Consider the following 57,671-nt stretch of genomic DNA (forward strand, 5'->3'; position numbering starts at 1 on the left):
TGATAAACATTGTAACATTTGGTAAGCCGTATGCCTTAATAGGGCACGTACGGTTTGATAAGGGGGAAGCCTCGAGAGAGGTTTCCCTACTTTATTTCTAAGATAAAAAATTTCAAATAAACTATTGCATTAATATAAATTTCTATGATATTATAAAAAGCGTCGTCATAATACGAGCCATTAGCTCAGTTGGTAGAGCATCTGACTTTTAATCAGAGGGTCGAAGGTTCGAGTCCTTCATGGCTCACCATTTTAATAAAGAATGGCCCCTTGGTCAAGCGGTTAAGACACCGCCCTTTCACGGCGGTAACACGGGTTCGAATCCCGTAGGGGTCATCAGATGAAAAGCGGAGTTCGCTTGCTTAGCCCCGACAGGCATAAGACGAATCACGCAGGAGGCGACAGCCTCTGGAGTGATTTGGCTTATGACCCGAGGGGTTAGCGAACGGAGCTGGACATCATTTATCTGGTCCGGTAGTTCAGTTGGTTAGAATGCCTGCCTGTCACGCAGGAGGTCGCGGGTTCGAGTCCCGTCCGGACCGCCACTTACATATTATTGAATAATACGGCTCAGTAGCTCAGTCGGTAGAGCAATGGACTGAAAATCCATGTGTCGGCGGTTCGATTCCGTCCTGAGCCATCCTAATTACAAGAGAGCATACAATTTGTATGCTCTCTTGTAATATTTCTGTAATGTTACTATTACTATGGTTTAAATCTATTCAAACATTACTTCATAACTTAACATCCCTACGAGACCTTGTAAAATAAGGAACTATTCATAAAAGCAACCTCTATTGGAAATGAAAACCCTTCCAAACCCCTTCCAATAATCGACATAAAATGACAGTAATTATACATTTGTGTTACAGTATCAATTCAACCGCTCATTTATCACTATTTTATGGTAAAGTAAAAAAGTCGAAAATTGTAAGACTACACATATAATTTGTCAGAATATGATATTAATAGACTGTTTGTGACCGTTAAATAGGAGGATTTTGAATGAAGAATTGGAAAACCAGTTTGTCCAACCTTACGGGCAATACAACAGCAAGACTGATTCCGCAGGCGAAAAAGGTTGTGTATACGGCATTAGCTGTAACTGCCTTATCTTTTGGCATTTACAATGCACCAAAGGCTAGTGGTAGTGAATCAGAAACAACTACAGTATATTATGTGTATTTTAATAATGAATATATTGGTACTGTTTCAGATAAAAAGGTAATTCAATCAGTAGTTAAAAAGAAGTTGGAAGAAACTAAATCAAATTACGCAGGTATAGAGTTATCAACTGGATCTCAACTGAAATACATACCTGAACAAGTTTTCCGTTCAAGCGCTTCCATAAATAACAATCAAGTTATCAAAGAACTAAATGGAAAGCTTACTATTCAAGCTGAGTCAGCAGCCATTGAACTAGATGGGCAACAAGCTGTTTTTGTTGATAATCAAAAATCAGCTGAGGAAGTTATTAAACAACTTAAACTTCAATATATAAACGAAGATCAACTTAATGCAGTTGAGGCGCATCAAAAGGATCCTTCAATTGCTTTGCCTCCTCTTAAGGAGAATGAATCACGCGTTGTTGATGTAAAATTATCAAAGAATGTATCATTTGGAAAATCAGAAGTTACTCCTGATAAGTTGATGACAGTTGAAAACGCTGTAAAATATTTACAAAGCGGAACGCTAGAACAAAAGAAGTATCAAGTCCAAGAGGGCGACGTTCTAGGTTCGATAGCAAATAATAACGGATTAACGTTAAAGCAGATGGTTGAGATCAATCCAGGCTTAACTGAGGATTCTGTATTGCAAATTGGACAGGAAGTAAATATTACTGTTCAAATACCACTGCTGCAAGTAATTGTTGAAAAAGAAGCAATGGTTAAAGAGAGTATCGCTTATACTACTGAAACAAGAGAAGATGGTAATTTGCCAAAAGGTGAGAAAAAGGTTGCTCAAAATGGCTCAAACGGTGAAAGAATTGCAACCTATATCATTTCAGAGCAAAGTGGACAAGTTGTTAGCAAACAAGAAACGAGTTCAAATATTACATTACAACCAACTAATGAAATCATCATAAAAGGAACAAAGGTTATTCCTTCTCGTGGCGATGGTTCATTGGCATGGCCAACAGTTGGTGGATACATTTCCAGTCAAATGGGATATCGTGGCGGTAAGTTGCATAAAGGACTTGATATTGCGAGACCAAGTAATCCTACAATTAAGGCAGCTGATAATGGACGTGTTGTACAAGCCGGCTGGGATGGTGCATATGGTAATAAAATCACCATCGATCATGGTAACGGAATGCGTACAGTATACGCTCATCTCTCATCCATCAGCGTAGGCTCTGGTCAGACTGTAGCAAAGGGCCAAGCAATTGGTGTAATGGGCTCAACAGGAGATTCTACTGGTGTTCATTTACACTTTGAAGTATATAAAGGTGGAAGCTTACAAAACCCGGTTGGTTATTTAAGATAAATGATTGTTAAAGTTAAAGTCTCTAGACTCTCGTTAGTCTAGAGGCTTTTTTAGTAGTAAATAGCTACATGTTTACTTTATATATAAAAGTTAACATGGTAAATTTATATAGTAGATTATGCATGTATAAATAAATCAAAGAAACCATAATAGATAAATCGAACGTAATCATGACTATTTTAGAGAGATTGGATAGCATGATCACCAGATAAAAAGGAGAAAAAATGATGGACATGAAAAAAATCCTTGTCGTTGATGATGAGAAACCTATAGCTGATATTCTTCAATTTAATCTAAAAAAAGAAGGCTATGATGTATATTGTGCCTATGATGGTAATCAAGCTCTTGAAATGGTAAATGAAATTATTCCGGATTTAATCCTTCTCGATATCATGCTTCCATTAATGGATGGTATGGAAGTTTGTCGTGAAGTCCGTAAAAAATACGAAATGCCCATTATTATGCTAACAGCAAAGGATTCCGAAATAGATAAAGTGCTTGGATTGGAATTCGGCGCTGATGATTATGTGACTAAGCCTTTTAGTACTCGTGAGTTAATTGCCAGGGTAAAAGCTAATCTTCGTCGTCACGGACATGCTGCAGCACAAACTGAAGCAGAAGGTAATACAATCAATGTTGGATCGCTAATCATTCACCCTGATGCCTATATCGTTTCAAAACGCGGTGAAACAATCGAATTAACACATCGAGAATTTGAGTTGCTTCATTATCTCGCTAATCATATTGGACAAGTAATGACTAGAGAGCACTTATTACAAACGGTGTGGGGGTATGATTATTTCGGTGATGTTCGTACTGTCGATGTAACAGTAAGACGATTACGAGAAAAAATAGAGGATAACCCGAGTAACCCAATTTGGATTGTAACAAGAAGAGGTGTTGGGTATTATTTAAGGAATCCTGAACAGGAATAGGGTTGTTGTGATGCGGAAAGTTGGCTTTTTTCGTTCCATCCATATTAAATTTGTGTTAATTTATGTGTTGCTCATCTTAGTTGCAATGCAAATAATCGGGGTATATTTTGTGAGACAGCTCGAAGAAACGCTGCTAACAAACTTTAAAACCTCATTAAATGAACGAGTCGATTTACTTGCCTACAATGTTGAGGAAGAAATGTTGAAAGAACGTGGTAAGGATGACCCTAAGCTAGAGGATGATATCAAGCGAATTCTAATGGACTTTTCATCTGCGGATATAATTGAAGTGAGGGTTATCCAGGCTGGTAGTTTAAAAATTATCGGTACATCCAAGCTCAATAATCAGGATGTTGTAGGGCAAAGAACGAATGACTTAATGATAAAACGTTCGCTCGTGTTAGAATCAGAGCAAAGTTCAATTTTAATCGACCCTCAGTCTGGAAAACGGACATGGGTCCTCGCCACACCAATAAAATCTAACCACGAAGTAAAGGGTTCGATCTATTTAGTCGCTAAAATTGAAAATGTCTTTACACAAATGAAGGATATCAATGATATTTTCATTTCCGGAACAGCAATTGCCTTGGCAATTACCGCCATTCTCGGTATTCTCCTAGCCCAAACGATTTCCCGACCAATATCTGATATGCGAAAGCATGCGCTTGCTTTGGCAAGAGGGAATTTTACAAGGAAGGTAAAAGTTTACGGCTATGACGAAATCGGACAGTTGGCGATTACTTTTAATAATTTAACGAAAAAACTTCAGGAAGCACAGGCCTCGACTGAAGGGGAACGGCGGAAGCTTTCCTCTGTTCTATCCAGTATGACCGATGGAGTAATTGCGACCGATCGGCGTGGAAGAGTGATATTGATTAATGAGCCTGCGGTTAAGCTTTTGAATGTTTCACGTGAAACAGTCCTCTCTCAGCCAATTGTTCACTTGTTAGGTTTAGAGGACCAATATAGCTTTGAGGATCTACTAGAAGAGCAAGAATCTGTTAATTTGGATTATAGTACGGAAAAAAACCATTATGTGCTCAGAGCAAACTTTTCGGTCATTCAAAAGGATACTGGTTTTGTTAATGGACTGATAACCGTTTTACATGATATTACAGAGCAAGAGAAGATTGACAGGGAGCGGCGCGAATTTGTTGCCAATGTATCCCATGAATTAAGAACACCTTTAACAACAATGCGCAGTTATTTAGAGGCTTTGGCTGATGGCGCATGGCGTGATGAAGAAATTGCGCCCAATTTTCTAGAGGTTACCAGGAATGAAACGGAACGGATGATTCGCCTTGTTAATGATCTTCTCCAGCTATCCAAAATGGATAGTCAGGATTATCAAATAAAGAAGGAATGGATTAATTTTATCGTGTATTTCAATCGGATTATTGACCGCTTTGAAATAACCAAGGAGCATAATGTTCGCTTTATACGAAATCTGCCTAACCATGACATTTTTATTGAAATGGATGAAGATAAGCTAACACAGGTTTTAGATAATATTATTTCCAATGCCTTAAAATACTCCCCTGAGGGTGGATCTGTTAAATTCGTTGTTGAGGAAAAAGAAAACATCATTAAGGTGAGTATTTCCGACCAAGGTGTTGGGATACCGAAAGCTGATCTTCAGAAAATCTTTGAACGTTTTTACCGTGTCGATAAGGCTCGCTCAAGAAAGCTTGGCGGAACAGGTCTCGGCTTAGCGATTGCAAAAGAAGTTGTGAATGCCCACGGCGGTAAAATCTGGGCAACAAGTGTCGAAGGAAAAGGAACAACAATCGCCTTTACCCTTCCATACAACCATTCCTATGAGGACGATTGGTCATGACATACGAAAATATTAAATCAGCTATATTAACGTTATTAGTGGTTACGAGTGTGGTATTAACATGGAACCTTTGGACATACCAGCCACGTTATGCCACAATGGAAAACTCTAATACTGTCCAAGAGGTTGCCTTTAGTGAGGACAAGGAAATTCAAGAAATCATTCAACCAAATAAGATTATCTATCACTTTAAAGAATCGCATTTTGGGACAACAAGCAGTGATGAAATAGACCAAGCATTACAAGAAATCTTCCGATGGAGCTTCTATGATTTTGAGGACATTTCTGAAGATGTAGGCAAATTATCAGAATTTGTACACGCCAAGGGAAATGTTGAAATTATTTTCCCTGATGCTGTGCCAATTGATCTGTATAAGAGCATCCTTCATGTTGAGGACAAGAAGATTCCAAACTTTAATTTTAATCGGATAGTCATAGATATTGAAGATAATACGAAGGATGAAGGAAATGTTTATTTTGTCCATTATGGTAATTCGAAATATCACCAGGTGTTTGCTAGCCATATAAGTGGTGAAGATTTGAAAAAATTCGATCATCAATTTTATCGGGTTTCGAATCAGTATGAGAATTATTTCCCGTATCAGATAACAGAGGAACGAACGATCTTTTTACCTGAGAAGAAAGCGACGCTCATTCATTATCAATACTTTTTAGATCAATTGGATCCAGAGCAATTTAAGGATGCTATTTTTAATGATCCAAGTTATGTCCAACGAAATGACGAAGGTAATACCGTTGAATACATCGATGATTCAAGTATGTTAACAGTGAATTATGACTCCTTGTTGCTGTCTTATGTTATACCTGCCGAGAAAAATGAGGGGGAGCAGCGTTCAAAGGAATTATTGAAAAAGGGTATTAATTACGTAAATGAGCATGGAGGATGGACTGGAGATTTTAAATACGCATCCATTGATGAGGAAAATCAACAGGTGACGTTTAGATTGTATGACCGGAATGGCTACCCTATTTTTAATGACCAAGGATTATCACAAATTATCCAAATTTGGGGCCAAAATGACATTTATAAATATAATCGTCCTATTTTTTCTTTGGATGTCCCCCTTACAACTGATAAAAAGGAAGTAACGCTTGAGTCTAGTAGTGAAGTGATAGAGTTCTTAAAGAGTAAAAAGGGCTTTAAACCGGAGTTGTTGAAGGATATTGCAATAGGCTATCAAATGTCAATGGATCCAAATGAGCCTCAATTAATGAATCTTGAGCCGGCTTGGTTTTACCAGTATGGGAACCTTTGGATTCAAGTTGTTCAGAAGGATGTTGTTGGGGGGGATAATAATGGATTGGAGTAAGATTAAAACGATCTTTATTTTAACCTTCCTTGCTTTGGATATATACTTGCTATACGAGTTTTTTAAAATTCGTGATGCCAGCAAGTATGATTTTATTACAGAGACATCATTCGAAGAACATTTGGCCCAGGATGAAATTGAATATGTCGAGCTTCCCAAAAACGTAGACAAGGATACGTATGTAAGTGCGAAACCGAAGATTTTTAAAAAAGAAGATTACGCCAAGGTCAAAGGCGTAAATTATACGATTGTTGATGGAGCGGTTTTACTGGGGGTTTTTGATGAACCTGTTAGCTTAAAGGACCTACAAAAGACAGATTTAAATGCCTTTGTCGCTAATAAGATTCTCTTCGGTGATCAATATAAGTATTTTAGTCAAAATAAGGAAGACCATACGATTACCTTTTTTCAACAATTTAAAAATGAAACTATTTATAATAATATTAATGGGAAATTGACGTTGCATGTTAATGATAAAAACGAGATTTATTCTTTTACACAGACTTTGCTTGAAGAAATAGAATTGCTGCAAGAGGAACACGATGTATTGCCTCCATTAAAAGCAATTGAAACACTTTATGATAATGGAATCCTTGAGCCAAGAAGTAAAATTACAAAGGTAGAGCTGGGTTTACATACGTTGGTACAGCTCACAGCGTCGCAATTGCTGACGCCAACCTGGCATTTTGTGGTGGATGATAAGGAAAATTTGTATGTGAATGCATTTGAGGGTCAAATTATCGAAATCGAAGATACAAAAGAAAAGATTAATGGAGTGAATTAAATGTCTATGCATTTTAGTGTACTTGCAAGTGGGAGTACAGGGAATGCGATCTATGTGGAGACGGAGGAACATTCATTTTTAGTGGATGCAGGCTTTAGTGGCAAGCAAATTGAAGGTTTATTTTCGCAAATAGACCGTAAAATTGAAAGTCTTTCGGGGATACTAGTGACGCATGAACATAGTGATCATATTAAGGGAATTGGTGTATTGGCACGTAAATATCAATTACCAGTTTACGCAAACGAAAAAACATGGCAAGCAATGGACGGATTGGTTGGGGAGATTCCAGTTGGGCAAAAATTTGTGTTCGGAATGGAATCTGTTAAGGGCTTTGGTTCTTTATCAATTGAATCATTTGGTGTTTCCCATGATGCGGCTGAACCGATGTTTTATGCGTTCCATCATGGTGAGAAAAAATTTGTGGTGATAACTGATACAGGATATGTCAGTGAACGTGTGAAAGGGATTATTTCCAATGCTGATATGTATGTATTTGAAAGCAATCACGATGTGCAAATGTTGCGGATGGGTCGGTACCCTTGGAACATTAAACGGCGTATTTTAAGTGATGTAGGCCATGTTTCAAACGAAGATGCGGCCTTGGCAATGGGCGATGTCGCTGGTGATAAGACGAAGCGGTTTTATCTAGCACATTTAAGTTTAGATAATAATATGAAGGATCTCGCTAGGATGTCAGTATCACAAACGCTGCAATCAAGAGGTATTGTTGTTGGCGAACAATTTGACTTATATGATACAGATCCAAAAATCCCAACGCCGTTAACATTAGTATAATCAGCTAATTTCCGAACAAAATATTACCAAGTTTGGACTAAACTATTAACATACTGTTAACATTTTTATAATTGGTATGTTTTTCTAGATAATTGTGATCATTTTAGTATAATGTGGAGTAGTACAGAATTCTCTCTTTGTTTTTTAGAAAGGATGGAAGTCTATGGGATATTACGATCAGGATGATGAAAGTCGATATAAACAACCTAAACGAAATAAAAGTGGATATATTATCGCTAGTGTAATTGGTGGAATTCTCGGTGCCATGCTTGTCATTGTTTCTTTACCACAGTTAACGGATTTAGGGGTACTACCCTATCAGCCAACAACGGAAAATAATAATATTGTAAATAATAATCAACGCAATGCAAGTGGCGGAACAAAAAATGTCTCAGTTGATGTTACATCACAAGTAACAAAAGCTGTTGAGAAGGCTGGCGACACGGTCGTAGCAATTTCAAATCTACAGGAATCAGGCTTTTGGTTTGGTGAAGGCAGCCAAAAAGAGGCAGGGACGGGTTCTGGGGTAATTTATAAAATTGAAGGTGACAAAGCCTTTGTCGTGACTAACCATCATGTGGTTGAGGGCGCCAAGGAGCTTGAGGTTACTCTATCTGATGGTACAAAGAGTACTGCAAAACTACGTGGGTCAGATGTTTGGACTGATTTAGCAGTTCTTGAGATTGATGCAAAAAATATTAAAACAATAGTAGAATTCGGTGATTCTGATAATATTCAGGTTGGAGAACCGGCAATTGCGATTGGGAATCCACTAGGCGCGACATTTAGTGGATCGGTAACTCAAGGGATTATTTCTGGCCTTGACCGGACTATTCCAATTGATATTAACTCAGATGGGATTGAAGACTGGCAGGCTGAGGTAATCCAAACAGATGCTGCGATTAACCCTGGTAATAGCGGGGGCGCGCTTGTGAATATTGATGGACAATTAATTGGAATTAACTCAATGAAAATCGCTGAATCAGCTGTTGAGGGGATTGGGCTAGCTATACCTATCAATTATGCTATTCCCATTATCGAGGACCTAGAAAAGCATGGTGAAGTAAAACGTCCATATATGGGTGTGGAACTACAATCTGTCAGCGAAGTCGCAAAATACTATCAAGAGGAAGCATTAAAACTTCCAAAGGATATTAATTATGGTGTTGCACTTCGTCAAATCGTACCAAATTCTCCAGCAGATATTGCTGGTCTGAAGGAACTCGATGTTATTGTTGAAATGGATGGCGAAAAAATCGAAAATGTCATCGACCTCAGGAAGCATTTATATAATAAGAAGAAAATCGGCGACCAAATGAAGATAAAATATTACCGTGATGGAAAGCTTCAAGAAACGACGATGAAACTAGCTGGACAGCAATAGTGTAATAAAAATTAAAATGAAAAAGCAGAAGGCGATGGTAGCTTTCTGCTTTTTCATTTTTTATACTATAAATGGTATGATTGCAAGAGCGAATGAATTGTGGATAAATTTTATTGTTATTGAAACCATTTTAAATTGTGGATAACAAGGAAATAGTAAACATAATCAAGTTGTGGATAAGAAGAAAGGGGATTATATGATGATTTATTGTTGTGAGGAGCATGTAGAATTAGCGCTAGATGTAATCGTGGATGATTACTATACTGCACCGAAACTAGAAAAAATAGACGAAGAAAAGATATCAACAACCTGTGAATATTGTCGAAACATGGCTGTATATGTTGTGGCGAACAGTTGATCTCATACAAGATGTGGATAGAAAATGTGGGTATGTGGATAACTCCTGTGGATATCTTGTTTGTAATCTGTTTGTAAAGCGGGGATAACTGTGAATATCTTAATAGTGACGGTTGGTAAACTAAAAGAGAAATACTTAAAACAAGGAATCGATGAATTTGTAAAGCGGATGTCAGGCTACGCAAAACTTGAAATCATTGAGGTAGCGGATGAAAAAGCACCGGAGGAATTAAGTGTAGCGGAAATGGAGCAAGTGAAACAAAAAGAAGGCGAACGGATTTTAAGTAAAATTAGCCAGGATACTCATGTGATTGCCCTGGCGATCGATGGAAAAATGAAGTCTTCAGAAGAGTTGGCGGAAGATTTAGATAAGCTAGCTACATATGGAAAAAGCAAAATTGCATTTGTTATCGGCGGCTCGCTTGGATTGAGTGATGAGGTGCTGAAACGTGCTAATGAAAAGCTGTCATTTTCAAAGATGACTTTCCCCCATCAAATGATGAGGCTGATCTTGGTCGAACAGATTTACAGAGCGTTTAGGATTAATCGTGGGGAGCCGTACCATAAATAGAGGCAGTTTCTACATTAATTACCTAAGAGGTATATGAAAAGGCTGCTATCGTAGATTTTGTTGAATAAACCTGTTAATTTCCGCTTTCCTGAATTTAACTATTTAAAGGTCGTATTTATAAAAAGTAATGCATTAGGGATGTGACAAGATGAAATATAGTAAAACAATCATGACAAAATTAATAAATGAGCACCGTGAATTGCATGATGAGCTAAAGAAGATAAAAGTCGAAATGGGCTTAGAGAAAAACTTGGCCATTAAAGCACTGTACCATTCAGCAGTAGCGGATAATGGTCCATATTTGAAAGACTATCAAGAATTAGAGCGCTTGCTCTAATAGTAAGGCCCTGTTTTGCTTTAGTTGCGCAGCAGGGTGTTTTTTGATTTGACCGTGAATTACGTGCTCAATTACTCATCAAAAAGCCCCTCATTTTTTAAAGTGAGGGGTTTTTAAGGTTTTTCTATAAAGATTTTTATTTAATTGCTTTGCTAACTTTTAACTTCTTTCCTTTGATAGTCGCATTCTCCATGGCTTGTAAAACTAGTGAGCCCTTTCCGTTCAGAATATCAACATATGACATATGATCCAGGATGGTTATGATGCCGATATCATCTGCTGTGACTCCAGAGATTTTTGCGATCGTTCCAACAAAATCAACAGCACGAATTTTCTTCTTTTTACCACCGCTGAAATGGAGTTTCATAATATCTTGATTGATTCGGGCTGTTTTATTATTTCTTACAACTCGCCTGCTGCTAAGTTTTTCTTCGAAAGCAGCTTTTTCACCAGCCACTTCTTGCTCTCTAGGAGCTTCAATAGTTGGGATCTCAAAGCCGATGTATTTTTCAATTGCTTTAATGAATTTTCCTTCAAAAGGAGTCGAAAACGTAATGGCCTTACCTTTATTTCCGGCACGGCCCGTTCTCCCGGTTCGATGGACATAGCTCTCTTTTTCCATAGGTACGTCATAGTTGATGACAAGTTTCACATTATCAATATCAATACCCCTGGCAGCTACATCGGTAGCCACCAAATAGCGGAAGTTCCCCAATTTGAAACCTTCCATAACAGCAAACCGGTCTTCTTGTTCTAGTCCCCCATGGAGCCTCTCACAAGGGTATCCAACTTTATCCAGTTCACTATACACAGTATCCACGTTTTCTTTGGTTCGGCAGAAAATGAGGCAGCTGTCTGGGTTTTCTATAACCGTTACGTCTTTAAGGAGTGAAATCTTTTCTGCTTCTTTTACTTCAATTAAAAAATGTTCAATGGTCTCGGCCGTTGCTCCAGTGGATTCAATCTCAATATGAATAGGATCTTTCATATATTTATGGCAAAGACTTTCAATATCTTTAGGCAAGGTAGCAGAAAAGACCATTGTTACTCGGTTTGAAGGGAGCTCGTTAATAATCGATTCCACTTCATCGATGAAACCTCTATTAAGCATCTCATCAGCTTCATCTATGATAAGATACTTTATTTGATCCAAAACTAGGGTTTCTCGTTCAATATGGTCCATGACCCGTCCGGGCGTACCAACGACTACATGAGTTTTTTGTTTCAATTCATCCTTTTGTTTCGTAAACGGTTCTTTTCCATAGACGGCTACTGCTTTAATGCGTTTAAACCTTCCAATATTCGTAAGATCTTCACGGACTTGAACCGCAAGTTCCCTAGTTGGAGTAAGAATTAAGACTTGTGGTTTTTTTTCCTCCCATTCAATCATATCGGAAACAGGAATACCAAATGAGGCAGTCTTTCCACTTCCTGTTTGAGCTTTTACGACAAGATCTTGATTTTCCATTGCTAATGGAATGACTTTACTTTGAACTTCTGTTGGAGCTTCGTATTTTAACACAGCTAGTGCTCTTTTTATTTCTTCGCTTACATGATAATCTGCAAAACTTCTCTTATTCATTTTTTACCTCGTTTTTTTGTTTTTTCGACATACGTATAGAATTCTTACCAAGAAATATTATATATATGATCTGAATATGGTTCATTATACTTTAAAAATACGGGACAAATCGGCTTTTATATTTAAATTTTGGTTGTTTTCGCATAGAATGTTGATTTTAGCTATCAAGGTATGCCTAAAAAAGCAACAATAGCCCGAAGAATCCACTCATTGGCAGTAAGTGTATCCTGGCCATGAAAAAAATCCAGAAATGACACGTCCTTTACCAAATTTCTATAATTTAGTTTATCACTCATGTAATTTTAATAACCAGATTATTTATTAGCTTGTTCCTATAAGAGGAATTACAATAAAAATACTTTATTGTCAAATTATTCTAGTAATTCATTAGTGCCTACTCTATAATACTTTTATATACATTATTAGTAAATTATGGAGGTAGTTCTATTGGGTAACATTTATGCTAAGCAAGATTTAACTTCACAGGAGCTCCAGCTGCTAGCTTCTGAAATGGATCGGAGAAAAAAGTCAACTGCAACAACGTGGATTCTCTGGTTTTTCCTGGGTAATTTGGGAGCGCATCGTTATTATTTAGGTAAAGTAGGGACAGGTGTGGCTATGACCATTACTTTAGGATGTCTAGGTCTTTGGACATTAGTTGATATATTTCTAATTAATGGAATGATTAATAAGAAAAATTCCGAAATTGAATCAGGAATTATCAGTGAACTCAATTTGATGAGTAATGCTAGAAAAAAAGATGCTTAATAACAATAATATAATGAAGAATCATTTGGAAGAGCGTCTTGTACATGAAGATGAGAAATCCTTATACATTGTTTGTTTGATCTTAAGCATTTTTACTTACATAGGTCTTATCATTTCTATTATTGGCATTGTTTATATTTTAATTGGCTTTTTAATTACATTATTTTTACATGGTATTTCTATCGGGCATATTCGAAACAATGGAGTGAAATTGTCGGAAAGGCAATTTCCTAATATTTATTCTAATGCGAAAAAAGTTGCGTTTGAAATGGGAATTGAAAAACTTCCTGATATCTTTATTGTACAATCTGGGGGAATGTTGAATGCCTTTGCAACAACCTTCTTAGGTAGAAATTTTATTGTTTTATATTCCGATATTGTAGAAATTGTAAAAGATGGCCACGAAGAAGAACTAAATTTTATTATTGCTCATGAACTAGCACATATAAAAAGAAAGCATGTTATTAAACAATTTTTGATTCTCCCGGCACTATGGATACCTTTTCTCGGAAATGCATATTCCCGAGCGTGTGAATATACATGTGATCGAATTGCCGCCGTATATGTTAACAGTCCAAATGATGCGACAAATGCTCTTGCTATTTTAGCGGTAGGGAATAGGCTTTTTGTAAATATGGATATTGTTGAATACATCCAAAATGCTAGAGCAGAATCCGGCTTTTTTATATGGCTTAGTCTGGTACTGTCTACGCATCCACCATTACCAAAGAGAATTGAAGAAATTCAGTACTTTAATAATGTTGTAGAGACGTTTAAGGTGTCAAAAGCGAGTATGTAATATGTTCCACTCTCGGAAATAATACTAGAAATAAACCCTTGATAAGTGATTTCAAGGGTTATTTTTATGGGGAATTACTAACGATTGATAGAATGAATGAAACTAATGAATGTGCTGCCCTTTTTAAAATTTTTATAATACAATTATTCGTCATCAACGTCCATATGTCATAAAATATTAGTGTGGATATATATTGAAGTGATGTCGGTGTATCAAAGGAGTTATAGTATGAGGCAGCTTTATATAAAACAAAAAGTATTCAGTCTAAGCGGCAAATTTACAGTTAAAGACCATGAAGAGAAGGATGTATATTTTGTGGAGGGCAGTTTTATGCAGGTCCCAAAGACTTTCTCCATTATCGACACAAAGAGAGGTCAAGTAGCCCTTATTACGAAAAAGACGTTCAGCCTTTTACCGAAGTTTTTTGTAGAGGTGAATGGCCGAGAGGTGTTAACGATTAAGAAGGAGTTTTCTTTCCTTAAGGCACGCTATTCGATTAAGGCGGCTGGCATTGAAGTACAGGGCAATTGGTGGGATATGGATTTCCAAGTGTCTCAAAATGGTGAAGTCATCGGAAAAGTAAACAAAGAGTGGTTTACCTGGGGAGATAGCTATAAGGTCCAAATTTTAAATGAAGAGATGGAAACCATCATCATTGCATTGGTTATAGCGATTGACTGCGTGAAGGCTGACTCAGCAGCCGCTTCTACATAGTGTATAGCTATTAAGAAGGGATGACACAGACCTTTTGAAAATCTGTGTCTAGAAATCATAAGCGGAAAACCTCCGTTTATTTCCCCCGAAACGAGCTAGTAATATCCATTATTTTTAATTGAATAGAAATTTGCGGCTTTTAACAGAAAAAATGTCATAAAATATTCACATTAATCCTGTTTTAGGGACAAAATCTTAATGAGAAAGGAGGGGGGAATTTATTGGATTACCAACTTAAACGATTGTATTCGAGTCGTGATTGAGTGTGTGAAGCCTGAAACAATAGCTATTTCAGGCTTGTTTTTCTTATATGAAAAAGTGGATAAGAATTAAAATAATTCCTATTCCTGTAAGAACTTTTGTACATCTTCTCCAGCAAGTTCGAGTTGGTTTAACATTTTTTGATAAACCTCTGTGTCTTCTTCGGATTGGTTCCAGTTTTGTGCATATAGGTATGTAATCTGACCGTATGCCACTTTGACGATGATATTAACATTCTCAGCCTCATTGACTAAAAGAAAGTAAGAAACTGCTAAACCCATATTTGGATTAATCACTTTTTCTATTTTCGCATTTGCTGTTTGATTAAGTAGTGGATGGTTGATATTTGCTTGTATCATAGTTTGATACTTATCGGAAACAAGTTGCGGCATGGTACTAGAAAGGTTTCCCGCTTTTATACTTTCCATAAATTGACTGACAACTTGTGCATTTTCCTTTATCATTGCCGTATCTTCCTCAAGTGCTATCTCATCCTGGGCTTCATCTATTGATTCCTGGATTTCAACTGATACAGGTTTTGGGGGATTGATATCGCCTGCGTCAGGAATTAATTTAAATAAAGAGCTAAGGACTATCCCTGTTGTCATCATATAGACTGGCCATTTACTATATTCCTTAGTCGTTTGTAGTTCTTTGTTAAGAGCTTGGTTGGATTGAGCAGTAGAATCCTTTGGCACGGATGCCACTATTTTCACTTCTGTTTCAGCTTCTACTACCGTCTTTTCTCTAATATCAGCGATGTTTGTTGAATTCCATATTTCTGATAATTTCGCTTCCAACTCATGGGGCGATAACGCAGTCTGCTCAGGAATAGGCTGTTTTTTTTGTTTGGCAACCTCTAGTTTCATTTCCTTAAGAGCAGCTTTTTGAGTTGATTTTGCTTTCTTTTGCAAGGCTGTTTCTTCAGCGTTAGTAAACCCAACTTTCTTCAACATGGATTTTGATATTTTTAAACTAGTAAATAACAGCAAGAAATATGCACCAAATAAGATTAATGAGTTCCATCTTAACAAGGCAATGATTCCGAATAATTCAATCAATAAAACAAGAATATTTAAATTTCCTTGGTCTACTCTGCCTTTTAATAATTTCTCGAGGTAATAAGCAGGGTATGCCATTGCTTTTAATAGAACATCATCTATCTCTTTTTTTGCACGTATGAATAGATTTTTAGTTGGATAGATTTTTTTATAGTATTCTCTTACCGATGGATTATTTGGTTCAAGTCTCATTGCCTCATCGATTAGCAATTGTGCTTTTTTATATTTTTTTCTCTGATAGGCAAACCAAGCAAACCTAACGATATTCCTGATATTTTCCGGATTTGCTTGGAGTGCTAATTGCTCATATTTTTCTGCTTCTATGTAGTTCAGCATTGTATAAAGAAGCGAGGCATATGCTCCAAGATAATTATCATCCTCAGGTTTCAGCCGGATTGCCTCTTGAAGGGAAGCCAGTGTCTGTTCTACATCCGATGTCCAAATGATATCAGCATATGCAGCGTGGAAAAAATGATTTTCTGGATAAAGCCGCAGACCTAATTCAATAAGTTCTTTCAATTTTGGTTCATCAGCTGGTAGACTCGGGTACATCTTAATGGCCATTTCGAGAACCGCTTCATCTTCAGGCGCTCTTTGCAGCATTTCTTCTATCCAATAAAGAGTTTCCTCTCTTTGTTCAAGTAAATAATAATGGTAAGCCATTAAAAGATAACCCTTTGGACTTTCCGGATCTTCTTGAATGACTGATTCTGCTTCTTCTTTTGCTTTGTCGATTTCCCCCTTTTGTATGTAAAATTTTATGAGGTCGACCTTATTAACCATTGATTCTGACATTATTTCCATCCTCTACTTCAAATTGTTCTGATGAATATAATCAAGTACGTCTTGATATTCATGGTTTACGTCACTAAACAATGCATAACTTTTGGCTGTCGCAAACCATTCTAATGTGGTTGGCTTTCTTTTCTCCATGGCCACTAACAAGTCTTGATTAGTTAAAGGTTGAATTTCCCCAGTTTCAAAGGATCTTGTAATCGCAGAATCAATCGCATCTTTCACAAGGTATTCTAAATCAGCACCGGAAAAATGGTCTGTAAATTTTGCGACAAGCTCTAATTGTAACTCTTCTTGTGGCTTTTCGTTTGTTTTTATTTTTAAAATAGCTTTACGTTCTTCGATATCTGGGGGAGGGAGAAAGATTAATGAATTAAATCGTCCCGGGCGTCTTAGCGCGGGATCTAGATACCAAGGCGTATTAGTTGCGCCGATAACATAGATGCCCTCGTTGTTTGACACGGATCCATCCAATTCGATTAACAATTGATTGACAAGCATTCTGTCGTGATGAGCAGATAGTTTTTGCCGATTTCCTCCCAGTGCGTCTAATTCATCGATAAATAGAACACATGGCGTCCTTCTACGGGCATCCTCAAAAAACTCATGCAAATTTTGTTCCGCCTCACCAGACCATTTTGAGAGAATAGCTTGCAGGTCTAAATGGAGAAATTGTGCATTAATTTCACCAGCAACAGCTTGAGCTAAAAAGGTTTTTCCACAACCAGGCGGGCCGTAAAAAAGCAAACCTCCGCCAACTTCCTTTCCAAATGCTTTAAAAATTTCCGGAGACTGGATTGGCATAATAAAATCAACTTTAATTTTTTTCTTAACATTCTCTAAGCCACCGACATCTGCAAATGTTTCCCGTTTTTGTTCTAATTCGATAATCTTGTTTTGTTCCTTATCATATGAAATGACTTTCAGCTTGTCCCTCATATTATCTTGTTTCATTCTCTATTCCTCCTAAAAAAAATTAGACAAAGTTTAGCTCCTTATCTAATCAACCGTCATTCTCAATTATTGGGACTGAGAGTTATTGGACGGCATCCTTTTAACAGTTTCATAGCTTATTAATAATACCAATTTTAAACCAACATAACCATAATATGTAAATAATATTTCAGGATTTTAAAGAAGTCTTTTCTTGAAAAATAAAAAAAGGCGAAAGAATTGTAAAAAGGGGAATAAGCTTAAAAAAAGGAGGTGCAAGCTATTCGATATACAAAGAAATTGAAGTGGATTAAATTGGTAGGGCCGAAGTCAGAACAATAGTAGGGGGGCAATACATAGGGACTAGGGGACAGGTACCTGGTCCCAACTTTTAAAAAGTTTATATCGCTAAGTCATTACATCTGGGACATCAAACCTGTCCCCTTGTCCCTGCCTAGTCCCTGTTTGGGACACGCACTGGTTTGAAAATCGACAGAAGGAACATCAGTAAACCTACAATACCAATTCCTAAAATAGTGTTAAATGATTGGCCAGTATAGAAGCCGCTGCCGAAATAGAAAATTTCACGTAAACCTTCAGAAGCAAAGCGGATCGGAACCCAAGGGCGAATGAAGGTTACGAAGAAATCGGGAAGCATTTCTTTTGGCGTCATTAAAACACCCATACCCAATAACATTACAACCATGAATAATGTAATGGCGGGTTTGCCAATCCAGGCAGTGACACCTGATACTAAAAAGAAGAAACAGAATGCTGCAAACGATACGAATGAACCAACTAAGAAGTAGTTAGGCATATTAATACCGGCGATTGAACCGAGTGTTGCAACGGTAAAGCCTGAAAATAGGGCAATAATAATGCCGAATAGAGCTTGACCGCCCATTAGGCGTAATGTTTGTTTCCGTGTTAATAATTCTTTCTTAAAGATGCTTGAGGTTGTTAAAAATAAAATGAAACCACCGATTAATGCACCTACCCAAGCAGGTACTGCCATTAAGGTTGGCGCACTCCCATTTGCCGTGGAGGCTGTAATAGCATTAAATATTTTTTCTTCCGAAACAATCGGTTTTACAAGTACTGCGGCTTTGTTGGCATCAATTTGCTGGTCGGCCATTTGCGCAACAAAGTTTGTTGAGTATTGGTTGCTCAATTGTGTAATTAAGGCATTTAATGCCGTCTTCGCATAGTTTGCACCAGTCATGTTAAAACCTTGGTTAATGTATACCTGCAATGTTGCTGCGGAGTTGTTTGTCATTGCATTTTGCAACGTATTATTATAACCCTTTGGAACAACTAATGCTGCGTAGTACTTTTTATCAGCAAATAAATCTTCAATATCTGCTTCCTTTTCAGTTGTAAAGGCTAACATAGGCTCCTCGCCATCTGTGCCTTTGCTCATTTGTTCAATTGCTGATTTTACAGCATCTACATGCATACCTTCATCATTTACAATAAGTGCAACAGGTAAATTTCTTACTTTCGGGTTTCCTTGAGCAAATAAATTTACCGAGAATAAAGCGATAATTAAGATTACAGCGATGGGAGCAGCCCATGCTAGTTTTTCTTTAAATAATCTCAATGAATATCATCCTTTCGCAATTTTCAACATGTTGTTCAGTAACTATGATTTATTTTATAATCGAGAGGAGGTTAAAGCAATGAACAAAATGAACAATGTGTTCAATTTTCATAACAGGGTGGTTTTTATGGGTAGTTACGAGGAAAAAAACCGGAGAACAAAACAACTTATTCAAAGTTCATTTATGAAAATTTTGGAAGGGGAACCGTTTGAATCAATTACAATAGGTGATATTACGAAAGCAGCACAAATTAATCGTGGAACGTTTTATTTACACTTTCAAGACAAGTTTGATTTGCTCGATCAGATCGAGCAACAATTGTTTAGAGATTTAGGAAATCATCTTGATGAATTACAATCAAACTATTCAATTGAGGAGACATTTGAAAAAGGGCAAGAACAATTGGCTGCTACTCTATTCAGTGCCATTAAAATGCATGCGCCATTATTAAAAATATTTTTAAGCAATCGTGGCAGAGCAGGTTTTCACATTCGATTTAGAGATGCTTTTTCAGAAAAAGTGCGTGTTAATTTAGAGAAGAATGAAAGCGTCATTACAGGTTTAAAGGCCCCAATGGAATACTTTTTATCGTTTATCACATCTGCTTTTTTAGGATTAATTGAACAATGGTTCCGAAATGGATTAGATAAGACACCTGAAGAAATGACAGTATTATATATAGACATTATTTCGTTTATTCAAAAGAAGTAAGTTGGCATTGAGTATCAAGATTTCATGCAAAAAAGCCGAGATAAACAAGTTTTACTGAAAAAACTCGTTTATTCTCGACTTTCAAGTTAAGCTTCTTAAGAAAAAAATCATTGTTTATTAATAGAAGAAGCGGTATACAATCATTGGTTTAATTTAAGGTTGAAGCAACCTCAGAGATAATGATTTCACTTCCCAAAATAGGTGATTCTTCTGCAGCATTAGTTGGACCTTTATGAGCTTCTTTGAAAGCATCGCTATTTTTCCACTTGGTAAAGTCTTCAATTGTGTTCCAATACATATTTACATTCAGCTCATCATATTCTGAAAGGTTTTTAGTAATTAGTACTTCAACCTTTACAAAACCTTCCATTGTTTGTAGGGCACCTGGTCTTGTGAACATAGGAGCCATTTTTTCAGCAAAGCCTAACTTCACTTTAATTCTGTTTGTTACGATAATCATCGATTATTCCTCCTTTTTCCAATTTGTATAGGGTTTAAGCTTTCCATCTTCCATTCGATATACTTTGTCACAGTAATCTAACATTCTTTCATCATGGGTTACCATTACGGCTGCTTTATTTTTAGCTTTTACTTCCCTTGCGATAAGCTGGACGACCTCATGAGCTCTTTGAGTATCTAGACTTGCTGTTGGTTCATCTGCCAAAATAATCGAAGGATTATTCATAAAGGCACGAGCAATTGCCGTTCGTTGGCGTTCTCCTCCAGATAAATGTTCCGGAAACTTCTTCATTTTGGTTTCCAACCCAAGATGTTGAAGTAATTCTATGGCATTTTCTCTATCTTTTTTTGTCACTTTACCGGCCATTTTTTTTACAACAAGCAATTGGTCGAGAACATTTAAGTAAGGAACTAGATTGCTTGATTGTAAGATAAACCCTATTTCTTCAAGGCGTACTTTTGATAAATTCTTCTCTTTTATCTCCCCAATTACTTTCCCATTCAGGGTTACCTGACCATCAGATGCTTGAAGTAACGCCCCTGCGATGGAGAGAAAAGTACTTTTACCAGAACCCGAGGGACCAACGACGGCAATAAATTCTCCTTGGTCGACGGAAAGGGAAATATCACTAAGCGCAACCACTTGATTTTCCCCTTGCTGATAGACCTTAGATACATGATTAAATGTTATTCCTGACATTACTCTATCCTCCCAATCGCTTGAAGTGGATCTATTTTGGTAACCTTACGGATGGATATTAATGAACTTAATACCGATATTACGAGCAATAAAATTGCATAAATAACAACAAGTTTAAGATCAAGTGTAAACGGCATTCCTTCTGGCAGTATGAGTGCTGTTCCATATGTTAAGAGTATCCCTACAACAATACTGCTGAGCGAAAGAAGAAATACTTGTGATACAATGGCTTTGCCTAAAAAGCTATTACTTGCACCAATTGCTTTTAAAATGCCAAATTGATTAGATTTTTGTAAGGTAAGTACGTAAAAGAAAACAGCTAGTACGAAAGCAGAGATGGCTAAAAGGAAGGCGAGCATCATCATTATTGTACCGTTTTCCTCTTTGTAACCAGGCATTCCTTGTATCGCGTCAGCCTTTGTTACGATTTCTGTGTTATCGAAAAGATTATTGATTTTCTGTTGATCAATATCTTCTCCTTGAAGCATGATACCATTCACTGGATTTTTTATACCTTTGTCAGAACCAGGTGCTGCAAATTGAATGGACCGCCATTTATCTAGTGTAGTAAAAATAGCAGGTAAGTGATTATATGTTTCATTTTCTACAAATCCAATAATTTTCATTTTTTCTAATGACCCTTCAATGGTGAGGGTGTCCCCAATTTTATATCCTTTGTCCTTTAAGGTGTCATTAGCGATAACTTCTATTGATTTATCTTTATTAAGAGGATTCCCCTCAACGATATTTGGTTCTAAAAAGCTCCCAGGAGTGATGCCTAAAATAGCAATATCAACTTTTTCACTATCCTTAGTGGGTGTTGATTTTTTTAATACTGTTGCCATTGTGGCTCCCATCGGTGCTGCTTGTGAAACATGATCTTGCTTCTCCAATTCAGTCACTAATGATTCAGGTAATAGTGAACGGCTCATGGAAGATCTAGAGCCTTCTTCAAAAGTAACGAAATCTGCTTTCATATTTTTAAATGAAGCAGCACTCAGTGTGGAAAGTCCGTTTCCTAAACCTGATAAAATAAAGACTAACCAAGCTATAAGAACGGTTATAATTCCTATCATAAGAAAACGAAGCTTGCCATGTTTTAATTCTTTTAAAGCTAAAAACAATGTAAGTCCTCCCTAAATATTTTTGATTAGTCATCTATGACTAACTTGGTATCATTATATTATTTTATTTATGATTAGTCAATCATGACTAATTGAATATAAAATGCAATTACATTCATATATATAGCGAAAAGGAAACCTAAAATAAGGTTTCCTTGCGATTGGTAAATTATTCCAAGTGAGACGAAAGGTTTTTTATGGATTTTTCAAGAAACGCTATCTCTGCTTCTAACATTGTAATTTTGTGCTCTACTACAAGATTGACTCCAGATCTTACCCCATGGGATGGGGTTTGTTTAAGCACTTCTATTAAATTTATATTATTGTTTAAACGTTCTTTCAACGCTGGTATTGTTTTTTCTAAGGGGAGAAAATCCATAAACATTAAGCCAATATCACCTTGATAATTTAAACTTTCGGCGGAAGATAAATTATTTAATAATAATTTGTAGAAGTATTCCTTCCCACTATCATTTATGGAATAAACTTTTCGGGTCGGTCTGTTTCCTTCTTGCTCGAACTGAATGTCAATATACCCACTTTGACTGAGTTTATCTAAAGTTGCATAAGCAGTAGGTTTTTTCATATCAGTAACGGTACTTAAGTTTCTTTCAATAAATTCATTGATTTGGTATCCATGTTGACTTTGGCTCATAAGCAATCCAAGTAAAATAAGCGAGCGTTGTTCCATTGAGATACCCCTTTCTGCTGTTATCTCTTGGCTTATATTCTCTCTTATATTTTATTTATAGTCAATTGAGTCCTAACCAAAATCTATTAGGGAAACCCTTAATTGTCATAATTCAAATGTATGAAAAATGTTGAAATGTTCCCCAACTTTCTTGTCTAGCAAACTGGGGATAGGAGGAGATAAAATTAATTATTATTGAAGCTTGTTTAAGATAAGGGTAGGCATCAAATAGGAAGCGATCGCCGTATCGAATAGCTGTTAATGCAAGAGGTAGTTCACGTTTAAATATTTCATTACGTTTTGCAGATGCATTGATAGTATATTCTCCTTGGTCTACATAGATATAAACATAATAGTACAAAAATCCCCCAACTTGTTTCCATACCCCTAATACGTCATCTCTATTTGGATTAACATTTTCCCATGCATAGCGGCTTCCGATTGTTAAAAATAGATTTCCTGTAGAATCAGAATGAGTAAGTGTATAACACCTTTGGATAATAGGCTCCGTTGCTGTTACACCACTACTGTAAGTTACAGATAGTTTTTCTGGTTTAAATTGGCTCAAGCAATCCACTCCAATTGGGCTTTTTTCAATAAATATGTTAATTTTTATTTGTTCATTCGTTAGAACAACATTGAATGAATCTATTTAGTATATTTAGAGAATTGGAGTGTGCTTAAATTCATCAAAAAACCAGCCTTTTGTATATTGCAGCAAGGCCGTTTTTTTCTTTATGGAGCATTATTTTGCAATTTTATAAAAATCCTTCACCATTTCACCCATAATCCAGTTTGTTCTTGCACCAGATGCCCCTGTGCTAGGACACTGGCTACCAGTGCCTGTTAATTCAGAAACAATTGTTTCGACGAGTGGCTGGTGGACATGCATTGGCGGTTCAAAGCTCCATTCTTTCGTTTCAGATGCTGTTGTCAGATATACCGGAGTATTGCCAAAGGTTGAAAAGGAAATTTTCCCATGTGTTCCGACAATTTCATTAATATCTGCATTTTTGAAAGAAGAAAAGCACCAATTGCCTATACCGTGGACTCCAGATTCAAAACGGTATGTCCCTGTAACAATATCTTCTGCTGGATAATAGCCTGCTTGATTGCTTGCAATACCTTGAATCTCTTTAATTGGCCCAAGTAGGTAGTCTAATATGTCGAGTGTATGGCTAGCTAAATCGAAAAATAGCCCGCCGCCAGCAAGATGTGGCTGAACCCGCCAAGGTAGGCTTCGAGAATCCATTACATCCTCTGATGGTGTTTGATATTGCATGGTTGATACGAAACGAACTTCCCCAATCGCTTTATTTTCTAATAGTTCTTTTACTTTTAAAAATCGTGGCTGGGACCTACGGTAGTAAGCGACAAATAAGGGAACACCAGCCGCCTCGCAGGCAGCGATCATTTCCTGGCACTCTTCGAATGTCCGAGCCATTGGCTTTTCGACATAGACAGCTTTTCCGGCTTTAGCGGCTTTGATTGTATATTCCTTATGTGAACCTGGGGGTGTCGCGATATAGATAACATCGATATCAGGGTCGTTTATTAGTAAATCTGCATCTTCGTACCATTTTGGCACTCCATGTCGTTGGGCATAATCCTTGGCGAGGCTAGCCGTTCTTCTCATGACGGCAACTAGCTCTGAGTTTGGTGTTTTTTGAAATGCCGGGCCGCTTTTTACTTCTGTCACATCGCCGCAGCCAATAATGCCCCAGCGAACTTTATTATTTCTCATGTTGAAGCCCCCTTAATATTAATTCTTATATCCCAATAACAAATATTAACATAAAATGGAGACAAAGCTTAAGGAATTCTTAAGATATCAATCAGCCAGTTATTAAGATATTTCTTTTAAGATAGCCTTATTAACTAATATTAGAAAAGGTCAGTGATAGCGATGGTTAATTGGAGTGAAAAACTTGAAGCCAAGAGTTATATAGGAAAAATAGTACTTATTATACTTGCCTTCGCTATTTTCCTAGGAGCTTTTTTGAATAATGAGGTGAAGGGTGCTGAAAGAAATTCAAATGATAAGATTGAGGCCATCGATACGTTTATCCAAAATAAGTTGGACAAAAACCATATTCCTGGAGCAGCGGTAGCAATCACGTATAATAATGAGGTTATTTTCACAAAAGGCTATGGGAAGTCGGAAAATGGTGCACCAATTACAGATCATACAGGATTTCCGATTGCTTCATTAAGCAAAGCATTTACAGCATTAGCTGTTATGCAGCTTGTTGAGGAGGATAAGGTTAACTTAGATCAGCCAATTGCAACTTATTTACCGTCATTAATTTCCAAAGATAAAAAGTGGTCAAAGGTTACGCCTCGGCACTTATTAAATCATACTAGTGGCTTAACAGATAAAGCGTACCCTGATATGACAGTAGATCCCCAGCCGAAATCATTAGAAGATATGGTTCGGAAATTAAAGAATGTTTCTCTTACAAGTGAGCCAGGAACCGAATATCATTACAATAATACGAATTACCAACTGCTGGCACTATTAGTGGAGAGGGTAAGCAATGAGGAATTTTCAAGCTATCTCAACCATCATATTTTTGTACCACTAGAGATGAAGGATACTTTTAATGTCTCAAATACAAAGCAATTCAATAAAAGCAACAAGTTAACTGAAGGGCATTACTTTTTATTTGGACAGCTAATTGCAAAAGATGAACCCGAGTGGTTTATTAACGGACCGGCAGGAATGGTTTCAACTGCAAAGGATATGGCTAATTGGTTGATTTTACAAGAAAATGAAGGAACATACAAAGGTCATGAGCTTCTTAGCAGTAAAGGAATTCAGGAAATGCAGACCCCGACAGGCACTAAGATTTCGTATGGTATGGGTTGGAATACCTTCAAAGACTATAATGAAAACCGTTTGCAGCATAGCGGGATATTATGGACATATAAATCAGAGGCGTTAATATTACCTGAGTCGGGATATGGAATAGTTATCTTGTTCAATAGCGGTTTGAATGCATTTGTTGATTATTACTCCTTTATTGACGGCATTGCTAACATCTTAACTAATCAAGACGTAAATGAACCCTTCTATAACAATCAACTATTCGAGGGTATAGTAGGCTTCATAATCGTTCTATCTATTATTTTAGGAGTACGTCAGCTACTGCGTGTAAACCGTTGGGCGGAAAAATTCAAAAAAGGGCCAAAGTGGCGCTTTGCATTAAATTTCAGTTTAAGATTGATTCCTTTATTCCTATTAATCTTTTTGCCGAAGATCATGACGTTTATTGGTGGTGGGAGAGTACTTAGCTGGGAGGGGATACTACTGATGATACCAAGTGTATGTGTTTTGCTTGTGGTTGTTTCATTGGTTAATTTATTAATTGTAATTTTTCGGGTTAAGCGAATTTTTGAGTAGTTTTCTAGGTATTCTCAATTCCAATTGTTGATTTATATAAAAGCAAGACAAGATATAACGATGTTGTCATATCTTGTCTTGCATACCGTTGTAACCACTTCAATTTGATGAAACATCTTTCTAGCTAACGACTTTAATATAGAAATAAATATCCTGACCAATTTTTTGTGGTTCCTTGAGGAGCCGGTAGCCATGTTTGACAGCTTCTTCAGGAACACTTCGAAACGATTGAGGACAGTCTGCGATAACCAGTAACACTTCGCCAATTTTCATAGTTTTTAGCGCATCCAGCGCATAAATGACAGGGTAGGGTCAAGGTTCACCGCGAATGTCTAAAGTATAATTGACATCTATCACCTGGGACATGAATTATGCCTCCTTTGTAGTATGAGCAGTCTGTTTGGAATTTTTGGTTTTAATCCCAGATCCATAACGGAATCGCTTTTCCCACCAGTTTGAAAGTGAATACCAGGCAATTAGCATGGCGATTGTTCCGAACAGGGCTCCCATCGGTCCCCATTGTTCAATTAAGTTCACCTTCGGCCAATTTTCAGTAAGAGTATGATAGATACCGAGATGATCCCAGCCATAAGCAAGTATTGTTGCTCCAACAATATTACCTATTCCAACCACCCAGAATAACAATTGGCCTTCCATTGCCCGATACATCATGCCAGTCTCACAGCCTCCGGCAAGAACAATTCCAAATCCAAACAAGAGTCCACCGATTGCTGTGCTAGGAGCCGCAATTTTTATAATTGCAACAGATCCCATTTGAATATAGAAAAAGGTTACCACAACACTTATCATCATACCAACAGCCAATGCTTTAGACATTACGGCCCGACCGCTAATCCACAAATCACGGAAAGCAGATGTGAAGCAAATTTGCCCTCGCTCAATCAACATTCCAAACAGTGCTCCGGCGATACAGGCAACTCCGAGCATTGATTTTCCTATCGAGAAAAAGTAAAGGATAAGTGCAAGATAAATAACAGCGAAAATAAATCCCAAAATCGGTTGAATCTGCCTTTTTTGGATGTCTTGAGCGATAACCGGATTCACCGAGCCTTTTATTAAGCTTGGTTTACCACGCCACCATTTTGTATTTACAACTTTAACACCAAAGTAGGTTCCAATGGCAGTAGTCAGCATAAAAATCCAAGAATGGAATGAAAATTGTGGGACACCCGTGAAAAAGGCTGCCAAGTTACAACCTAGGGCGAGACGTGCTCCAAATCCTGCAATGATTCCACCAATAAAACCTTGGATTAGCCGCCGCTTTTGTTTCGGTACGCGAATCTTAAAGCTATTGCTAAGTAAAATGGTAATGAATGCACCAATCAACATCCCAATAACAATCCAACCATCTGTTCGGCTCAGTGGAGATCCTTCAAAACCAACTAGTTGAAAATATGCCCATTGTGATACATCAATTCCGAACAATCCTAAGATATGCCCACCCAGTCTGGTAAATTCTCCGGTAACTGCCCAAACAGTACCTGTAAATCCGAAATATAATGCACTGACAAGACCTGCAATACTAATTGCTATGAAGGGATTCCAATACTCTTTGAAGATTTTTTGATAAAGATTCATGAAATTAATCTCCCTTTCTTGAAATCGCCTGAGAAACATTCCTATTTATTTGTCCATAAAGGTATATACAGACAAAAAATGCCTAGGGGTTTCCAGGCATTCTTAAAGTTATATTCTTCTTAATTTAGCGTTAGCACGGTCGTTAAACAATTCATTTTATCGATAAGTTGATTGGAAACGTATCGAAGTTATCGATATAAAATGTGTCATAATTCATGTAGCATTCTTAGGTAGTAAACTAGAAAATAGAAACTTGCTATTATGTAAGCTAAAATAAAGGAAAACTTTCACATATGGAAATTCATAAATTGAGATTTTCAGAGGAGTATATATGGAACGACTGAAGCTAAAAAAGACCGAAAAACTAACGAAGGTATCGATTCTGAACCAAGGTAAAACATATTTACGGGATGTTTCCAGTCAAAATATTTCAGCAGGACTAATCTCTTTCACGTTAATTATGACAGGTCCAGCTTTAATTATTCTCCAAGCGGCTGCAACAGGTCATTTTACAAGTCAGCAAACGATTAATTGGATTTTTTCTGTCTATTTCTTTGGAGGAATATTTGGAATTCTACTTCCGTTGTTGTTTAGAATCCCAATAACGGGAGGACATTCGATTTCTGGAGTGGCATTTTTAGCTACAGTTACAGCTAATTTTACATATCCGCAGTTAATAGGCGGATATGTCCTATCAGGCTTGTTAATCTTGATCATTGGTTTATCAGGTATTTTTACAAAAATGATAAAGTGGGTTCCAAAAGAAGTGATTTCGGCAATGCTTGCAGGACTTGTAACCAATTACGTAGTCCAACTTGTAGCGAGCATTAAGGTTTTACCGATAATAGGTGGAGCAGCATTGCTAAGTTATTTTATAGGCATAAAATTTTCAAGAAAAATACCAGCAGTGATGATTGCTGTTGTTGTTGCATTTATAGCTTTGTTTGTCAGCAAAAAAGTGGAAATAGCTGCTGCAACAGGGTTTTCTTTTTCATTTCCTGAGTTTGTTATGCCAGAATTTACTTGGAGTGGGATTGTGACACTTGCTGTTCCTCTGGCATTGTTAATTTTGAGTAATGATGTAGCTACAGGAATTGGTGCACTTGAAAGTTCAAAATTTGAACCTCCAATTCGCAAAATCGTCTCTTTGAGTGGAGGCTTTTCAATTATAGCTAGCTTTTTTGGTGGACAATCGGCAAATATTGCTGGAATGATGACAGCAATTTGCGCCAATCCGGAATCTGGGGTAAGAACTAAACGGTATTTGGCATCAATTATTTCTGGAGTTTTAACCGTATTATTCGGCATCTTTTCCTGGAAAATTGTCCCGTTTATCCAATCCTTACCTAAGGAATTTGTTTCGATGTTGGCAGGTTTTTCATTAATTGGGGTGCTTTTATCAAGTTTACAAATGGGTTTTTCCGAAAATAGATATCGCTTAAGTGCTTTGTTTGCCTTTCTCATCCCGCTTTCACAAGTATCTTTCTTCCATATTAGTGCTCCGGTGTGGGGATTGGTGGTTGGAGCCATTCTTGCAAAGACCGTAGAAAAATAGAGCAGATTTTCAGAAATTTGTATATAACTGGTGATAAGTGTAAATTGTACTTGGTGAAAATTCTGAAAATAGTGGTATAATGAAGGTTGTATTAAAGGGGTAAAAATCTGGTTTTTTAGTTGAATAGACAGAAGATAATGCATTCAACTTTTATTAAAGCTCTTAACTATTATATAATAGTAAATAAATATTTTAATATTTTGATAACAATGATACACTTATAAGAGGTTATTTTTGATCCAGAAAAAATGTGTGATTAGGTCTTGGCATGGCTTCTTGTGGCGCCTAAGCGGGAGCGCATACATTCTTTCTGCAAATCTTATAATATAGGGATGGGAAAAATGGGCAACAGACAAACTAAAACAGATGTAATCTTAATTGGTGCCGGAATTATGAGTGCCACTTTGGGGTCACTGCTGAAGGAATTAGTTCCAGACTGGAAAATTACTGTGTTTGAAAAGCTCGCAAAAGCTGGGGAAGAAAGCTCTAACGAATGGAATAATGCAGGAACGGGACATGCTGCACTTTGCGAACTTAATTACACAAGTGAAAAACAGGACGGATCTATTGATATTAGCAAAGCTATTAATATCAATGAGCAGTTTCAGGTTTCAATGCAGTTTTGGTCTTATCTAGTAAAAAGCAATCTCATTAGTAATCCGCAAGACTTTATCATGCCAATACCTCATATGAGCTTAGTACAAGGGGACAGCAATGTTAACTTCTTAAAGAAGCGTTTTCAAGCGCTTTCAAACAACCCACTTTTTCAAGGCATGGAGTTTTCTGAGAATCCTGAAAAATTGATGGAATGGATTCCATTAATTATGAAAGAGCGCTCAGACAATGAACCAATCGCAGCAACAAGAATTGAAACAGGTACGGATGTTAACTTTGGTGCGTTAACACGGATGTTGTTTGATCACCTAAGTAGTAAAGACGTCTCTATTAATTATAACCATAGTGTAGATAATATTAAACGCAATAGTGACGGTTCATGGGATTTAAAAGTTCGAAATCAAGAAAGTGGTAGTGTTGAAAATCATTCTGCAAAATTCGTCTTTATTGGCGGCGGAGGCGGAAGCTTACATTTACTTCAAAAAACTGGTATTCCTGAAAGCAAACATATTGGCGGATTCCCAGTAAGCGGTATCTTCATGGTCTGTAATAAACCAGAAGTGGTTGAGCAGCATCATGCAAAAGTGTACGGTAAAGCTAAAGTTGGTGCGCCACCAATGTCTGTACCGCATCTTGACACTCGCTATATTGATAATAAAAAATCGCTACTATTTGGACCATTTGCTGGTTTCTCACCGAAGTTTTTAAAGAACGGTTCTATGCTTGATTTAATTACGTCTATCAAGCCTGATAATCTATTAACAATGCTAGCTGCAGGTGCTAAAGAAATGTCATTAACAAAGTACCTTATTCAGCAAGTAATGTTATCAAAAGAACAACGTATGGAAGAATTGCGCGAATTCATCCCGACTGCTAAGAGCGAAGATTGGGATTTAGTAGTTGCAGGTCAACGTGTACAGGTTATTAAAGATACTCCATCTGGTAAAGGCACACTTCAATTTGGTACAGAAGTTATTACTGCTGGTGATGGATCAGTAGCGGCTTTACTTGGTGCTTCACCGGGTGCTTCAACGGCTGTTCACGTTATGCTTGAAGTAATCAAGAAGTGTTTCCCGCAACAATTAAAAGAGTGGGAGCCAAAAATTAAAGAAATGATTCCTTCATTTGGTGTTTCTTTATTAAAACATCCAGAGTTACTAAAAGAAATTCAAACCACAACTTCTGAGGCTCTTGGTTTAGCAGACAAGAAACAAGAAGAGAAAGTACCAGAATTGGTTTAACGATAATAGATATGAAAATTGCCAGACACCAAAGTGTGTCTGGCAATTTTTTATTTATTAAACAGTTTCCCTTGTAGGACATCAATTGCCCTCTCAATTTCTACTAGATCTTCGCTTGAAACATCGGTAATGCGGTTCAGGAAATGAGCCTCAATTGTCGCAAAGGCCTCTTTCATCATGATTTCCCCTTCAGGTGAGAGACGGATAACTAGTTTGCGGCGATCATCACGGTCATGGATCTTCTCAATTATCCCTTTTTCACTTAATTTACTAAGCTCTCTGCTTGTGTTGGGCATAGACATGTTTTGACATTCGTTAATTTCACTTGGGGTCACAGGCTGATTAACAGCGATATATTCTAGGATTTTATATTGAACCGTTGAAATGGATGGTGGCTTTGCATCTTTCGTAAGCTCATTGGTTACTCGATGTACAGAAGATGTAAATGCTACTAGTTTGTAAAATAAATCTTTAGTGTTCACTTGGTTCACCTCTTAATCACAAGATATCAAAATAATTATCAATAAACAATTATCAATTGATAAACAAATTACAAGGTGTTAGTATATAGTTATCAATTGATAATTAGAGAGGTGCCCTATGAATGTATTAATTGTTTACACTTATCCTAATCATCAAGGTTTAAATTACTCATTTTTTCAGAAAGCAATCAAAGGGAGTCAAGAAAACCCAAAGGTTAAAGAAGTCAAAGTTTTAGACCTTTATGAAGAAGGCTTTAATCCGGTTTTGGTGTTTAATGAACAAAAACGAAGACGTGATATGTATAAGGATCCACATCTAGAAAAATATCGGCAGCAAATAATGTGGGCCGATAAACTGGTATTTATTTATCCGATTTGGTGGGGGCGGCCGCCAGCAATGCTTATGGGCTACATTGACCAATTATTTGCATCAAATTTTGCTTATAAAGATCACAGGGGGCATTTTCCAGAAGGGTTGTTGAAAGGAAAATCTGTTGTGTGTGTTTCTACTATGAAAGGACCAACGCATTATCCGCTGTTATGGTTAAATAATGCACATAAAGTTTTACTAAAGCGAGCTTTATTTAGCTTTGTTGGTATTAAGAAGGTGAAGTTTTTTGAATTTGGAAAAATGGAAAGTCCGAATGGAAATCAAACGAAAAAGCTAGATAAAATTTATCATTATTTTAAAAAGATTAAACACTAGGTGCTAAATCACCATTTAAAATTTTTCGTTTCACGTGAAACATCCATCTATTATTTTGAAAATTAGTTCAACCTCCTATACAAGTGCCCTTTCTTCTACATAGGATACAAAAGCTATGATAGGAAGGGGATATATGAATTGGAAATAGAGGTTGAACCATTCATGAGGGCTCTTGTTACGGGTGGTGCTGGATTTATTGGTTCTCATTTAGTTGAACAACTATTAAATCAAGGATATAAAGTTATTACATTGGATGATTTATCGACTGGAAAATTAAGATACTTAAATAATATAATCGATCATCCTCATCATATTTTTGTACAAGGCTCTGCATTAGATCGAGCTTTATTAAGGGACCTTATCGAGGAATGTGATGTGATTTTCCATATGGCAGCTGTTTTAGGCGTAAAAAACACTGTAGACAATCCGCTAAAGGTAATTGAGGGAAATATTGATTCGACGCGAAATGTGTTAGAGCTTGCTTTTCCTCGTAAAAAAAAGGTCATCTTTGCTTCAACATCAGAGATTTATGGAAAAAATGAGGAATTACCGTTTGCTGAGGATAACTCAAGTAGAGTACTAGGGCCGACACACATCCATCGTTGGTGCTATGCTACAGCTAAAGCTCTTGATGAACATTTATGCTTTGCCTATGGTGAAAAGGGTTTACCAGTCACTGTTGTAAGGTATTTTAATACCTATGGGCCTCGGCAGAATGGTACACAATATGGTCAAGTAATACCAAAATTTATTAAGGCAGCACTGAAAAACGAACCAATAACGATTTATGGAGACGGTGAACAGTCCCGTTGTTTTACATTTATTGATGACACGGTTATTGGAACGATTGCTTGTATCGATGCTAAAACTAATCAGCAGGTGTTCAATATTGGCATCGATCAAGTAACAACAATTAATGAACTAGCATTAAAAATAAAGGTACTTAGCAACTCTTCATCCGAAATAACGTATATTCCTTATTCACAAGCCTATGGTCAAGGTTATGAGGACATGCAAAAAAGAGTCCCGAATATTTTAAAGGCAAAACAGATGTTAAACTATAACCCTTCAGTAAAACTGGCAGATGGATTAATGCGAACAATCGAATGGTATCGAGACGATCTGAGTTTTGAAGGTGATAGAAATTAACAGTATGATGATAAGGGAAGCAAGCTTTGTTGGCTCCCAAATATATTTTTTAGCCATGATCATTTTGCAGCAAAATGGTCTTTTTTTTGTTATTTTGAGTTAATGATAAGAAAATCTTAAGAAATACATCGAGAGTTTGTTAAGATTTAATTGATATCATTCCTTTAGAACATCAGATTAAGGGGTGATGAAGAACAGAACCTATTTTAGGAGTGAAGCTACATGAACATATTAGTTTGTGATGATGATAAAGCGATTGTCGATGCGATTGGAATTTATTTAGAAAATGAAGGGCTACATGTTATCAAAGCATACGATGGGATTGAAGCTTTACAAATCGTTGAGCAAGAAGAGCTTCATCTTATTATCATGGATATCATGATGCCAAAGCTTGATGGAATCAGAGCAACAGCGAAAATTAGGGAAGAACATAAAATTCCGCTTATCATGCTGTCAGCTAAGTCTGAAGACACGGATAAGATTCTTGGCCTCAATTTAGGCGCAGATGACTATATGACAAAACCGTTTAATCCGCTTGAACTCATCGCCAGAGTAAAATCGCAGCTAAGACGTTACACAACTTTTGGTGGTATGGAAACAAAGAGCAGCGTGTATAAATCGGGCGGTCTCGAAATTGACGATGAAACAAAAATGATTACCATTGATGGCGAGGTAGTGCATCTGACTCCGGTCCAGTATAAAATTTTAAAGCTTCTAACGGCTAATGCGGGAAGAGTTTTTTCGATTGAAGAGATTTATGAAAAGGTTTGGAATGAACCGTCCTTTAATCCGGATAATACGGTAACGGTTCATATTCGTAAAATCAGGGAAAAAATCGAATTCAATCCGCGCGAGCCAAAATATCTAAAGGTGGTGTGGGGCGTTGGCTACAAAGTCGAGAAGTTATAGCCATTCAATTATAACGAAAATCATTGTTTTTTTGATTATGATTACCTGTTTTACGATGTTGCTTAAGCAAATTATTGAGGTAGAAATTCGGAATGATGGTGATTTTGGTGTAATTTTAGAGAAGGACTATTTTCATAGTGATGCTTATGTCCGTGAAAGTGAAGCATTAATTAATGATTTAACCTGGCTAATCAATGATTTTAAAAGTGAAGATTATATTTTAAGTGGCGCTACGATTGACGAGCAAGATTTACGAAATGCAACAGAAGAACAATATCTAGAGTATCATACAAATTCCAAAAATTATAATCCGAACTTATCGGAAGAAGAGAATTTTGCAAAGTTTAAAGAGGAAAATGCTGATAAGATAACACAGATTAAGGAAAATTTGATTAAAGAAGATTTAAAGCAATTCAATCAATATTTGCAAAACTTATCAGAGTTCAAAAATCCAATATACTATGTTAGCGATGGAGAACATGAGTTTACAAATGCTGGGGAGACGAATCAAGAGCAATTCACCAAATACCCAGCTTATATGAAATTTACTCCATACAAGCAAGAGTTTTATCCACAGGAAGTTTATGATAATAAAAGTTTGTATCGGATCAACCATACAGCGGATCAATTAAATGCAGATAACAGTGTTATGTACGTAGCTTTTACGAAGGACTACCTTAATGAAAAAATTAAGGCTTGGCACGAGGATCAGTCAGAGGTTAAGGACAGTATTATCATTTTGCTTGGCTATTTACTTGGATTTATTGTTTCCTTTGTTTATTTAATGATAGTAATTGGTAGAGACTCCTTTAAGGATGAGAGGCTCCGCTTAAATGGTTTTGATAAATTATTCACTGACATCAATCTAGTCCTGTGTATAATCTTAATTTCAATATGGATCACAATGGTTGGGAATATTTACCCGAATATTGATTATGTGCTAGTTCCATTTTCACTTCCAATTGCAGCATTAGGTTTTCTGCTAATTCTGTCGCTTATGAAGCATATAAAAAATAAGTCTTTATTCAAGCATTCGTTCATCTATTGGTTGATTTCGAAGCTCGTGTTCTTTATTCGCGATGTATATAAGAATGGCAATATAGCCGTTAAAACGGTGCTAATTGTTGTTGGTTATCCGCTGTTAGTTGCGGCAACGTTCTTCATCTTCCCGGTTACACTTGGTTTGGCTGCTTGGTTTGCTTTGAAAAAAGTTAAATCGTTTAATGCTATCAAACTGGGTGTTGAGAACATCAAAAATGGTGACAAGTATCATCACATTAATGTGAACGGAAAAGGCGAATTTGCCGACCTCGCTGAAAATATTAACACGATTTCCGATGGATTGAAAAAGGCGGTTCATAACGAACTGAAAAGCGAGCGGCTTAAGACAGAGCTCATCACCAATGTCTCACATGATATTAGAACACCGCTAACTTCCATTATTACGTATGTTGATTTACTGAAGCAGGAGCAAGACCCATCAAAGGTAGATGAATATATTGAAGTACTTGTTCAAAAAGCAAATCGGTTAAAAGTATTAACAGATGACCTATTTGAAGCGGCAAAGGCTTCAAGCGGTAATATACCGGTTCACCTTGAGCGGATTGATGTAGAATCGCTAATCACCCAAGGTTTAGGTGAAGTTAATGATAAAATTGAAGCGGTAGGTTTGAACTTTAGGCTGAGCCATCCTGAGGAAAAGCAGTACGTAAGTGCGGACGGAAAATTACTGTGGCGGTCGATTGAAAATTTATTATCTAATATCTTTAAATATACGCTGCGAGATTCAAGGGTTTATATCAATATTGAAGACTTAGGTAATGAAGTTCGCTTGTCTTTTAAAAATATTTCAGCCTATGAGTTAAATATTTCTGAGGAAGAATTGATGGAGCGCTTTAAACGAGGAGATGAATCAAGAGCGAGCCAAGGCAGCGGTTTAGGACTTTCCATTGCCAAAAGCTTAATCGAAAATCAAAATGGGAAATTTGAAATTCAGATTGATGGTGATTTATTCAAGGCAATGATTACTTTGCCTAAATATAAATAGTAAAAAACGTCTTGAGACTAATAGGTAAAAATAAGGGAGCCCTAATTTATGATGGGCTCCCTTATTATGTTTACTGTTTCCAGTTAGTATGGAAGCTTCCTGGCATGTCCTTCCGTTCATACGTATGGGCTCCAAAATAATCACGCTGTGCTTGCACAAGGCTAGCATGTGAGTTTCCTGTTCGATAGCTATCATAATAAGCTAATGAAGCACTCAAACAAGGGAATGAAATACCAGTAAGAATACCTTCACAAACTACTTTTCGTAAACCTAACTGATACTCTTTCACCTTTTCTGCAAAATAAGGTGAGAGTAATAGATTTGAAAGCTGTGGCTGTGCTTGGAAAGACTCACTTATCGTATTTAAAAATTCAGCACGAATAATACAGCCGCCTCGGAAAATCAGGGCAATATCTTTTAGTGGTAAGTCCCATCCATAAGTTTGTGATGCCGTTTTATATTGGGAAAACCCTTGAGTATAAGCACAAATTTTGCTCATGTACAATGCTTGTCTAACATACTCAATCCACGTAGACGTATCTAACGTTGCAAGCTCCATTTCTGGACCGGTTAAAATATCTTCTGCAACCGTCCGTTCCTCTTTTAAAGAAGAAATATAGCGCGCAAATAATGACTCGGTAATGATGGAGGCAGGAATCCCATTATCGATTGCTTGAATACTAGTCCATTTACCAGTTCCCTTTTGGCCAGCTTTATCTAAAATTACATCAATCATTGGTAAGCCTGTAATTTCATCATTTTTCCGTAAAATTTCAGCTGTAATTTGAATTAAATAACTTTTTAGTTCGCCTTGATTCCATTCGTCAAAAATGTCAGCAATTTCAGGAACAGATAGATTTAGACGATTTCTTAGAAAAGTAAATGCTTCAGCAATCAGCTGCATATCAGCATACTCAATACCATTGTGAACCATTTTAACAAAATGACCTGCACCTTTAGGACCTAAATATACACAGCATGGGTCTTGTCCCACTTGTGCAGCGATTTTGGTGAAAATTGGAGCCACTTTTTCATACACTTCTTGGTCACCGCCTGGCATAATCGAAGGCCCACTAAGTGCGCCAACCTCGCCTCCTGATATACCTATTCCAAGATAACCGATACCTTTTGCTTTTAATTCATCATAGCGACGCTCTGTATCAAGAAAATGGGAATTACCGCCGTCCATGATAATATCGTTCGTATCAAGGTGTGGGAGTAATAGATCAATCACTGAATCGATTGCTTTTCCGGCAGTTACCATTAGGAAAATCTTTCTCGGTGTTTGTAAAGACTGAACAAACTCCTTTATATCGTAATAAGCATGGAACGACTTTCCTTGATTATTTTTTACAAAAAGGTCGGTTAAATCTCTTGTATAGTTAAAAACTGCAACCTGTTCATCTTTATTAGCCATATTTAAGGCGATGTTGCTGCCCATGACACCTAAACCAATTACTCCAATTGTGTTATTCATATCCTTTTGCTCCTTTGATAGTTTGCGATGTGTGCATAATCTTCTTCTAGATTTCTCGATAGATGAATAAATATTGGCAATAGCTCTTGATATTCCACTACTGCAGCATGGTTTGGTGTGTGATTGAAAGTGCTGCCGACCATTTCCTCAGCTACATCAAATGAGTCGATTTTCCCTACCGCATATAGGCCTAATAAACAAGCACCAAGGCAAGAGCTTTCATAGCTTTCTGGTACAACTAGTTCCGATTCAAATATATCAGACATCATTTGCCGCCAAACGTTTGATCTAGCAAAACCACCGGTAGCCTTAATCCTTGTTACTGGACCGTCCATGCATTCAGTCAATGCTAGGAAGACTGTGTAGAGATTGAAAATGACACCTTCTAAGGCAGCGCGGATCATATGCTCTTTTTTATGTGACAGTGTTAATCCGAAAAATGAACCACGCACATCAGGATTCCATAATGGGGCACGTTCGCCAGCTAGGTATGGATGGAATAGTAAGCCGTCGGCCCCAGGTTGCACCCGCTCGGCAATTTGGGTTAGGACTTCATATGGATCAATCCCCAATCGTTTTGCTGTTTCGACTTCACTAGAAGCAAATTCATCTCGAATCCAGCGAAGCACCATTCCACCATTGTTAACCGGCCCGCCAATGACCCAGTGATTTTCTGTCAATGCATAACAAAAGATTCTGCCCAAATCATCTGTTTGTGGTCGGTCGATAATGGTGCGAATCGCACCGCTTGTCCCGATCGTTACAGCAATCTCTCCTTTTTGAATTGCATTTACGCCAAGATTAGATAAAACACCGTCACTCGCGCCAATGATGAATGGGGTTTGCGGATCAATTCCAATTTGGTTTGCTAAATCAATATTGCAATTGCAGAAGCTCTTCGTCGTTGGGACTAATTCTGACAACTGCTCTCTTGATATACCTGCAATTTTTAAAGCTTCTTCATCCCAATCAAGTGTATTGAGGTTCATCAACCCCATTGCTGAAGCCAACGAGTAATCAACGACATATTGATCAAAGAATTTTTTGAAGATATATTCTTTAATTCCGATATATTTTTTTGCCTTTTGAGCGATCTCAGGATGCTCATTTACAAGCCAAGTAATTTTGCTTAATGGTGACATCGGATGAATCGGTGTCCCGGTTCTTTTATATATCTCAAGTCCGTTTAACTCGGTTTTAATTTTGTAGGCCCATGCTTCACTACGATTATCAGCCCAAGTAATACATCGAGTTATTGGTTGGTCATTTTCATCCAAGGCAATGACGCTATGCATCGCACTACTAAACGAAATAAACAGAAGCTGCTTTTGTGGATGCTGCTTCATGATATTGGTTATTGCCTGTAGAATTGCTTGGAAAATTTCATCCGGATTTTGTTCTGCTGTTGAGATATCCGGTGTGTATAAAGGGTATCCGATATTTTCGGTTTGAATGACTTCACCTTTGTCGGTGAATAATACGGCCTTTGTGCTAGTGGTGCCGATGTCAATTCCTAACATGTATTTAGTCATCTTGTTGTCCAACCCCTTTAGCGAGAATTTGTTGCGACAGCCATAGGTCTTCGACTTTGTCTTGAACATCATCGAAGTTTTGGTGTAAGGATTGAATCATAAGCTTCCGATCCTTTGTCTTGATTGCTTCTATATAAAGCTCATGATTGGAAATAACCCTTGTAAAATCATCGTACTTATCTTGGAAACGAACCCGCATAGATAACAGAATGAAACTTTCCATAACAGGTTTTAAGTTATTCCAAATCATCATGATATAGGAATGATCAATCGCGCGTATGATCGTCTCGTGAAACAAAACATCATGGAAGGAAAACTCATCTGCATCTCGAAATTTAATCGCGACCTTCATCATTTCCAATATTTTATGTAACTCTTTAGTTAAAGCAGTTACATCCATCTGAACGAGTCGCTCAAATACAAAGGTTTCAATTAATAGGCGTACATCGTAGATTTCTTTAACTTCTTTTTCGGATAATCCAATAACGACGGCACCCATTCTTTCTAATCGGATAATATTTTCTGCCGCCAGAACTTTAAGTGCTTCGCGTACAGGCGAGCGACTAACATGAAAGTCTGCAGCTAATTTGTTTTCAGATAATGTCGTACCACTTTCAATCATTCCGGAAATAATCCGCATTCTAAGTTCACATGCAACACGATCTCCAGCAGTAGCTTTTGAAAGCCATTTATCGGGATATAAAAAACCATTTGTGTTAGACATATATCCACCTCTTTACGTTTCGGTATACTTGTATACAAGTATTTTAATATAATATGGGTATTTTGCAAAGATTTTGTTTGGGGAAATTTATGGAAAATGGAGAGGGGAGATTTTACTGAATTAAAGTGTAATAGTATTCGAGTTGAAAGTTGTATGATGAGCTTTTAAGCGAAAATCAACCTATTTTCCCCGAAAAAATAGAGGAGAAATCAATTTTTCCCCTCTTACTAATGAAATTCGGCCAGGGAACTTCCACAAATCCACAATCATCTTCTTATTTTTGCTTCATCAATAAATAAATAAAGTATGGTGCACCGATAATGGCGACCATAATCCCTGCTGGTAAGCCATTAGGCTCGACTAAGTTTCGCCCGACTGTATCAGCGAATAACAGGAGCCACCCGCCAATTAATATCGCGACAGGAATGAATAACTGATTTCGTGGCCCGACTAATGCCTTCGCAATATGTGGAGCAAGTAAGCCGATAAAGGCAATTCCGCCCGTGACGGCAACGGCTGAAGCAGCTAAAGCAACGGCAGTTAACAGTAAAATGATTCGTTCTCTTTCGATGGATAGACCTACCCCTATTGATACCGACTCACTCAAGCCAAGTAGATTAAGGCGGTTAGCTTTATATAACGTAAACGGAATGAGGATAATTAGCCACGGAAGAAGTGCCCATATAAACGGCCAATCAGCTCCCCAAATATTGCCTGCGAGCCATTTTGCAATGAAATCAACCTTTTCACGGGGAGCGGATGAAATCAACACTACAGATACTCCTGCAAGAGCAAAGGCAAACCCAATCCCAACAAGGACTAATCGAACTGGCTGCAGTCCCGTCTTACGGTTATAGGAAAATACATAGATTAGTCCAGTCGTAATCAAGGCCCCGATAAACGCCACAAGTGGGAGTAGGTATACAAATGAGCCGGGCTCGATCGGGAAAAACAAAAAGAAAATCGATATGGCTACACCTGCACCATTGTTAATTCCCATAACCCCTGGGTCAGCCAGGTCATTACGAGTCAGCCCTTGCAAAATAGCTCCAGATAACGCAAGCGCCATCCCTGCTAACAACGTAATGAATATCCGCGGTAAACGAATCGAGAATAAAATAAATTCCTCTTTAAACGAACCTTCTCCGATCATCGTCGGTAGAATTCGATCATACGATACAGAAGAAAAACCTAGGCCTAAACTAATCACTATCGTTACCAAAATTAACGTAAAGAAGATGGCAAGAATCAACCGTTGCTTTCTAAGTAATGATGGATGGATCATGAGAATGTCTTCCCTCCCTTACGGACAATGAACAGGAAGAAAGGTAGTCCTATTGTCACTACAATTGCCGCAATTGGTGTTTCAAAGGGAGCGTTAATGGTCCGTGCCAAAGTATCAGCAAACAGCATAAAGGTTGCCCCAATGATTGCCGCCATCGGGATTATGAATCGATAATCTGTCCCGACGATTGCCCGTACGATATGAGGAATCATTAACCCAATAAACACCATATTTCCAACGAGAGCAACAGCTGCCCCTGCCAGAAAAATAATCGTGATATAAAGTACTGTTTTAATTTTTGTGATATTTTGGCCTAACCCAATTGCAACCTCTTCATTCAAACTTAATACGGTTAATTGCTTTGAGAAAACTAAGGCAATTAAAATTCCGATGATAATAAAAGGGAAGATAATCTTAATTTGCGACCAATTCGTGCCAATTAAACCACCGGCAGTCCACATCGATACGTTCTTTGTGAGTTTAAAATAAATCCCAATTCCCTCAGCAATTGCATAAAGAAAGGTTGATACAGCAGTACCGGCAAGAACAATTCGCAAAGGGGAGAAGCCACCTTTATTAACAGCACCTATTCCGAACACTAATAATGTCCCAATAGCAGCTCCGATAAAGCAGGCAACCGTAAGACCAAAGTAATTGGTGGAAGGAAGAATGGCAAGGGTGATCGCTAAAGTGGCATTGGCGCCAGCAGTAAGCCCGAGAATTCCAGGGTCTGCCAAAGGATTTCGCGTAAGCCCTTGCATAATTGCTCCGGCAACAGCCAAGGCTGCCCCAACAAGAATTGCGGCCACTTCACGAGGTAAACGAATTTCACGGATAATTGATAATCGCTCACCAGTTGCAGTAGTTGTGAGCGCAAGCCAAACATCCTTCAATGAAATATCAGCTGCACCAAAAATCATCGCCATGATAAACATAATGAAAAGGGTCAGGACACCCAAAGTTAACTTTATTGTAAATGGGATGGAGGATTGAAATGTATTCATCAGTCTCATCTTTTCTTTCATAGAATGGGGGAAGAGGATGACAGTGTCATCCTCTTGAATTTTTTTATTAAAATAATGCAAAGGACGATATTTGATTATTTACCTAAAAATGATTTTTTAAAGAATTTCAATTGGTTTTCTAATGTTATCGGGTCTGTAAAGGAAGCTCCGTTTCCATTCATTTCGAAAACTCGGTTATTTTTTACTGCAGGAATATTTTTATAAGTTTCAGTTTCCTCGAATGAACTATCAGCATCCTTGTACTTGCTGAAAACCACATAATCGCCAGCGTACTCAGGTAAAACCTCTACGGACATTGCAAAATAGCCTGCATCTAGTGCAACTTGCTTTACCTTTTCGGGCATTTTTAATTTCATTCCTTGATATAGGATTTCTGTTCCACGCGCCCAATTATCACCGAATACATAAAGGTCTTTGTCAAAGCTTTCAAATACGGATACCGTTGCATCTTCACCGATTTTGGCACGAATTTCGTCACCAGTTTTTGCAACACGTGTTTGGAAGTCGTCAACCCATGCTTGGGCTTCTTTTTCCTTGTTTAAAAGTTTACCAATCTCTACATGTTGGGTTAAATAATCAACTTTGCCCCAAGTATAGGTGACGGTTGGAGCAATTTCCTTTAATTTATCGAGGTTTTTCACTGTCGATAATGCAATGATAAGATCAGGCTCAAGCTCAATGATTTGTTCAAGATTATCTTCTGAAACTTGTGCAACATCTTTTAACTTATCTGCAAATTGCGGACTGTTTTTAGACCATGTATCCACCCCAACGACATTGACGCCTAAATCGAGGACATTTCCTGTAAAACCAGATAAAAGTACGACTCTTTGAGGATTAGCTGGTACTTCAATCGGTCCATTTTCTGATTGGTAAGTGATGGTCTCAGATTTTTTATCCTTGTCAGTATTAGTATCTTTGTCGGTTTCCTTTGTTTCATTACTGCTGCAGGCACTAATAATTAGCGCAAGTACGATCATAAACGGAATGAGTAGCTTCTTCATTTGTAGTTTCTCCTTTAATTAAGTTGTAGGTTAGACACATTGGTTTTTTAGTACGAGGATCGATTCCAATTTCAGCATCAATATTAAATATTTTTTTTAACACGTCATGGTTAATGACCTCTTCGCATGTACCTGCTTTAACGATTTCACCATTTTTTAAGGCGACAATGTAATCAGCAAAGCGAGCGGCCTGATTTAAATCATGAAGGACCATAACAATCGTTCGCTGCTGTTCATGATTCAACTTTTGTAAAAGCTCTAAAACCTCAAGCTGATGAGCCATATCTAAATAGGTGGTCGGCTCGTCTAGAAAAATAATGTCTGTTTCTTGAGCAAGCGCCATCGCGATCCAAACCCGTTGACGCTGCCCTCCTGATAAGGCATCAACTGGGCGGAATTTGAAATCTTTAGTACCAGTCACCTCAAGGGCCCAATCAATTACTTCATAATCTTTTTTCGATAAGCGTCCAAATCCCTTTTGATATGGAAAGCGCCCATAGGAGACAAGCTCACCAACAGTTAATCCACTTGCACTTTCAGGTGATTGTGGAAGGATTGCCATTTTTTTTGCCAAAAGCTTGGTAGCCTCTTTCAAAATATTTTTCCCATCTAATACAACTGAACCAGACTGATGAGAAATGATTCGAGTAATAGCCTTTAGTAGCGTAGATTTTCCACAACCGTTTGAACCAATAATCGTAGTGATTTGTTTATCAGGAATAGTTACACTAAGGTTTTTAACGATTAAACGTTCCCCATAGCCAATATTAAGATCATCTGTATACAGGCGAACCATAATAACCTCCTTAGGTGATTGAAAATTTCGATTTTAATTGATAATGATTATCAGTATCGTTAATCAAAATATAATCCTCCCCGAAATTTATGTCAATGAATTTTTATCAAAAAATCAAAAATTACTCAATAAAGATTTCTAGGAAGATGTGCTTTATAGATTTAGCCTTATTGATAAAAGTGAATTTTATTACAGAAAGTATTTGGATAATATATTAATATTAAAAATGGGAAACTAGCACCTTTTTTATCGAAAATGACTAAACCCACCACTAATTCTTCTAGAGGATGTCTGTTTATGAAGGATCTTCACAGCTTTACGAATTTAAAATATTACCGATTATCAATTGCAATAATCATATTATTTATGTTTTCAGGAGTTTATGTAGTTTTTACGAGATTAACCTCATTTAGCGTAGGTTTTTTTATTCATCTATTCTTAGTCATAGCTTTGGCTATTCCTTTATGGGTCTATCCAAAATACGAATCAATAAAGCTAAAGGCATGCATTACCATTTTAGCAATGGTGTATTTTTACGCACTTTTTATTTTATATCCAGATACAACTTCTACCTTTGTCCTACTATGCTTAAGTCCAGGAATTGCGATTTTATTTTTCCATCCGAAAGTATTTTATTTTTCACTTTCGCTAAATTTAGTGGGTTTAAGTCTCATTTTTAGCTACGTGGGTCTATTAGATAAAGGCCAACTTTATCCATTTTTGTATTCGGACCTGACCGGCAATGTTCTGAATTGCTTAGCCAGTCAGGCTACTGTGTTTCTGATATTTTTCTTGACGAATTCGAGGATAAATAAGCTGCAGATGTATTGCGAGCAAATTCAACAGGCGGAAAGATTGAAAACGACTGGACAGCTAGTAGCAGCTGTAGCTCATGAAATCAGGAATCCAATTACAGTTGTGAAAGGTTTCTTACAGTTGTTTAAAGAGGACGAAACGTTCGCAGATAAAAAAGAGCATTTTGGGTTAATGCTCGATGAGCTGGGCATTGCAGAAACTGTACTATCAGATTTTCTTGCTATTGCCAAGGAAAAGGATCCAAGGGATACGACACAGATTATTAGTGTAAAACAGTCACTGTACAGTGTTGTCGAGCTTATTCAATCATTTGCGTTAATGAATAATATTTCGGTGCAAATCGATGTAAAAGAGGAAAATTTTATCAATTGCAGTCTGATTGAATTTAAGCAGTTAATGATAAATCTATTAAAAAATGCAATTGAGGCCTCGAAAACTGGCAAAACTGTAACGGTACAGGCAAAGAAGAATAAGCATAAAGTGGATATTTGCATCATCGATGAAGGTGCAGGAATGTCAGAGGAGGAATTAAAGGTAATTGGTACCCCTTTTTATTCTTTAAAAACAAAAGGAACTGGCCTAGGTTTAATGATTTGCTTCAATATCGTTGAGAAATATAATGGGCTGATACGCTATAATAGTGAAATAGGTAAAGGGACGGTCGTAACGGTTAGTTTCCCCTCCAAACTTAAACCACAATATCCATAAAAAGAGGATGCTTAATTGTGATCATCACAGATTTAAGCATCCTCCTATTTGTTATATTATCATTTAGTTATTAATATACGCCTTGAGCAAGCATAGCGTCAGCAACTTTAAGGAATCCAGCAATGTTTGCACCTACAACAAGGTTACCTGGGTAGCCGTATTCTTTAGAAGCTTTTACGCTCTCACGATAAATGTTTACCATGATATTGTGTAATTTTGAATCAACTTCTTCAAATGACCATGGATATCTCATGCTGTTTTGAGCCATTTCTAATGCTGAAACAGCAACTCCACCTGCGTTAGCAGCTTTTGCTGGAGCAAATAATACATTGTTGCTTAAGAAGATATCAATAGCTTCAAGAGTTGAAGGCATGTTTGCACCCTCACCGATTGCTTTAACTCCGTTAGCAACTAATGTTTGTGCTGCTGAGTCATCAATTTCGTTTTGAGTCGCACATGGAAGCGCGATGTCACATGGAATTGACCAGATACCGCTGCAGCCTTCTGTATAAACTGCTTCTGGGTGGTAATTTACATACTCGCTGATACGAGCGCGTTTAACTTCTTTAAGTTCTTTAACAGTATCAAGGTTGATACCATTTTCATCGTAAATGTAACCGTTAGAATCGCTACATGCAACGACTTTTGCACCAAGTTCAGTAGCTTTTTGGATTGCGTAAATAGATACGTTACCAGAACCAGAAACAACTACTTTGCTTCCGTGGAAAGTTTTTCCATTATCTTGAAGCATTTCTTCTACGAAGTAAACTGTACCGTATCCAGTAGCTTCAGTTCTTGCTAAGCTTCCGCCATATCCTAAACCTTTACCAGTTAACACGCCTGCTTCATAAGCGTTGCGCATTCTTTTATATTGACCGAATAAATAACCGATTTCTCTTCCGCCAACCCCGATATCACCTGCAGGAACGTCAGTGTCTTGACCGATGTGTCTTGAAAGTTCAGTCATGAAGCTTTGGCAGAAACGCATAACTTCTGCATCTGATTTTCCTTTAGGATCGAAGTCAGATCCACCTTTACCGCCACCAATAGGTTGACCAGTAAGTGAGTTTTTAAGGATTTGTTCAAAGCCTAAGAATTTGATAATACTTGCATTAACAGATGGGTGGAAACGTAATCCACCTTTGTAAGGTCCAATTGCACTGCTAAATTGAACACGGAAACCGCGGTTAACCTGTACCTTACCTGCATCGTCAACCCAAGCAACACGGAAGTTAAGCATTCTTTCTGGCTCAACAATGCGATCTAAGATGCCTGCTTCTTTGTATTTTGGATGTTTTGCGAATACTGGTACAAGTGAATCAAAGATTTCTTTAACAGCCTGATGGAATTCACTCTCACCTGGGTTTCTTTGGATAACTTTAGCGTACACGTCATTTACATACTCTTTTGCAACTTGTAATTCTGGGGTTAATTCAGCAACTACACTCATGATTTCACTATCTCCTTTTTATTTAAATTTAATATATTGATAAAGTTTTTTAAAAATCAGAATTTTTATTTTATTAATATCCATTTGTATTTTATTCCAATTGTCTGGTCAATAACAATAAAAATTTCTGAGATTAATGCAATTATGTGATGAACTATGTCGAAAATGTTAACAACATTAAGAAAAAATAATCATTTACAAATCATATGGTATCTTTTTAAAATAGCTTAAACAATATATAATTTAGATAATAACTATCTCAAGTTGAGATAAATCAAAAAGCGAAAGTGTCTTGTTTAGCTACTTTGCGCTTAGACAGCGAAAAAAGGGGTATTACGATGGAGCTTCGACAATTACGCTACTTTATTGAAGTAGCGAAACGAGAACACGTTTCTGAAGCAGCGCAACAAATTCATGTAGCCCAATCAGCAATCAGTAGGCAAATCGGCAACCTAGAAGATGAATTGGGTGTGCAATTGTTCGAAAAAGATGGGAGAAATGTTAAATTAACACCAGTTGGGAAGCTCTTTTTAGAGCATGCCGAAACGGCGTTAAAAGCGATTGATTATGCTAAAATGCAAATCGATGAATATTTAAATCCAGAAAAAGGCACGATTAAAATTGGATTTCCAACGAGTTTGGCCAGCCATTTTATGCCGACAGTAATCTCAGCGTTTAAAGAAAGAAATGCGAATGTTTCATTTCAATTAAGACAAGGTTCATATAAATTCTTAATTGATGCCGTAAAAAATCGGGAAATTAATATCGCTTTTTTAGGTCCGGTGCCAGCGGAGGATGCTGATATAGAAACACATATTTTATTTTCCGAGCGAATTTCAGCTCTATTACCGAGTCAACATCCATTAGCTAAGAACAAATCCATCAGATTAAATGATCTAAGAGATGAAGAATTTGTCCTGTTTCCAGAAGGAATGATTCTTCATCAAATTGCGATTGATGCCTGTAAGCAAGCGGGCTTTACACCTAACACCTCTTCAGAAGGTGAAGATTTAGATGCAATTAAGGGGCTTGTAGCAGCTGGAATGGGTGTTACATTGCTTCCTGAGAGTACGTTTGATGTAAAACCTCCACGGTTTACGGTAAAGATACCGATAGAATTTCCTATTGTTAGAAGAACTGTTGGTGTCATTGTTCCCAAAAAACGGGAACTTGCACCTTCTGAGAAAGCTTTTTATGCCTTTATCAAGGATTTCTTTTACAGATTAGAACAATATCAGTAAGTTAATGGGTATGTATCCAAATGACTAAAAACAAAGGCAGTCGTCAAGACTGTCTTTATTTTATTCAATGCTCGTATAATTATGAATTCTTTTCAAATTTTTATGAGAAGTGTGAAAAAATGGTAGGTATTTTAGTATAATGTTAATTGTGTAAACATTTTTTATTTTTCATTAAATTTGAGATGGACAATTTAACTTAGACTTGCACAATATTCATTCATATCTCTGTATGGGGGGAAGAAAATTGTATTGTTCAAATTGTGGAGTCGTAATTTCTAGCACGACCGAAATTTGCCCCAAGTGTGGGGTAAGGCCGTTTCGAACAAAGGCTTATTGCTATAGTTGCGGGGAAAAGAACCTTAGTAAGTACCAAGTCCAATGTAAGACGTGCGGAACAGATTTAGATGCCAAAGTTGTAAGCGCTTCAATTGATGTTGATATGAATGCTTCCTGGTTTTCAGCATTGCAATTACCGCCAGGCATAAAGCAACTGATGGTTAAATTTAAGCGTGAATAACCATAATATAGGTAGTTGAGGGAAAGGATCTGAAGCAGAATTCAGGTCTTTTTATTTTGGCCTAACCGGCCGTCTTAAGCTTGTCGCCTCATAACGGGCCGTTTCCACTTTTTGATTCTGTCATAGGTTTGTCACAATTATAGCCATAAAGAGTCATATGTCGCCAAAAATCAACATGTTATCATAATGGTGAGGTGTGAGAAATGCAACTAATTCGAAGGTTAATCGGATTGCTACTACTATTGTACATAATCACTGGACTAACCACAGTTTCAGCTGAAACCAATTTGCAAGACATTATCAATAGCACCCCTGAAGGTAAGACGGTTGAACTTCCAAGTGGAACCTACACTGGGCCACTTGTCATTAATAAGTCGATAACGGTTATTGGTCAAAAAGGTGTGAAGATTATTGCTAATGGTGATTCTCCGGCACTTATTTTACAAAACAAGGGGGCAACCGTTAAGAATCTGAGTGTTGAAAATAAGGATGCTGATTACGCCATTTTCATCTCTGGATCAAAACATAGTCTTGTAAATGTTAACGTAAAGACGGCGCATATTGGGGTTCGTTTAAACGAAGCGAACAGTATTGAGGTTCGTGATGTAACGGTCATGGGCTACCAAGGTGCAGCTGATGAAGGCAATGGCATTGACCTGTATCGGTCAGAAAATAATGTGATTGCTAATAATACAGTTAAAGACATTCGTGATGGCATTTACCTCGAGTACAGTAGTGCTAATAAGATTTATGGCAATTTGGTCACCCGTTCACGATATGGTCTGCACTTTATGTACACTGAAAATAATGTTGTCCAGGACAATACGCTTATTAATAACCATACCGGAAGCATGATTATGGTTTCGTCTAATGAGTTATATGAGAATAATAAATTGTTAGAAAACAGGCAAAATGTTAACTCGCAAGGACTATATTTGTATGACGTTAACGAATCGAAATTTCAGAACAATCTGATTAAGGATAACCGAATTGGCATTATGATCGACAACACTTTTACAAATGAAATAACACGGAACATTTTCCAGGGCAATGCATTAGGGATTATTTTTAAACAATCCACGGATAATAACATTACTTATAATGATTTTAAAATAAATACAACGACGATTCTCACCTATGGGGATGGATCAAATCAAAATAATCTTTCAAAAAATTATTGGGACAATCAACAAGGGTTGGACATTAACGGTGATGGCTTAAGTGATCTAAAGGTTGTTGCAGATCCTTATTTTATGGAAATCACGGATAAGAATTCAGCTTTTCAGCTTTTCTTTCAAGCACCGGGAATGATGTTAATGGAAAAACTGTTTAAAAGTGATGAGGCGAGCTTAGTAAAGGATTTAACTCCAGCGATGTCACCAAATATTGAGGAGACAGAAGCTACAAGCTTAAACATGGGTATAATGTATATTTCTATACTATTCATACTGGTAAGTATTATTTTATTTACTTTGGGGAGGAAGAAAGTGCAATGAAAAAGAAATTGGGGTTATTAATGTTACTAATGGTGTTGGTGTTAGCCGTTGCCGGATGTAATTCTAGCGATTCAACAAAGGATACAAAGAAGAAGGACGAGCCTAAAACTGAAGAAAAGGTATCAGTAAAAGCTAAGCCAATTGATGAAGCAGTTGACAAATGTGAAAACTGTAAAATGGCGGTTGGGGATAATGCAGATGCGACTGAGATTGTCTTAAAAGATGGCAAAACACTTGTGTTTGATGACATCGGTTGTATGGTTAATAAATGGATTAGAGCAAATGGTACTGATGATATCGAAGCAGCATTTGTTCGTAGCCACCATGATAAAGAATGGTTAGATTATGAGAAAGCAGTATATGTATTTGATCCAAAAATCACGACTGCGATGGGCTATGGCGTTATTGCTTTTAAAGATGAAGCTGGTGCGCAAAAATTCATCGATAAAAATGGAATGGGTCAGATTATGACAAAGGCTGAGTTAGATAAGCATGAATGGCCACAGGATAAAAATAATATGACAATGAAAATGCACAATGATAGCATGGATGGCATGAAATCAGATGAAAGCATGAACATGGAAGATAGCATGGATCACGCTGAATAATAAAAATGTTGGATGAGGCTGATTTTTCAGCCTCATTCCATTGCAGCAGGAAGGAGGAGTTTTACGTGGATACATATATTTTCTTTCGTCAGGAATGGAAGTCATCCTTACGACAAAAATCATTCTATCTTTTTGCGGGCTTATTTCTATTAATTATGACCTTCATTTTTATGATTCAATTAAATATTGATGGTTTAAATAGCTTCACAAATGTTACTGCAACTGCCTTTAATGTTCTGCTCTATTCGCTTCCATTAATCGTTATGCTGCTGGGGTCTTTTTCGATAACTGAGGAAAGGGAAGCAGGACGATTTGCACTGTTATTAACGTATCCATTTAAAATGACATCCTTTATTATGGGGAAATATTTAGGACAACTGGTGACCCATATCATTGTCATCGCGTTTAGTTTTGGTGTGTTTACAGCAATGAGCTTCTTTTTTAATGGGACAACCTCTGTTACAGGTATACTACTAATATTTCTTTTTGCTGTAATGGTAACAGCTGCATTTTTAGCAATTGGTATTGTGATAGGCGTGCTTTCTTCAACACGTTGGCTTGCGATGATGGTGGCCATTGCTTTATGGTTTATTTTTATCATGATTTGGCCGATGCTGTTGATTGGTGCACTCAGTTTTTTAAAATTTAATTTAGTTAAACCGATCTTGTTAGCATTTACGGTTTTAAATCCAGCCGAGCTTTTACGCGTGTTCTTCGTCATTCAATTTGATGGAGGCTCTATTTTTGGCCAACAATACTATCAAATTATTGACTTTTTAAAAGGACCTCAATCCCTCATTTATTTGCTTGGTTACATCTTGTTCTATGTATTTGGGATGCTTGCAATATCTACTTTTCTAATAGGAAGGAAAGTTAGGAAATGAGCCAACCTATTTTAGAGATAAAAAATATTACAAAGAGCTATAATAAAAAGCAGGTTCTCACCCCCTTTTCGTTGCAACTTGATGCATGTCAAATAGGGGTGCTTGTCGGGGGAAATGGTGCTGGTAAAAGTACGATTATCAAAATGATTGGCGGTATCATTAAGCCAACTAGTGGAGATATCACGGTGTCTGGACTAGAATACCAGGACAGGAAAAACTATTTAAACAAAATTAGCTATATGCCGGATGATTATCATTTTCCGACTGGGTTAACGGTGAAGGAATGGCTATCCTTTTATGCCAAGCTTGCGCGTGCTCCTAAAGGGCATATAGAGAAAGCGTTGACCTTAGTAGGCTTGGAAGGTAAAAGTAATGAAAAACTAGGACATTTGTCAAAAGGGATGCGACAACGGCTAGTGTTTGCGCAAAGTTATATTCGCGATAGTGAGTTAATATTGTTGGATGAACCGACTAATGGACTTGATCCATATTGGGTATCTACGTTTGCTGATATTTTGTTACAGCTACGCTCACAAGGTAAAACTATTCTATTATCGACTCACCAGCTTGATGTGGCTTCGACAGTCGCTGATGTAATCGTGTTTCTGCATCAAGGACAAATCTATCATGAGATAGAAGTTAACGAGGTCGACCGCGATCAATTGCATACGAGATTGTATCAAATCAATAAAGAAATTTATGGTTTTAAATAAAAAAACAGAGACTCAGACGAAGTCTCTGTTTTTTACGTGCGCAATGATGTCTAGCTACAGCGGTTAGCCCCTCGAGGTCTTAAGCCAATCCGTCCAAAAGGTTAAAGGACAACCTTTCGGCCGGCTCGTCTTAAGCTTGTCGGGGCTGAACGAGCCGCTTCCGCCTTTCTTTTTTAGGGCTCAATCCATCCGTTTTCAATCGCGTGTCGAGTTAAGTGAACTCTGTTTTTGATCCCCAGCTTTTTTGTAATATTTTTCAGGTGATTTTTTACGGTGTATTCAGATATGTAGCTAATATCTGAGATTTCTTTATTAGTGTAGCCCTTTGCCACGAGCTTCAGAATTTCCATTTCGCGTTGTGATAATGGATTAGGGATTGCGCTTTGTTGTTCGCTTTTCTTAGGGTGACTCGAAATGGTCAGCAACATCTCATTAACCAAATCATAGGAGACAGGGATATTGTCTGAGACGACAGACTTTAAATATGGATACCAATCGCCAGGATTCACCTTTTTAATTAAAAAGCCTTGTGCCCCCTGCTTTAAGGCTTCAAACAAATGGGTGCTGTCTTCGGAAACCGTTAAGATTACAATAATGATATTTGGATGCCTTTCCTTAATTAGTTTAGTTGTTTTTAAACCGTCTAAGCCTGGCATATTAATATCCATTAATATCAAATCAGGCTCAATTTCATCTGCTAAAAAAATGGCCTCTTCGCCGCTCTTAGCCTCACCAACAATCATAAAATCCTCGTATTCACTAAGCTGTTCACGAATTGCTTCTCTGGCATGGGCATGGTCATCAACGATCAAAATTCTGGTGATTTTTGTATCGATCATGGTCTATCCCCCTTTGACAATGGAAAGCAACGTACCGCTGTGGTTCGATTCAATATTAAAATTCCAACCAATACTACGTGCGCGATCGTTCATAATTCTAACACCATGATGTTGTCCTGTATTGTTAGTTGGATGATAGCCAATGCCGTCATCCTTGATTTTACATACTAGCTTTAAATCCTGTTCTTTTGCACTAATATGGAGATTCGAACATTGTGAATGCTTCCGAACATTCATTAACGCCTCTTTCATAATCGAAAGGAGTTCTAGCTTTTCTTTATAGTTAAGGGATCGTTCCGGAAAATCCCAATCTAAATGTACTTTAATATCACTTTCCGTTTTTATTTCTTTCAATAGGCTCTTTAATGATTGATATAAATAAATTTGCTCAATTTCAAGTGGTGGTGTTCGTAAATTTTGGATGGACGTCCGAATATCCTCATATATGTGTTGAACGGTTTGCTTTATTTTATGAACTTCGGGTAATTGTTCATCTGTAACCTTTTTCTCTAGCTTGTTTACTTTAACCGATAATAGAAACAGAGACTGCGAGATTCCATCGTGTAGTTCCTGGGAAATATTTTGTCGTTCCTCCATCATTGCTTTGTAGGCTCGTTCTTGCTTAAGCTCCTCTTGAATTTTTTCCAACTTCCGAAACAAGGGTGTCGAGAAGATCAATGTAAAAAAGATAACAATCAAAGGTGACAACCAGTTTCCTGCATCCATTGAAATAAATTGAAGCAAATACTCATGACGAACATACTCCCATAACCCTACCATTAGGGCTGGTGATAACAAAATGGACCATTTAATAAATGAATATGACATGATAAAACCCCTCGATTTACTCGGTATTGAATTCTGAATTATTTGCCGGTTCTTGCTCGGTATAAGTATACCATAAAAATGGTTGGGCAATATCAAATCAATTTTTACGCAAACTGGAGTATGTTGGAGGTGCTTCAACCTCTTGGTAGTATCATTTGTTTGATTTTTTGAAAAAATATTTAAAATAATGCGTCGCTGCTTTATAATTTGAACTAAAAAGTGAAAAAGAGGACTGTGTATGAACCAGGACATTTATTCTAAATTAACGAATTTTAAAGAAGTGCGAAAAAATCGTGGTCGCCTCTTGGTCAATTGCCCAGACCAGCCAGGAATTGTGGCGGCTGTATCAAAATTTTTGTTTGACCATAATGCAAACATTATTGAATCAAGTCAATATTCCACTAATCCAGTTGGGGGAACTTTCTTTATTCGGATTGAGTTTGAATGTCCGGGTCTTCAAACCAAAAAGGAAGAGTTAACTCAACAATTTACAGATATTGCTGAGACCTTCAAAATGGAGTGGCAACTCTCGCTTGTGTCGGAAGTGAAGAAGATTGCTATCTTTGTCTCGAAGGAGTTACATGCTTTAAGAGAATTACTTTGGGAATGGCAGAGTGGAGATATGATGGCGGATATAGCGTTAGTGGTCAGCAATCATGAGGATTCGCGCGATATCATTGAAGCGCTGGGTATTCCGTTCTACTATACCCCTGCCAATCGTGAAAATCGGGCTGAAGTTGAAGCTCTGCAGCTTAAGCTGTTGAATGAGCACAAGGTCGATGCAATTGTGCTCGCGCGTTATATGCAAATTTTAACGCCAAATTTTGTAGCTGCGCATCCTTATCGAATTATTAACATCCATCATTCATTCTTACCGGCTTTCGTTGGAGCGCGCCCATATGACCGGGCCTACCAACGTGGGGTAAAACTGATTGGAGCAACAAGTCATTATGTAACGAACGATTTAGATGAAGGCCCAATCATTGAGCAGGATATTATGCGTGTCGACCATCGAGATGGAGTGGAGGACCTGAAGAAAATTGGTCGCTCGATTGAGCGCAGCGTGTTGGCTCGGGCTGTCCGCTGGCATTTGGAAGATCGCATCATTGTCCATGGAAATAAGACCATTGTGTTCTAGAAAAGTATAAAAAGAAGGCTGACTCTTGAGATTATGCGAGTCAGCCTTTTTATGTGATGGGGTGGTGGATTAAAGATGGATTAAGACTAATTAAATATTTTGCACGTAGCGCTCATCAGGGACCTTATTTAGCATGACATACAAACTAACCGGCGCATCGCCAGTATTTTTAAATGCCAGACTTTCATTTCCTGCACAATGAACGACTGTATTTTCACTTGCCTCAGCTGCAATTCCATCGATGGTAAATGTGCCAGTACCATTAAGGACAAGCAGGTAAACTTCTGTTCCTGGGTGTTCATGGGCTGGAAGCTCTTGCCCAGGCATGAAGTTTAAAATAAAAACGGTGCTGTCCCCTTTTTGAAAAATAATTCTCTTTGTAAAACGCTCTTCATTGTAAATAATCGATTCTTTAATTGATTTCTGTTCCATATAAAAATCCCTCCAATTAAAGTTTTAATGTTCATGTCTACAAGTTAATGATATCTATTATCATTTGCATCAGCCTTGATTTATATCAAGTTTTCTTAACAAAATGGTGATTTATTTCACAATTTTTTCAAAATAAATCGGTTATGCTAATAAATATGGATGAAACTTGAGGTGAGTTTATGAACTGTCAGTGTCATACACCGACCGGTTCCTGCGTACGGAATGTGCCAATATTTAAAGGGCTCAATGATGAGGAATTTTGCCAAATTCAACAAGCTGTGAACAGTCAAACCTATCAAAAGGGAAAATTTATTTTTCAAGAAGGTGAGCAGTCAGATACTTTATATATTGTACATAAAGGGATGGTGAAAGTTTCAAAGTTCTCAGATGATGGGAAAGAGCAGATTATCCGCTTGCTGTTTCCAGGTGATTTCTTTGGACAATACGCATTACTAGAAAATAAGCAGCATCACGCACATGCAGAAGTACTTGAGCAAGCTTCGGTATGCTCGATTCATAAAGATGATTTTCGGCAAATCCTTGAGCGGAGTCCAAATATTGCAATGAAATATATGATGGTATTAAGCGAGCGACTTCAGGCTGCTGATGAATGGATTGGCGCCATCAGCTTGATGGAAGTGGAAAGACGACTCGCCAAGGCCCTTCTTTCCTTTTATGAAAAAGAAAAAAAGCTTAATTTCGAGCTGCCCGTTTCTAAGAAAGACTTTGCGTCCTTAATCGGTACAACCCCGGAAACGTTGAGTCGGAAGTTAGTTTCACTCTCAGAGCTCAAGCTAATCAAGCTCAACGGCCGCAAAGGAATCGAGTTGTTTGATATCGAGGGACTCAAAGAAATTGCTGGATTGGCTTAATCGACGGAAAAGTAGCACCAATGGAGGTCATTGAAGCTATATTTTTGAGGTAAGCCGACCAAAAGTAGCACCAATGAAGGTCATTGGTGCTTTAGGTGTTTATGTCATTTTCAAGCTTAGCAGTCGGAAGTGGCCTGGTCCGAGCTCGTTAACAACACAGTCCTGACCCAAGCTCTCGATGGCAGCAACAAGTGGTTGCGCTGCATGAGGCAAATGAATTTCAAAAATTGTCCCGATTGGGGCATTTTGAATGGTTTCAAGAATTTCTCGTTTTGGGTGCATCCCCTTCTTCACTAATTCACGAATATCGATTACCATTCGTACGCCATCTTGCTTAATTTCTAGCATCGTACATTCCCCTTTCCTATTTTGAAAAATAAAGACTAACTCGTTCAGCTTCAATTGGTTTACTGATCAAATAACCTTGAATTACATCGCAATGCATACTTTTCACTTCATATTTTTGTCGACTCGTTTCAATCCCTTCGGCAACTACACCAATCTCTAGAGCGTGGGCCAGTGAAATGATTGCATTTGTTAAGACTTTGTTCTTTTGATTGGTT

At 37.4% G+C, this 57,671-nt stretch carries 56 protein-coding genes and 4 tRNA genes (1 of these 60 running past the window's edge); 34 read left to right on the forward strand and 26 right to left on the reverse strand.

Going from position 1 to position 57,671, the window contains the following annotated elements:
• The first annotated feature begins 174 nt into the window (after positions 1–174).
• The 14 genes from HHO41_RS17295 to HHO41_RS17360 all read left to right on the forward strand — a co-directional run bounded on the left by HHO41_RS17295 (position 175) and on the right by HHO41_RS17360 (position 10,818).
• A tRNA-Lys gene (locus HHO41_RS17295) sits at positions 175–250 on the forward strand.
• 14 nt (positions 251–264) lie between these two features.
• Positions 265–336: transfer RNA gene (locus tag HHO41_RS17300), tRNA-Glu, on the forward strand.
• 132 nt (positions 337–468) lie between these two features.
• Positions 469–545 (forward strand) — tRNA-Asp (locus tag HHO41_RS17305).
• Positions 546–567: 22 nt separating this feature from the next.
• Positions 568–640 (forward strand) — tRNA-Phe (locus tag HHO41_RS17310).
• A 365-nt stretch (positions 641–1,005) separates the two neighbouring features.
• Entirely contained in the window at positions 1,006–2,487 is a 1,482-nt protein-coding gene (locus tag HHO41_RS17315) for a M23 family metallopeptidase (RefSeq protein ID WP_169100978.1), read from the forward strand.
• 227 nt (positions 2,488–2,714) lie between these two features.
• Positions 2,715–3,422, forward strand: a complete 708-nt coding sequence (gene yycF / locus HHO41_RS17320) for a response regulator YycF (protein WP_169100980.1) — start codon at positions 2,715–2,717, stop codon at positions 3,420–3,422.
• A gap of 10 nt (positions 3,423–3,432) precedes the next feature.
• Positions 3,433–5,259, forward strand: coding sequence for a cell wall metabolism sensor histidine kinase WalK (gene walK / locus HHO41_RS17325; protein WP_169100982.1), 1,827 nt, complete (start codon positions 3,433–3,435; stop codon positions 5,257–5,259).
• On the forward strand, positions 5,256–6,590 hold the full coding sequence (locus tag HHO41_RS17330) for a YycH family regulatory protein (protein WP_169100985.1): 1,335 nt from the start codon (positions 5,256–5,258) through the stop codon (positions 6,588–6,590). Before walK ends, HHO41_RS17330 begins: the two co-directional genes overlap by 4 nt.
• Positions 6,577–7,374, forward strand: a complete 798-nt coding sequence (locus HHO41_RS17335; RefSeq protein ID WP_169100987.1) for a two-component system regulatory protein YycI — start codon at positions 6,577–6,579, stop codon at positions 7,372–7,374. Before HHO41_RS17330 ends, HHO41_RS17335 begins: the two co-directional genes overlap by 14 nt.
• Positions 7,375–8,169, forward strand: a complete 795-nt coding sequence (locus tag HHO41_RS17340; RefSeq protein WP_169100989.1) for an MBL fold metallo-hydrolase — start codon at positions 7,375–7,377, stop codon at positions 8,167–8,169.
• Between the two features lie 163 nt (positions 8,170–8,332).
• Positions 8,333–9,553 (forward strand): S1C family serine protease, encoded by a 1,221-nt coding sequence (locus HHO41_RS17345; protein ID WP_169100991.1) that lies wholly within the window; start codon positions 8,333–8,335, stop codon positions 9,551–9,553.
• A 199-nt stretch (positions 9,554–9,752) separates the two neighbouring features.
• A complete protein-coding gene (locus HHO41_RS17350; protein ID WP_169101093.1) occupies positions 9,753–9,911 on the forward strand; it encodes a CxxH/CxxC protein in 159 nt (52 codons plus the stop codon).
• A 90-nt stretch (positions 9,912–10,001) separates the two neighbouring features.
• Positions 10,002–10,481, forward strand: coding sequence for a 23S rRNA (pseudouridine(1915)-N(3))-methyltransferase RlmH (gene rlmH, locus HHO41_RS17355; protein ID WP_169100993.1), 480 nt, complete (start codon positions 10,002–10,004; stop codon positions 10,479–10,481).
• 148 nt (positions 10,482–10,629) lie between these two features.
• Complete coding sequence (locus HHO41_RS17360; protein ID WP_169100995.1) at positions 10,630–10,818, forward strand: hypothetical protein; 189 nt, start codon at positions 10,630–10,632, stop codon at positions 10,816–10,818.
• A 136-nt stretch (positions 10,819–10,954) separates the two neighbouring features.
• On the opposite strand, the gene HHO41_RS17365 is transcribed toward HHO41_RS17360, so the two are convergent.
• Positions 10,955–12,400 carry a DEAD/DEAH box helicase gene (locus tag HHO41_RS17365; protein ID WP_169100997.1) on the reverse strand — a complete coding sequence of 482 codons (1,446 nt, stop codon included), beginning with the start codon at positions 12,398–12,400 and terminating at the stop codon, positions 10,955–10,957.
• 447 nt (positions 12,401–12,847) lie between these two features.
• Here HHO41_RS17365 and HHO41_RS17370 point away from each other — a divergent pair, with 447 nt between their 5' ends.
• The 3 genes from HHO41_RS17370 to HHO41_RS17380 all read left to right on the forward strand — a co-directional run bounded on the left by HHO41_RS17370 (position 12,848) and on the right by HHO41_RS17380 (position 14,681).
• Entirely contained in the window at positions 12,848–13,168 is a 321-nt protein-coding gene (locus HHO41_RS17370) for a TM2 domain-containing protein (RefSeq protein ID WP_169100999.1), read from the forward strand.
• A gap of 25 nt (positions 13,169–13,193) precedes the next feature.
• Positions 13,194–13,967, forward strand: a complete 774-nt coding sequence (locus tag HHO41_RS17375) for a M48 family metallopeptidase (protein WP_248278521.1) — start codon at positions 13,194–13,196, stop codon at positions 13,965–13,967.
• Between the two features lie 228 nt (positions 13,968–14,195).
• Positions 14,196–14,681, forward strand: coding sequence for an LURP-one-related/scramblase family protein (locus HHO41_RS17380; protein ID WP_169101001.1), 486 nt, complete (start codon positions 14,196–14,198; stop codon positions 14,679–14,681).
• A 341-nt stretch (positions 14,682–15,022) separates the two neighbouring features.
• On the opposite strand, the gene HHO41_RS17385 is transcribed toward HHO41_RS17380, so the two are convergent.
• The 3 genes from HHO41_RS17385 to HHO41_RS17395 form a co-directional block, all read right to left on the reverse strand.
• Complete coding sequence (locus tag HHO41_RS17385) at positions 15,023–16,798, reverse strand: tetratricopeptide repeat protein (RefSeq protein ID WP_169101003.1); 1,776 nt, start codon at positions 16,796–16,798, stop codon at positions 15,023–15,025.
• A gap of 12 nt (positions 16,799–16,810) precedes the next feature.
• On the reverse strand, positions 16,811–17,752 hold the full coding sequence (locus tag HHO41_RS17390) for an ATP-binding protein (protein WP_169101007.1): 942 nt from the start codon (positions 17,750–17,752) through the stop codon (positions 16,811–16,813).
• Positions 17,753–18,185: 433 nt separating this feature from the next.
• The gene (locus tag HHO41_RS17395; RefSeq protein ID WP_169101009.1) at positions 18,186–19,331 is read right to left on the reverse strand and encodes a YhgE/Pip domain-containing protein; all 1,146 of its coding nucleotides are present in this window, start codon (positions 19,329–19,331) and stop codon (positions 18,186–18,188) included.
• Between the two features lie 79 nt (positions 19,332–19,410).
• Between HHO41_RS17395 and HHO41_RS17400 the strand changes: the two genes are divergently transcribed.
• Positions 19,411–20,043, forward strand: coding sequence for a TetR/AcrR family transcriptional regulator (locus HHO41_RS17400; RefSeq protein ID WP_248278522.1), 633 nt, complete (start codon positions 19,411–19,413; stop codon positions 20,041–20,043).
• 148 nt (positions 20,044–20,191) lie between these two features.
• Here the strand turns inward: HHO41_RS17400 and HHO41_RS17405 are convergent, their stop codons facing one another.
• The 6 genes from HHO41_RS17405 to HHO41_RS17430 all read right to left on the reverse strand — a co-directional run bounded on the left by HHO41_RS17405 (position 20,192) and on the right by HHO41_RS17430 (position 24,761).
• Complete coding sequence (locus HHO41_RS17405) at positions 20,192–20,503, reverse strand: heme oxygenase (RefSeq protein WP_169101011.1); 312 nt, start codon at positions 20,501–20,503, stop codon at positions 20,192–20,194.
• Positions 20,504–20,506: 3 nt separating this feature from the next.
• A complete protein-coding gene (locus HHO41_RS17410) occupies positions 20,507–21,202 on the reverse strand; it encodes an ABC transporter ATP-binding protein (RefSeq protein ID WP_169101013.1) in 696 nt (231 codons plus the stop codon).
• Positions 21,202–22,326, reverse strand: a complete 1,125-nt coding sequence (locus tag HHO41_RS17415; protein ID WP_169101015.1) for an ABC transporter permease — start codon at positions 22,324–22,326, stop codon at positions 21,202–21,204. The genes HHO41_RS17410 and HHO41_RS17415 overlap by 1 nt, the downstream gene beginning before the upstream one ends.
• Before the next feature lie 169 nt (positions 22,327–22,495).
• Positions 22,496–23,017 (reverse strand): PadR family transcriptional regulator, encoded by a 522-nt coding sequence (locus tag HHO41_RS17420; RefSeq protein WP_169101017.1) that lies wholly within the window; start codon positions 23,015–23,017, stop codon positions 22,496–22,498.
• Positions 23,018–23,129: 112 nt separating this feature from the next.
• Positions 23,130–23,594 carry a staygreen family protein gene (locus HHO41_RS17425; RefSeq protein WP_348981314.1) on the reverse strand — a complete coding sequence of 155 codons (465 nt, stop codon included), beginning with the start codon at positions 23,592–23,594 and terminating at the stop codon, positions 23,130–23,132.
• 168 nt (positions 23,595–23,762) lie between these two features.
• Entirely contained in the window at positions 23,763–24,761 is a 999-nt protein-coding gene (locus HHO41_RS17430; RefSeq protein WP_169101021.1) for a Gfo/Idh/MocA family protein, read from the reverse strand.
• 255 nt (positions 24,762–25,016) lie between these two features.
• On the opposite strand from HHO41_RS17430, the gene HHO41_RS17435 reads away from it, so the two are divergent.
• A complete protein-coding gene (locus HHO41_RS17435) occupies positions 25,017–26,420 on the forward strand; it encodes a serine hydrolase domain-containing protein (protein ID WP_169101023.1) in 1,404 nt (467 codons plus the stop codon).
• Between the two features lie 120 nt (positions 26,421–26,540).
• On the opposite strand, the gene HHO41_RS17440 is transcribed toward HHO41_RS17435, so the two are convergent.
• Together HHO41_RS17440 and yedE are read right to left on the reverse strand one after the other, a co-directional pair.
• Positions 26,541–26,720 (reverse strand): sulfurtransferase TusA family protein, encoded by a 180-nt coding sequence (locus HHO41_RS17440; protein WP_348981316.1) that lies wholly within the window; start codon positions 26,718–26,720, stop codon positions 26,541–26,543.
• A 69-nt stretch (positions 26,721–26,789) separates the two neighbouring features.
• On the reverse strand, positions 26,790–28,019 hold the full coding sequence (gene yedE, locus HHO41_RS17445; RefSeq protein WP_169101025.1) for a selenium metabolism membrane protein YedE/FdhT: 1,230 nt from the start codon (positions 28,017–28,019) through the stop codon (positions 26,790–26,792).
• 331 nt (positions 28,020–28,350) lie between these two features.
• On the opposite strand from yedE, the gene HHO41_RS17450 reads away from it, so the two are divergent.
• The gene (locus HHO41_RS17450; protein WP_169101035.1) at positions 28,351–29,574 is read left to right on the forward strand and encodes a benzoate/H(+) symporter BenE family transporter; all 1,224 of its coding nucleotides are present in this window, start codon (positions 28,351–28,353) and stop codon (positions 29,572–29,574) included.
• Between the two features lie 341 nt (positions 29,575–29,915).
• On the forward strand, positions 29,916–31,430 hold the full coding sequence (locus HHO41_RS17455; protein ID WP_169101037.1) for a malate:quinone oxidoreductase: 1,515 nt from the start codon (positions 29,916–29,918) through the stop codon (positions 31,428–31,430).
• A gap of 50 nt (positions 31,431–31,480) precedes the next feature.
• On the opposite strand, the gene HHO41_RS17460 is transcribed toward HHO41_RS17455, so the two are convergent.
• The gene (locus HHO41_RS17460) at positions 31,481–31,912 is read right to left on the reverse strand and encodes an SMC-Scp complex subunit ScpB (protein WP_169101039.1); all 432 of its coding nucleotides are present in this window, start codon (positions 31,910–31,912) and stop codon (positions 31,481–31,483) included.
• A 118-nt stretch (positions 31,913–32,030) separates the two neighbouring features.
• On the opposite strand from HHO41_RS17460, the gene HHO41_RS17465 reads away from it, so the two are divergent.
• The 4 genes from HHO41_RS17465 (at position 32,031) to HHO41_RS17480 (ending at position 36,723) form a co-directional block, all read left to right on the forward strand.
• Entirely contained in the window at positions 32,031–32,618 is a 588-nt protein-coding gene (locus HHO41_RS17465; RefSeq protein WP_169101041.1) for an NAD(P)H-dependent oxidoreductase, read from the forward strand.
• Between the two features lie 138 nt (positions 32,619–32,756).
• Positions 32,757–33,767, forward strand: coding sequence for an NAD-dependent epimerase/dehydratase family protein (locus HHO41_RS17470; RefSeq protein ID WP_348981315.1), 1,011 nt, complete (start codon positions 32,757–32,759; stop codon positions 33,765–33,767).
• A gap of 222 nt (positions 33,768–33,989) precedes the next feature.
• A complete protein-coding gene (locus tag HHO41_RS17475) occupies positions 33,990–34,676 on the forward strand; it encodes a response regulator transcription factor (protein WP_169101043.1) in 687 nt (228 codons plus the stop codon).
• Positions 34,651–36,723, forward strand: a complete 2,073-nt coding sequence (locus HHO41_RS17480; protein ID WP_169101045.1) for a histidine kinase dimerization/phospho-acceptor domain-containing protein — start codon at positions 34,651–34,653, stop codon at positions 36,721–36,723. Before HHO41_RS17475 ends, HHO41_RS17480 begins: the two co-directional genes overlap by 26 nt.
• Before the next feature lie 70 nt (positions 36,724–36,793).
• Here the strand turns inward: HHO41_RS17480 and gnd are convergent, their stop codons facing one another.
• From gnd to HHO41_RS17515, 7 genes are all read right to left on the reverse strand, one after another.
• Positions 36,794–38,200 (reverse strand): decarboxylating NADP(+)-dependent phosphogluconate dehydrogenase, encoded by a 1,407-nt coding sequence (gnd, locus tag HHO41_RS17485; protein ID WP_169101047.1) that lies wholly within the window; start codon positions 38,198–38,200, stop codon positions 36,794–36,796.
• Positions 38,197–39,732, reverse strand: coding sequence for a gluconokinase (gene gntK, locus HHO41_RS17490; RefSeq protein WP_169101049.1), 1,536 nt, complete (start codon positions 39,730–39,732; stop codon positions 38,197–38,199). The genes gnd and gntK overlap by 4 nt, the downstream gene beginning before the upstream one ends.
• Positions 39,725–40,456: a GntR family transcriptional regulator gene (locus HHO41_RS17495; RefSeq protein WP_169101051.1), complete on the reverse strand. Its 732-nt coding sequence runs from the start codon at positions 40,454–40,456 to the stop codon at positions 39,725–39,727. The genes gntK and HHO41_RS17495 overlap by 8 nt, the downstream gene beginning before the upstream one ends.
• A gap of 274 nt (positions 40,457–40,730) precedes the next feature.
• On the reverse strand, positions 40,731–41,741 hold the full coding sequence (locus HHO41_RS17500; protein WP_169101053.1) for a FecCD family ABC transporter permease: 1,011 nt from the start codon (positions 41,739–41,741) through the stop codon (positions 40,731–40,733).
• The gene (locus HHO41_RS17505; protein ID WP_481747103.1) at positions 41,738–42,745 is read right to left on the reverse strand and encodes a FecCD family ABC transporter permease; all 1,008 of its coding nucleotides are present in this window, start codon (positions 42,743–42,745) and stop codon (positions 41,738–41,740) included. Before HHO41_RS17505 ends, HHO41_RS17500 begins: the two co-directional genes overlap by 4 nt.
• 95 nt (positions 42,746–42,840) lie before the next feature.
• A complete protein-coding gene (locus tag HHO41_RS17510) occupies positions 42,841–43,770 on the reverse strand; it encodes an iron-hydroxamate ABC transporter substrate-binding protein (RefSeq protein WP_169101057.1) in 930 nt (309 codons plus the stop codon).
• Positions 43,721–44,566, reverse strand: a complete 846-nt coding sequence (locus HHO41_RS17515) for an ABC transporter ATP-binding protein (RefSeq protein ID WP_169101059.1) — start codon at positions 44,564–44,566, stop codon at positions 43,721–43,723. Before HHO41_RS17515 ends, HHO41_RS17510 begins: the two co-directional genes overlap by 50 nt.
• A 297-nt stretch (positions 44,567–44,863) precedes the next feature.
• Between HHO41_RS17515 and HHO41_RS17520 the strand changes: the two genes are divergently transcribed.
• Positions 44,864–46,090 carry a sensor histidine kinase gene (locus HHO41_RS17520; RefSeq protein ID WP_169101061.1) on the forward strand — a complete coding sequence of 409 codons (1,227 nt, stop codon included), beginning with the start codon at positions 44,864–44,866 and terminating at the stop codon, positions 46,088–46,090.
• 70 nt (positions 46,091–46,160) lie between these two features.
• On the opposite strand, the gene gdhA is transcribed toward HHO41_RS17520, so the two are convergent.
• Entirely contained in the window at positions 46,161–47,540 is a 1,380-nt protein-coding gene (gene gdhA, locus HHO41_RS17525; RefSeq protein WP_169101063.1) for an NADP-specific glutamate dehydrogenase, read from the reverse strand.
• 338 nt (positions 47,541–47,878) lie between these two features.
• On the opposite strand from gdhA, the gene gltC reads away from it, so the two are divergent.
• The 6 genes from gltC to HHO41_RS17555 all read left to right on the forward strand — a co-directional run bounded on the left by gltC (position 47,879) and on the right by HHO41_RS17555 (position 52,999).
• Complete coding sequence (gene gltC, locus HHO41_RS17530) at positions 47,879–48,781, forward strand: glutamate biosynthesis transcriptional regulator GltC (protein ID WP_169101065.1); 903 nt, start codon at positions 47,879–47,881, stop codon at positions 48,779–48,781.
• A gap of 244 nt (positions 48,782–49,025) precedes the next feature.
• On the forward strand, positions 49,026–49,298 hold the full coding sequence (locus HHO41_RS17535) for a hypothetical protein (protein ID WP_169101067.1): 273 nt from the start codon (positions 49,026–49,028) through the stop codon (positions 49,296–49,298).
• A gap of 203 nt (positions 49,299–49,501) precedes the next feature.
• Complete coding sequence (locus HHO41_RS17540; RefSeq protein WP_169101069.1) at positions 49,502–50,794, forward strand: NosD domain-containing protein; 1,293 nt, start codon at positions 49,502–49,504, stop codon at positions 50,792–50,794.
• A complete protein-coding gene (locus tag HHO41_RS17545; RefSeq protein ID WP_169101070.1) occupies positions 50,791–51,402 on the forward strand; it encodes a nitrous oxide reductase accessory protein NosL in 612 nt (203 codons plus the stop codon). Before HHO41_RS17540 ends, HHO41_RS17545 begins: the two co-directional genes overlap by 4 nt.
• Before the next feature lie 65 nt (positions 51,403–51,467).
• Positions 51,468–52,286 carry an ABC transporter permease subunit gene (locus HHO41_RS17550; RefSeq protein WP_169101072.1) on the forward strand — a complete coding sequence of 273 codons (819 nt, stop codon included), beginning with the start codon at positions 51,468–51,470 and terminating at the stop codon, positions 52,284–52,286.
• Entirely contained in the window at positions 52,283–52,999 is a 717-nt protein-coding gene (locus HHO41_RS17555; protein WP_169101074.1) for an ABC transporter ATP-binding protein, read from the forward strand. The genes HHO41_RS17550 and HHO41_RS17555 overlap by 4 nt, the downstream gene beginning before the upstream one ends.
• A gap of 173 nt (positions 53,000–53,172) precedes the next feature.
• Here HHO41_RS17555 and HHO41_RS17560 read toward each other — a convergent pair whose 3' ends face one another.
• Both HHO41_RS17560 and HHO41_RS17565 read right to left on the reverse strand, forming a co-directional pair.
• Entirely contained in the window at positions 53,173–53,838 is a 666-nt protein-coding gene (locus HHO41_RS17560; RefSeq protein WP_169101076.1) for a response regulator, read from the reverse strand.
• A 3-nt stretch (positions 53,839–53,841) separates the two neighbouring features.
• Positions 53,842–54,666: a sensor histidine kinase gene (locus HHO41_RS17565; RefSeq protein ID WP_169101078.1), complete on the reverse strand. Its 825-nt coding sequence runs from the start codon at positions 54,664–54,666 to the stop codon at positions 53,842–53,844.
• A gap of 238 nt (positions 54,667–54,904) precedes the next feature.
• Between HHO41_RS17565 and purU the strand changes: the two genes are divergently transcribed.
• Positions 54,905–55,804, forward strand: coding sequence for a formyltetrahydrofolate deformylase (gene purU, locus HHO41_RS17570; RefSeq protein WP_169101080.1), 900 nt, complete (start codon positions 54,905–54,907; stop codon positions 55,802–55,804).
• Between the two features lie 90 nt (positions 55,805–55,894).
• Here purU and HHO41_RS17575 read toward each other — a convergent pair whose 3' ends face one another.
• Entirely contained in the window at positions 55,895–56,236 is a 342-nt protein-coding gene (locus tag HHO41_RS17575; RefSeq protein ID WP_169101082.1) for a cupin domain-containing protein, read from the reverse strand.
• A gap of 179 nt (positions 56,237–56,415) precedes the next feature.
• Between HHO41_RS17575 and HHO41_RS17580 the strand changes: the two genes are divergently transcribed.
• Positions 56,416–57,108 carry a Crp/Fnr family transcriptional regulator gene (locus HHO41_RS17580; RefSeq protein WP_169101084.1) on the forward strand — a complete coding sequence of 231 codons (693 nt, stop codon included), beginning with the start codon at positions 56,416–56,418 and terminating at the stop codon, positions 57,106–57,108.
• Between the two features lie 99 nt (positions 57,109–57,207).
• On the opposite strand, the gene HHO41_RS17585 is transcribed toward HHO41_RS17580, so the two are convergent.
• Together HHO41_RS17585 and HHO41_RS17590 are read right to left on the reverse strand one after the other, a co-directional pair.
• Entirely contained in the window at positions 57,208–57,456 is a 249-nt protein-coding gene (locus HHO41_RS17585; RefSeq protein WP_169101085.1) for a DUF2249 domain-containing protein, read from the reverse strand.
• Between the two features lie 16 nt (positions 57,457–57,472).
• Positions 57,473–57,671 carry the end of a putative bifunctional diguanylate cyclase/phosphodiesterase gene (locus HHO41_RS17590; RefSeq protein ID WP_169101087.1) on the reverse strand. 1,142 nt of this gene lie beyond the right edge of the window, so the window shows 199 of its 1,341 coding nt (coding positions 1,143–1,341); its start codon lies off the right edge, out of view; the stop codon is at positions 57,473–57,475.

This window comes from Bacillus sp. DNRA2 (assembly GCF_012843265.1).
Taxonomy (GTDB): Bacteria; Bacillota; Bacilli; order Bacillales; family Cytobacillaceae; genus Bacillus_BU.

What these genes read in the sequence shown, in the direction of transcription:
- HHO41_RS17520 (WP_169101061.1), top strand. Translation starts at nt 44,864, where the DNA reads ATGAAGGATCTTCACAGCTTTACGAATTTAAAATATTACCGATTATCA.
- HHO41_RS17575 (WP_169101082.1), bottom strand. Translation starts at nt 56,236, where the DNA reads ATGGAACAGAAATCAATTAAAGAATCGATTATTTACAATGAAGAGCGT.
- HHO41_RS17565 (WP_169101078.1), bottom strand. Translation starts at nt 54,666, where the DNA reads ATGTCATATTCATTTATTAAATGGTCCATTTTGTTATCACCAGCCCTA.
- HHO41_RS17390 (WP_169101007.1), bottom strand. Translation starts at nt 17,752, where the DNA reads ATGAAACAAGATAATATGAGGGACAAGCTGAAAGTCATTTCATATGAT.
- purU (WP_169101080.1), top strand. Translation starts at nt 54,905, where the DNA reads ATGAACCAGGACATTTATTCTAAATTAACGAATTTTAAAGAAGTGCGA.
- HHO41_RS17515 (WP_169101059.1), bottom strand. Translation starts at nt 44,566, where the DNA reads ATGGTTCGCCTGTATACAGATGATCTTAATATTGGCTATGGGGAACGT.
- HHO41_RS17360 (WP_169100995.1), top strand. Translation starts at nt 10,630, where the DNA reads ATGAAATATAGTAAAACAATCATGACAAAATTAATAAATGAGCACCGT.
- HHO41_RS17345 (WP_169100991.1), top strand. Translation starts at nt 8,333, where the DNA reads ATGGGATATTACGATCAGGATGATGAAAGTCGATATAAACAACCTAAA.
- HHO41_RS17500 (WP_169101053.1), bottom strand. Translation starts at nt 41,741, where the DNA reads ATGATCCATCCATCATTACTTAGAAAGCAACGGTTGATTCTTGCCATC.
- HHO41_RS17560 (WP_169101076.1), bottom strand. Translation starts at nt 53,838, where the DNA reads ATGATCGATACAAAAATCACCAGAATTTTGATCGTTGATGACCATGCC.
- gntK (WP_169101049.1), bottom strand. Translation starts at nt 39,732, where the DNA reads ATGACTAAATACATGTTAGGAATTGACATCGGCACCACTAGCACAAAG.
- HHO41_RS17410 (WP_169101013.1), bottom strand. Translation starts at nt 21,202, where the DNA reads ATGTCAGGAATAACATTTAATCATGTATCTAAGGTCTATCAGCAAGGG.
- HHO41_RS17545 (WP_169101070.1), top strand. Translation starts at nt 50,791, where the DNA reads ATGAAAAAGAAATTGGGGTTATTAATGTTACTAATGGTGTTGGTGTTA.
- HHO41_RS17350 (WP_169101093.1), top strand. Translation starts at nt 9,753, where the DNA reads ATGATTTATTGTTGTGAGGAGCATGTAGAATTAGCGCTAGATGTAATC.
- HHO41_RS17475 (WP_169101043.1), top strand. Translation starts at nt 33,990, where the DNA reads ATGAACATATTAGTTTGTGATGATGATAAAGCGATTGTCGATGCGATT.
- HHO41_RS17330 (WP_169100985.1), top strand. Translation starts at nt 5,256, where the DNA reads ATGACATACGAAAATATTAAATCAGCTATATTAACGTTATTAGTGGTT.
- HHO41_RS17580 (WP_169101084.1), top strand. Translation starts at nt 56,416, where the DNA reads ATGAACTGTCAGTGTCATACACCGACCGGTTCCTGCGTACGGAATGTG.
- HHO41_RS17315 (WP_169100978.1), top strand. Translation starts at nt 1,006, where the DNA reads ATGAAGAATTGGAAAACCAGTTTGTCCAACCTTACGGGCAATACAACA.
- HHO41_RS17385 (WP_169101003.1), bottom strand. Translation starts at nt 16,798, where the DNA reads ATGTCAGAATCAATGGTTAATAAGGTCGACCTCATAAAATTTTACATA.
- HHO41_RS17380 (WP_169101001.1), top strand. Translation starts at nt 14,196, where the DNA reads ATGAGGCAGCTTTATATAAAACAAAAAGTATTCAGTCTAAGCGGCAAA.
- gltC (WP_169101065.1), top strand. Translation starts at nt 47,879, where the DNA reads ATGGAGCTTCGACAATTACGCTACTTTATTGAAGTAGCGAAACGAGAA.
- HHO41_RS17585 (WP_169101085.1), bottom strand. Translation starts at nt 57,456, where the DNA reads ATGCTAGAAATTAAGCAAGATGGCGTACGAATGGTAATCGATATTCGT.
- HHO41_RS17555 (WP_169101074.1), top strand. Translation starts at nt 52,283, where the DNA reads ATGAGCCAACCTATTTTAGAGATAAAAAATATTACAAAGAGCTATAAT.
- gdhA (WP_169101063.1), bottom strand. Translation starts at nt 47,540, where the DNA reads ATGAGTGTAGTTGCTGAATTAACCCCAGAATTACAAGTTGCAAAAGAG.
- HHO41_RS17455 (WP_169101037.1), top strand. Translation starts at nt 29,916, where the DNA reads ATGGGCAACAGACAAACTAAAACAGATGTAATCTTAATTGGTGCCGGA.
- HHO41_RS17465 (WP_169101041.1), top strand. Translation starts at nt 32,031, where the DNA reads ATGAATGTATTAATTGTTTACACTTATCCTAATCATCAAGGTTTAAAT.
- HHO41_RS17405 (WP_169101011.1), bottom strand. Translation starts at nt 20,503, where the DNA reads ATGATTATCGTAACAAACAGAATTAAAGTGAAGTTAGGCTTTGCTGAA.
- HHO41_RS17510 (WP_169101057.1), bottom strand. Translation starts at nt 43,770, where the DNA reads ATGAAGAAGCTACTCATTCCGTTTATGATCGTACTTGCGCTAATTATT.
- HHO41_RS17365 (WP_169100997.1), bottom strand. Translation starts at nt 12,400, where the DNA reads ATGAATAAGAGAAGTTTTGCAGATTATCATGTAAGCGAAGAAATAAAA.
- gnd (WP_169101047.1), bottom strand. Translation starts at nt 38,200, where the DNA reads ATGAATAACACAATTGGAGTAATTGGTTTAGGTGTCATGGGCAGCAAC.
- yedE (WP_169101025.1), bottom strand. Translation starts at nt 28,019, where the DNA reads ATGAATCTTTATCAAAAAATCTTCAAAGAGTATTGGAATCCCTTCATA.
- HHO41_RS17430 (WP_169101021.1), bottom strand. Translation starts at nt 24,761, where the DNA reads ATGAGAAATAATAAAGTTCGCTGGGGCATTATTGGCTGCGGCGATGTG.
- HHO41_RS17540 (WP_169101069.1), top strand. Translation starts at nt 49,502, where the DNA reads ATGCAACTAATTCGAAGGTTAATCGGATTGCTACTACTATTGTACATA.
- walK (WP_169100982.1), top strand. Translation starts at nt 3,433, where the DNA reads ATGCGGAAAGTTGGCTTTTTTCGTTCCATCCATATTAAATTTGTGTTA.
- HHO41_RS17505 (WP_481747103.1), bottom strand. Translation starts at nt 42,745, where the DNA reads ATGAATACATTTCAATCCTCCATCCCATTTACAATAAAGTTAACTTTG.
- HHO41_RS17400 (WP_248278522.1), top strand. Translation starts at nt 19,411, where the DNA reads ATGAACAAAATGAACAATGTGTTCAATTTTCATAACAGGGTGGTTTTT.
- yycF (WP_169100980.1), top strand. Translation starts at nt 2,715, where the DNA reads ATGGACATGAAAAAAATCCTTGTCGTTGATGATGAGAAACCTATAGCT.
- HHO41_RS17340 (WP_169100989.1), top strand. Translation starts at nt 7,375, where the DNA reads ATGTCTATGCATTTTAGTGTACTTGCAAGTGGGAGTACAGGGAATGCG.
- HHO41_RS17420 (WP_169101017.1), bottom strand. Translation starts at nt 23,017, where the DNA reads ATGGAACAACGCTCGCTTATTTTACTTGGATTGCTTATGAGCCAAAGT.
- HHO41_RS17495 (WP_169101051.1), bottom strand. Translation starts at nt 40,456, where the DNA reads ATGTCTAACACAAATGGTTTTTTATATCCCGATAAATGGCTTTCAAAA.
- HHO41_RS17450 (WP_169101035.1), top strand. Translation starts at nt 28,351, where the DNA reads ATGGAACGACTGAAGCTAAAAAAGACCGAAAAACTAACGAAGGTATCG.
- HHO41_RS17335 (WP_169100987.1), top strand. Translation starts at nt 6,577, where the DNA reads ATGGATTGGAGTAAGATTAAAACGATCTTTATTTTAACCTTCCTTGCT.